This window comes from Streptomyces scabichelini, from assembly GCF_011045015.1.
Taxonomy (GTDB): domain Bacteria; phylum Actinomycetota; class Actinomycetes; order Streptomycetales; family Streptomycetaceae; genus Streptomyces; species Streptomyces scabichelini.
Genome location: NZ_JAAKZY010000044.1, coordinates 1 through 56569, shown reverse-complemented (window position 1 = coordinate 56569; position 56569 = coordinate 1). Strand labels below are relative to the sequence as shown.

Annotated in this window: 55 protein-coding genes; 25 read left to right on the top strand and 30 right to left on the bottom strand. The window is 69.7% G+C overall.

The window, feature by feature from the left end; all coding sequences use genetic code 11:
• Window positions 1-575: 575 nt before the first annotated feature.
• The gene (locus G5C60_RS16420) at window positions 576-1217 is read right to left on the bottom strand and encodes a DNA-3-methyladenine glycosylase (protein ID WP_165259806.1); all 642 of its coding nucleotides are present in this window, start codon (window positions 1215-1217) and stop codon (window positions 576-578) included.
• 156 nt (window positions 1218-1373) lie between these two features.
• Between G5C60_RS16420 and G5C60_RS16415 the strand changes: the two genes are divergently transcribed.
• The 3 genes from G5C60_RS16415 (at window position 1374) to G5C60_RS16405 (ending at window position 3400) form a co-directional block, all read left to right on the top strand.
• Window positions 1374-2159 carry a sporulation protein gene (locus tag G5C60_RS16415; protein ID WP_165259804.1) on the top strand — a complete coding sequence of 262 codons (786 nt, stop codon included), beginning with the start codon at window positions 1374-1376 and terminating at the stop codon, window positions 2157-2159.
• A gap of 50 nt (window positions 2160-2209) precedes the next feature.
• Window positions 2210-2749 (top strand): YbhB/YbcL family Raf kinase inhibitor-like protein, encoded by a 540-nt coding sequence (locus tag G5C60_RS16410; RefSeq protein WP_165259802.1) that lies wholly within the window; start codon window positions 2210-2212, stop codon window positions 2747-2749.
• A 144-nt stretch (window positions 2750-2893) separates the two neighbouring features.
• Entirely contained in the window at window positions 2894-3400 is a 507-nt protein-coding gene (locus G5C60_RS16405; RefSeq protein WP_165259800.1) for an HNH endonuclease, read from the top strand.
• A gap of 61 nt (window positions 3401-3461) precedes the next feature.
• Here the strand turns inward: G5C60_RS16405 and G5C60_RS16400 are convergent, their stop codons facing one another.
• The 3 genes from G5C60_RS16400 to G5C60_RS16390 all read right to left on the bottom strand — a co-directional run bounded on the left by G5C60_RS16400 (window position 3462) and on the right by G5C60_RS16390 (window position 5824).
• Entirely contained in the window at window positions 3462-4397 is a 936-nt protein-coding gene (locus G5C60_RS16400; protein WP_165259798.1) for an SPFH domain-containing protein, read from the bottom strand.
• A gap of 131 nt (window positions 4398-4528) precedes the next feature.
• A complete protein-coding gene (locus G5C60_RS16395) occupies window positions 4529-4960 on the bottom strand; it encodes an NfeD family protein (RefSeq protein ID WP_165259796.1) in 432 nt (143 codons plus the stop codon).
• Window positions 4961-5032: 72 nt separating this feature from the next.
• Window positions 5033-5824 (bottom strand): ABC transporter ATP-binding protein, encoded by a 792-nt coding sequence (locus G5C60_RS16390; RefSeq protein ID WP_165259794.1) that lies wholly within the window; start codon window positions 5822-5824, stop codon window positions 5033-5035.
• 122 nt (window positions 5825-5946) lie between these two features.
• Here G5C60_RS16390 and G5C60_RS16385 point away from each other — a divergent pair, with 122 nt between their 5' ends.
• Window positions 5947-6735 carry a hypothetical protein gene (locus tag G5C60_RS16385; RefSeq protein WP_165259792.1) on the top strand — a complete coding sequence of 263 codons (789 nt, stop codon included), beginning with the start codon at window positions 5947-5949 and terminating at the stop codon, window positions 6733-6735.
• Window positions 6736-6949: 214 nt separating this feature from the next.
• Here the strand turns inward: G5C60_RS16385 and G5C60_RS52085 are convergent, their stop codons facing one another.
• The 3 genes from G5C60_RS52085 to G5C60_RS16370 form a co-directional block, all read right to left on the bottom strand.
• A complete protein-coding gene (locus tag G5C60_RS52085) occupies window positions 6950-7189 on the bottom strand; it encodes a chaplin family protein (protein WP_165259790.1) in 240 nt (79 codons plus the stop codon).
• 170 nt (window positions 7190-7359) lie between these two features.
• Window positions 7360-8001, bottom strand: coding sequence for a response regulator (locus tag G5C60_RS16375; RefSeq protein WP_165259788.1), 642 nt, complete (start codon window positions 7999-8001; stop codon window positions 7360-7362).
• Window positions 7994-9139 (bottom strand): GAF domain-containing sensor histidine kinase, encoded by a 1146-nt coding sequence (locus G5C60_RS16370; RefSeq protein WP_165259786.1) that lies wholly within the window; start codon window positions 9137-9139, stop codon window positions 7994-7996. The genes G5C60_RS16375 and G5C60_RS16370 overlap by 8 nt, the downstream gene beginning before the upstream one ends.
• Window positions 9140-9334: 195 nt before the next feature.
• On the opposite strand from G5C60_RS16370, the gene G5C60_RS16365 reads away from it, so the two are divergent.
• From G5C60_RS16365 to G5C60_RS16355, 3 genes are all read left to right on the top strand, one after another.
• Window positions 9335-10033: an SDR family NAD(P)-dependent oxidoreductase gene (locus G5C60_RS16365; RefSeq protein ID WP_165259784.1), complete on the top strand. Its 699-nt coding sequence runs from the start codon at window positions 9335-9337 to the stop codon at window positions 10031-10033.
• A gap of 124 nt (window positions 10034-10157) precedes the next feature.
• Window positions 10158-11252: an S-adenosylmethionine:tRNA ribosyltransferase-isomerase gene (locus tag G5C60_RS16360; protein WP_165259782.1), complete on the top strand. Its 1095-nt coding sequence runs from the start codon at window positions 10158-10160 to the stop codon at window positions 11250-11252.
• Window positions 11253-11555: 303 nt separating this feature from the next.
• Window positions 11556-12341 carry a transglycosylase SLT domain-containing protein gene (locus G5C60_RS16355; protein ID WP_165259780.1) on the top strand — a complete coding sequence of 262 codons (786 nt, stop codon included), beginning with the start codon at window positions 11556-11558 and terminating at the stop codon, window positions 12339-12341.
• A 101-nt stretch (window positions 12342-12442) separates the two neighbouring features.
• Here G5C60_RS16355 and G5C60_RS16350 read toward each other — a convergent pair whose 3' ends face one another.
• Complete coding sequence (locus G5C60_RS16350; protein ID WP_165259818.1) at window positions 12443-14983, bottom strand: FHA domain-containing protein; 2541 nt, start codon at window positions 14981-14983, stop codon at window positions 12443-12445.
• A gap of 244 nt (window positions 14984-15227) precedes the next feature.
• Here G5C60_RS16350 and G5C60_RS16345 point away from each other — a divergent pair, with 244 nt between their 5' ends.
• The gene (locus tag G5C60_RS16345; protein WP_165259778.1) at window positions 15228-16943 is read left to right on the top strand and encodes a streptophobe family protein; all 1716 of its coding nucleotides are present in this window, start codon (window positions 15228-15230) and stop codon (window positions 16941-16943) included.
• 253 nt (window positions 16944-17196) lie between these two features.
• On the top strand, window positions 17197-18402 hold the full coding sequence (gene serB, locus G5C60_RS16340; RefSeq protein WP_165259777.1) for a phosphoserine phosphatase SerB: 1206 nt from the start codon (window positions 17197-17199) through the stop codon (window positions 18400-18402).
• 110 nt (window positions 18403-18512) lie between these two features.
• Here serB and G5C60_RS16335 read toward each other — a convergent pair whose 3' ends face one another.
• The 4 genes from G5C60_RS16335 to G5C60_RS16325 form a co-directional block, all read right to left on the bottom strand.
• Window positions 18513-19031, bottom strand: a complete 519-nt coding sequence (locus G5C60_RS16335) for a SixA phosphatase family protein (RefSeq protein WP_165259775.1) — start codon at window positions 19029-19031, stop codon at window positions 18513-18515.
• A 76-nt stretch (window positions 19032-19107) separates the two neighbouring features.
• Window positions 19108-19320: a hypothetical protein gene (locus G5C60_RS16330; protein ID WP_165259816.1), complete on the bottom strand. Its 213-nt coding sequence runs from the start codon at window positions 19318-19320 to the stop codon at window positions 19108-19110.
• A gap of 239 nt (window positions 19321-19559) precedes the next feature.
• A complete protein-coding gene (locus tag G5C60_RS53185) occupies window positions 19560-19676 on the bottom strand; it encodes an SGM_5486 family transporter-associated protein (protein WP_107083244.1) in 117 nt (38 codons plus the stop codon).
• 47 nt (window positions 19677-19723) lie between these two features.
• Window positions 19724-21070, bottom strand: a complete 1347-nt coding sequence (locus tag G5C60_RS16325; protein ID WP_165259773.1) for a CynX/NimT family MFS transporter — start codon at window positions 21068-21070, stop codon at window positions 19724-19726.
• Window positions 21071-21119: 49 nt separating this feature from the next.
• On the opposite strand from G5C60_RS16325, the gene G5C60_RS16320 reads away from it, so the two are divergent.
• The gene (locus G5C60_RS16320) at window positions 21120-21809 is read left to right on the top strand and encodes a FadR/GntR family transcriptional regulator (protein WP_165259771.1); all 690 of its coding nucleotides are present in this window, start codon (window positions 21120-21122) and stop codon (window positions 21807-21809) included.
• Here the strand turns inward: G5C60_RS16320 and G5C60_RS16315 are convergent.
• From G5C60_RS16315 to fabG, 3 genes are all read right to left on the bottom strand, one after another.
• Window positions 21793-22092 carry a hypothetical protein gene (locus tag G5C60_RS16315; protein ID WP_165259814.1) on the bottom strand — a complete coding sequence of 100 codons (300 nt, stop codon included), beginning with the start codon at window positions 22090-22092 and terminating at the stop codon, window positions 21793-21795. The two genes, G5C60_RS16320 and G5C60_RS16315, sit on opposite strands and share 17 nt — an antisense overlap.
• A 174-nt stretch (window positions 22093-22266) precedes the next feature.
• Window positions 22267-23034, bottom strand: coding sequence for an enoyl-ACP reductase FabI (fabI, locus tag G5C60_RS16310; protein WP_165259769.1), 768 nt, complete (start codon window positions 23032-23034; stop codon window positions 22267-22269).
• Between the two features lie 2 nt (window positions 23035-23036).
• The gene (gene fabG / locus G5C60_RS16305; RefSeq protein ID WP_165259767.1) at window positions 23037-23741 is read right to left on the bottom strand and encodes a 3-oxoacyl-[acyl-carrier-protein] reductase; all 705 of its coding nucleotides are present in this window, start codon (window positions 23739-23741) and stop codon (window positions 23037-23039) included.
• Between the two features lie 186 nt (window positions 23742-23927).
• On the opposite strand from fabG, the gene G5C60_RS16300 reads away from it, so the two are divergent.
• The 3 genes from G5C60_RS16300 (at window position 23928) to tyrS (ending at window position 28323) form a co-directional block, all read left to right on the top strand.
• On the top strand, window positions 23928-25451 hold the full coding sequence (locus G5C60_RS16300) for a metallopeptidase TldD-related protein (protein ID WP_165259765.1): 1524 nt from the start codon (window positions 23928-23930) through the stop codon (window positions 25449-25451).
• A gap of 82 nt (window positions 25452-25533) precedes the next feature.
• The gene (locus G5C60_RS16295) at window positions 25534-26925 is read left to right on the top strand and encodes a metallopeptidase TldD-related protein (RefSeq protein WP_165259763.1); all 1392 of its coding nucleotides are present in this window, start codon (window positions 25534-25536) and stop codon (window positions 26923-26925) included.
• 129 nt (window positions 26926-27054) lie between these two features.
• On the top strand, window positions 27055-28323 hold the full coding sequence (tyrS, locus tag G5C60_RS16290; protein WP_165259761.1) for a tyrosine--tRNA ligase: 1269 nt from the start codon (window positions 27055-27057) through the stop codon (window positions 28321-28323).
• Window positions 28324-28423: 100 nt separating this feature from the next.
• On the opposite strand, the gene G5C60_RS16285 is transcribed toward tyrS, so the two are convergent.
• Window positions 28424-28699 carry a GlsB/YeaQ/YmgE family stress response membrane protein gene (locus tag G5C60_RS16285; RefSeq protein WP_165259759.1) on the bottom strand — a complete coding sequence of 92 codons (276 nt, stop codon included), beginning with the start codon at window positions 28697-28699 and terminating at the stop codon, window positions 28424-28426.
• A 243-nt stretch (window positions 28700-28942) separates the two neighbouring features.
• On the opposite strand from G5C60_RS16285, the gene G5C60_RS16280 reads away from it, so the two are divergent.
• Both G5C60_RS16280 and G5C60_RS16275 read left to right on the top strand, forming a co-directional pair.
• On the top strand, window positions 28943-29329 hold the full coding sequence (locus G5C60_RS16280) for a DUF3099 domain-containing protein (RefSeq protein ID WP_206439597.1): 387 nt from the start codon (window positions 28943-28945) through the stop codon (window positions 29327-29329).
• A gap of 237 nt (window positions 29330-29566) precedes the next feature.
• Entirely contained in the window at window positions 29567-29818 is a 252-nt protein-coding gene (locus G5C60_RS16275; RefSeq protein ID WP_165259755.1) for a hypothetical protein, read from the top strand.
• Window positions 29819-29843: 25 nt separating this feature from the next.
• On the opposite strand, the gene moaA is transcribed toward G5C60_RS16275, so the two are convergent.
• From moaA to G5C60_RS16260, 3 genes are all read right to left on the bottom strand, one after another.
• On the bottom strand, window positions 29844-30833 hold the full coding sequence (moaA, locus tag G5C60_RS16270) for a GTP 3',8-cyclase MoaA (RefSeq protein WP_338145837.1): 990 nt from the start codon (window positions 30831-30833) through the stop codon (window positions 29844-29846).
• A gap of 184 nt (window positions 30834-31017) precedes the next feature.
• Window positions 31018-32667 carry a solute symporter family protein gene (locus G5C60_RS16265; protein WP_165259750.1) on the bottom strand — a complete coding sequence of 550 codons (1650 nt, stop codon included), beginning with the start codon at window positions 32665-32667 and terminating at the stop codon, window positions 31018-31020.
• Complete coding sequence (locus G5C60_RS16260; RefSeq protein WP_165259748.1) at window positions 32664-33020, bottom strand: DUF485 domain-containing protein; 357 nt, start codon at window positions 33018-33020, stop codon at window positions 32664-32666. Before G5C60_RS16260 ends, G5C60_RS16265 begins: the two co-directional genes overlap by 4 nt.
• 374 nt (window positions 33021-33394) lie before the next feature.
• On the opposite strand from G5C60_RS16260, the gene G5C60_RS16255 reads away from it, so the two are divergent.
• The 3 genes from G5C60_RS16255 (at window position 33395) to G5C60_RS16245 (ending at window position 37844) form a co-directional block, all read left to right on the top strand.
• Window positions 33395-34915: a S8 family peptidase gene (locus G5C60_RS16255; protein WP_165259746.1), complete on the top strand. Its 1521-nt coding sequence runs from the start codon at window positions 33395-33397 to the stop codon at window positions 34913-34915.
• 105 nt (window positions 34916-35020) lie between these two features.
• Complete coding sequence (locus tag G5C60_RS16250; RefSeq protein WP_165259744.1) at window positions 35021-36559, top strand: S8 family peptidase; 1539 nt, start codon at window positions 35021-35023, stop codon at window positions 36557-36559.
• A 253-nt stretch (window positions 36560-36812) separates the two neighbouring features.
• Window positions 36813-37844: a CopD family protein gene (locus tag G5C60_RS16245; protein ID WP_165259742.1), complete on the top strand. Its 1032-nt coding sequence runs from the start codon at window positions 36813-36815 to the stop codon at window positions 37842-37844.
• Window positions 37845-37888: 44 nt separating this feature from the next.
• Here the strand turns inward: G5C60_RS16245 and G5C60_RS16240 are convergent, their stop codons facing one another.
• Together G5C60_RS16240 and G5C60_RS16235 are read right to left on the bottom strand one after the other, a co-directional pair.
• Window positions 37889-38596 carry a lysoplasmalogenase gene (locus G5C60_RS16240; RefSeq protein ID WP_338145836.1) on the bottom strand — a complete coding sequence of 236 codons (708 nt, stop codon included), beginning with the start codon at window positions 38594-38596 and terminating at the stop codon, window positions 37889-37891.
• Window positions 38593-39465: a sterol desaturase family protein gene (locus G5C60_RS16235; protein WP_165259738.1), complete on the bottom strand. Its 873-nt coding sequence runs from the start codon at window positions 39463-39465 to the stop codon at window positions 38593-38595. Before G5C60_RS16235 ends, G5C60_RS16240 begins: the two co-directional genes overlap by 4 nt.
• 216 nt (window positions 39466-39681) lie before the next feature.
• Between G5C60_RS16235 and G5C60_RS16230 the strand changes: the two genes are divergently transcribed.
• The 5 genes from G5C60_RS16230 (at window position 39682) to G5C60_RS16210 (ending at window position 47903) form a co-directional block, all read left to right on the top strand.
• The gene (locus G5C60_RS16230) at window positions 39682-42777 is read left to right on the top strand and encodes an NACHT domain-containing protein (protein ID WP_206439595.1); all 3096 of its coding nucleotides are present in this window, start codon (window positions 39682-39684) and stop codon (window positions 42775-42777) included.
• 69 nt (window positions 42778-42846) lie between these two features.
• Entirely contained in the window at window positions 42847-43842 is a 996-nt protein-coding gene (locus G5C60_RS16225; protein WP_165259736.1) for a DEDDh family exonuclease, read from the top strand.
• Window positions 43843-44099: 257 nt separating this feature from the next.
• Window positions 44100-44891, top strand: coding sequence for an SURF1 family cytochrome oxidase biogenesis protein (locus G5C60_RS16220; protein WP_165259734.1), 792 nt, complete (start codon window positions 44100-44102; stop codon window positions 44889-44891).
• Window positions 44892-45369: 478 nt separating this feature from the next.
• Window positions 45370-47142 (top strand): glycoside hydrolase family 15 protein, encoded by a 1773-nt coding sequence (locus G5C60_RS16215; RefSeq protein ID WP_165259810.1) that lies wholly within the window; start codon window positions 45370-45372, stop codon window positions 47140-47142.
• A 5-nt stretch (window positions 47143-47147) separates the two neighbouring features.
• Window positions 47148-47903, top strand: coding sequence for an SDR family oxidoreductase (locus tag G5C60_RS16210; RefSeq protein ID WP_165259732.1), 756 nt, complete (start codon window positions 47148-47150; stop codon window positions 47901-47903).
• Window positions 47904-48035: 132 nt separating this feature from the next.
• Here the strand turns inward: G5C60_RS16210 and amaP are convergent, their stop codons facing one another.
• Genes amaP through G5C60_RS16185 form a run of 5 tightly spaced genes read right to left on the bottom strand, consistent with a single transcriptional unit; the run spans window position 48036 to window position 50412 of the window.
• Complete coding sequence (gene amaP, locus G5C60_RS16205; protein WP_165259730.1) at window positions 48036-48614, bottom strand: alkaline shock response membrane anchor protein AmaP; 579 nt, start codon at window positions 48612-48614, stop codon at window positions 48036-48038.
• A gap of 6 nt (window positions 48615-48620) precedes the next feature.
• Complete coding sequence (locus tag G5C60_RS16200; protein ID WP_165259728.1) at window positions 48621-49295, bottom strand: DUF6286 domain-containing protein; 675 nt, start codon at window positions 49293-49295, stop codon at window positions 48621-48623.
• Window positions 49292-49681, bottom strand: a complete 390-nt coding sequence (locus G5C60_RS16195) for an Asp23/Gls24 family envelope stress response protein (protein WP_165259726.1) — start codon at window positions 49679-49681, stop codon at window positions 49292-49294. The genes G5C60_RS16200 and G5C60_RS16195 overlap by 4 nt, the downstream gene beginning before the upstream one ends.
• Window positions 49682-49686: 5 nt before the next feature.
• Window positions 49687-49872, bottom strand: a complete 186-nt coding sequence (locus G5C60_RS16190; RefSeq protein WP_165259724.1) for a hypothetical protein — start codon at window positions 49870-49872, stop codon at window positions 49687-49689.
• Window positions 49873-49917: 45 nt separating this feature from the next.
• Window positions 49918-50412 carry an Asp23/Gls24 family envelope stress response protein gene (locus G5C60_RS16185; protein ID WP_165259722.1) on the bottom strand — a complete coding sequence of 165 codons (495 nt, stop codon included), beginning with the start codon at window positions 50410-50412 and terminating at the stop codon, window positions 49918-49920.
• A gap of 89 nt (window positions 50413-50501) precedes the next feature.
• Here G5C60_RS16185 and G5C60_RS16180 point away from each other — a divergent pair, with 89 nt between their 5' ends.
• On the top strand, window positions 50502-51269 hold the full coding sequence (locus tag G5C60_RS16180; RefSeq protein WP_165259720.1) for a nucleopolyhedrovirus P10 family protein: 768 nt from the start codon (window positions 50502-50504) through the stop codon (window positions 51267-51269).
• A 91-nt stretch (window positions 51270-51360) separates the two neighbouring features.
• On the opposite strand, the gene G5C60_RS16175 is transcribed toward G5C60_RS16180, so the two are convergent.
• The 3 genes from G5C60_RS16175 to G5C60_RS16165 all read right to left on the bottom strand — a co-directional run bounded on the left by G5C60_RS16175 (window position 51361) and on the right by G5C60_RS16165 (window position 54503).
• Complete coding sequence (locus G5C60_RS16175) at window positions 51361-52152, bottom strand: enoyl-CoA hydratase/isomerase family protein (RefSeq protein ID WP_165259718.1); 792 nt, start codon at window positions 52150-52152, stop codon at window positions 51361-51363.
• A 146-nt stretch (window positions 52153-52298) separates the two neighbouring features.
• Entirely contained in the window at window positions 52299-52520 is a 222-nt protein-coding gene (locus G5C60_RS16170; RefSeq protein WP_006123601.1) for a helix-turn-helix domain-containing protein, read from the bottom strand.
• Window positions 52521-52904: 384 nt separating this feature from the next.
• Complete coding sequence (locus tag G5C60_RS16165) at window positions 52905-54503, bottom strand: ATP-binding cassette domain-containing protein (protein ID WP_165259716.1); 1599 nt, start codon at window positions 54501-54503, stop codon at window positions 52905-52907.
• A 305-nt stretch (window positions 54504-54808) separates the two neighbouring features.
• On the opposite strand from G5C60_RS16165, the gene G5C60_RS16160 reads away from it, so the two are divergent.
• Complete coding sequence (locus G5C60_RS16160) at window positions 54809-55222, top strand: VOC family protein (protein ID WP_165259714.1); 414 nt, start codon at window positions 54809-54811, stop codon at window positions 55220-55222.
• Between the two features lie 52 nt (window positions 55223-55274).
• Here the strand turns inward: G5C60_RS16160 and G5C60_RS16155 are convergent.
• Window positions 55275-56569, bottom strand: a 1295-nt coding sequence (locus G5C60_RS16155; RefSeq protein ID WP_241266844.1) for a hypothetical protein, incomplete at its 5' end; no start/stop codon positions are given.

The window sequence follows — 56569 nt, the reverse complement described above, 5'->3', positions numbered from 1 at the left end:
GCCAGCGTTCGTCCTGAGCCAGGATCAAACTCTCCGTGAATGTATTCCCGTAATCGGGATCACACATCACGAGAGCGGAACCCCTCCGAGGAATAATCGGAAAGGTTCACAGCGTCCTCGCTGTGTTTTCTTCAAAGGAACCTCGTTCCCGACCGAATGGCCGGAGACGGGGTATCAACATATCTGGCGTTGATTTTTGGCACGCTGTTGAGTTCTCAAGGAACGGACGCTTCCTTCGTACTCACCCGACAGACTCTGTCGCGGCTTTCCTCCGGGCTTCCCTTCGGTGTTTCCAACGTTACCAGATCCTTTCGGACCCGATTCCCCGCTGGAGGGGATTTGCCATTAGGCGCCAAGGTCTCCCTCGCGGCCTTTCGACATTCACTACGTTAACCGATCCTCCCCGGCAACTCATAATCGAGCCCCGCGAGTTTGGATTACGGCACGCAGGCGCGCCGAATTCACCCTCGCTGAGAGGAAGTCGTAGGTAGTGGGTTGGCCGCTTCCGGCTGCTGGCTGAACGCCGTACCCGGTTCAAGCGGCTCGGGCTACGTTACGGATCGCCCAGGGACGCGTCAAGTTCGGCGACGGCGGGGGGTATGGGCACGGTAAGGGCTCACGGTCGGGTCGTCAGCGATCCAGAAGCGCCAGGGGTGGACACCACCTTCGCCGGCCACGCCGGTGCGTGGACCGTTGCGTACCTGGTCGGGCTGCACGGGTGTGCCCGCGAGAAGGGTCAGTGGGGCGGTGCCGGGAGCGCAGAGGTCCGTGCCGTCGAGGGCTCGGTCGACGTCCAGGGCCGTGGCCAGCCGCGCGGGTCCTTTGGCCAGTTCCTTGTCGTATCGGGCCGAAAGTCGACGTTTGCGGGCGAGTTCGATGCCTTCGGTGATCTCTCCGGCGCGGAGCAGGACCGCGCTCGCCTCGCCCTCCGGTCCGCACACCAGGTTCATGCAGTGCCACATGCCGTAGGTGAAGTAGACGTACACGTGGCCGGGCGGACCGAACATCACGTCGTTGCGGGCGGTGCGGCCGCGATACGCGTGGGAGCCGGGGTCGTTCGGGCCGTCGTAGGCCTCGACCTCTGTGAGGCGGAGCTCGATCGGTCCGTCCGGGGTGGTGCGTACGAGGACGCGCCCCAGCAGATCAGGGGCGACCTCCAGGACGGGGCGGTCGAAGAACTCCCGGGGCAGGGGCGTACGGTCAGGGGCCGCGATCATGGCGTACGAGCGTAGTGCAAACGTGTGACTGCCAGTGGGGTGGCCGGGGAGCGTCCGTTTTGCCAGGGTGAGGGCGCGGAACCGGACACGATCGGATCGCGTGTGTAGGGATCAAGGATCCGGACAGAGACAGGCGTTGCCTGAGGAGGAAAAGACATGGGGTTCAAGCGGCTGCTTGCGAGCCTTGGGGCCGGTGGGGCTTCGGTCGAGACAGAACTGACCGAGGTGAATGTCGTTCCCGGCGGCGTCGTCCAGGGTGAGGTGCGGATTCAGGGCGGGTCCGTGAACCAGGAGATCGAGGGGCTTTCGGTCGGGCTCCAGGCTCGGGTCGAGGTGGAAGGGCACGACGACCAGGAGCTCAGGCAGAACATGGAGTTCACGAAGTTGCGGCTCGGTGGTGCCTTCGAGCTGCAGGCGAACGCGGTGCACGCGGTGCCGTTCGGGCTTGAGATCCCGTGGGAGACGCCGATCACGACCATCGGCGGTCAGCCGTTGCGCGGGATGAACATCGGTGTGACCACGGAGCTCGAGATCGCGCGTGCCGTGGACTCCGGTGACCTGGACCCGATCAGCGTGCATCCGCTGCCGGCGCAGCAGGCGATTCTGGACGCCTTCATCCAGCTGGGCTTCCGGTTCAAGAGCGCGGACATGGAGCGCGGTCACATCCGGGGTACGCGGCAGAAGCTGCCGTTCTACCAGGAGATCGAGTTCTTCCCGCCTCAGCAGTACCGCGGCCTCAACCAGGTCGAGTTGAGCTTCGTCGCGGACGAGCGTGAGATGGACGTCGTTCTGGAGATGGACAAGAAGCCGGGGCTGTTCAGCGAGGGCAGCGACTCGTTCCGGTCGTTCAAGGTGGGCCTGAACGACTTCCAGGGGACCGACTGGGCTGCGTACCTCAACCAGTGGCTGTCCGAGGTCGGTAGCCGCCGTAACTGGTTCTAGGCTCGGGAGCGAAGGATTCCACCGAGCAGGACCGATCAGGAGGTGCCGAGGTGACCGAGTCCAAGAGGCCGCCGCTTCCCCATGACTTCCATCCGACCGTTCCGTCGTTCACGGTCACGAGTGAGGACGTCGAGCCGGGCGCGGTGCTGAAGGACGCTCAGGTCTATGCGGCGGGGAACACCTCGCCGCAGCTGCGCTGGGAGGGCTTCCCGCCGGAGACCAAGAGTTTCGCCGTGACGTGCTTCGACCCGGACGCCCCTACGGGGAGCGGGTTCTGGCACTGGGTCGTGTTCGACATCCCGGCCTCGGTCACCGAGCTGCCGGCGGGTGCGGGCAGCGGCAAGTTCGAGGGGTTGCCGGAGGGCGTGGTCCAGTCGCGCAACGACTACGGGACGAAGGACTTCGGCGGTGCCGCGCCGCCGGCCGGGGACCCGGCACACCGGTACGTCTTCACGGTGTACGCGGTGGATCAGGAGAAGCTCGGTCCTGACGCGGACGCCACACCGGCTTTCGTGGGCTTCAACCTGCGGTTCCACACGCTGGCGAGGGCTCAGCTGATCGCCGAGTACGCGGCGCCCGCGGAGAGCTGAGCGTTCACTGAACGTTTGCCCGCCTCTGGTCTTGGAATTGATCAGAGGCGGGCATTTTTTATTGCGTTGTCCATCTCGGCGTGCCCGGCCAGAGTTGATCCAAGCCCGCCAGGGGGTGGGCGGTGCACATAGGAGGTGGGCTGGATGCGGGACACGCTGGTGCTGAACGCGAGCTTCGAGCCGCTGTCGACGGTGACGTTGAATCGAGCCGTCGTTCTGGTGCTGCAGGACAAGGCTGTCGTCGAGCAGGCCCACCCCGAACTGCGTATGCGCGGAGCCGTGGTCGACATACCCGCGCCCCGGGTGATCAGGCTGTGCCGCTATGTGAGGGTGCCCTTTCGAAGACAAGCCCCTTGGTCCAGGCGGGGTGTCCTGGTCCGGGACCGGCACAGGTGCGCTTACTGCGGCAGGCGGGCCACGACCGTGGACCATGTGGTGCCGCGGGCCCAGGGCGGTACGGACTCCTGGCTGAACACCGTGGCGTCGTGCGCGGAGGACAATCACCGCAAGGCGAACCGGACTCCGGAGCAGGCGGGTATGCCGCTGCTGCGGCAGCCGTTCGAGCCGACGCCGGCGGACGCGATGCTGCTGGCGCTGGGCCGGGACGAGTTCGCGGCGCTGCCGGAGTGGCTGGTGCAGCCGGCTGCATAGACCGTACGTGACTGGGGCCCGCCTCCCGAGGGAGGTGGGCCCCTTCGCATGCGTACGGACGTCAGTCGGTGACCGTCGGCTTCTCCAGGCGCTCTGTGCCTCCGCCGCCCGAGTTGCCGCCCATCGGGCCGAAGTTGCCCATCGCGCCGCTCAATCCCTTGAGGGCGTCGCCGATTTCGCTGGGGACGATCCAGAGCTTGTTGGCGTCGCCCTCGGCGATCTTGGGGAGCATCTGGAGGTACTGGTAGGCGAGGAGCTTCTGGTCCGCGTCACCGGCGTGGATGGACTCGAAGACGGTCCGGATGGCCTGGGCCTCGCCCTCGGCGCGCAGCGCGGCGGCCCTGGCCTCACCTTCGGCGCGCAGGATCGCGGACTGCTTCTCACCCTCGGCGGTCAGGATCTGCGACTGGCGGATACCTTCGGCGGTGAGGATCGCGGCGCGCTTGTCGCGGTCGGCGCGCATCTGCTTCTCCATCGAGTCCTGGATGGAGGTGGGTGGCTCGATGGCCTTGAGCTCGACGCGGTTGACGCGGATGCCCCATTTGCCGGTGGCCTCGTCGAGGACGCCGCGCAGGGCCGCGTTGATCTCCTCGCGGGAGGTCAGGGTCCGCTCCAGGTCCATGCCGCCGATGATGTTGCGGAGCGTGGTGACGGTGAGCTGCTCGATGGCCTGGATGTAGCTGGCGACCTCGTACGTCGCCGCGCGTGCGTCGGTCACCTGGTAGTAGATGACCGTGTCGATGTTGACCACCAGGTTGTCCTGGGTGATCACCGGTTGCGGCGGGAAGGGGACGACCTGCTCGCGGAGGTCGATGCGGTTGCGGATCGAGTCGATGAACGGGACGACGATGTTCAGGCCCGCATTGAGAGTCCGCGTGTAGCGGCCGAAGCGCTCGACGATGGCGGCGCTGGCCTGCGGGATGACTTGGATCGTCTTGATCAGGGCGATGAAGACCAACACCACCAGAATGATCAGGACGATGACGATCGGTGCCATCGTGGCTCCCCGTACCCTTCTCCGCCTCGGCGTTCCGGAAGATCTTGTGATTGTCGAAGATCTTGCTGGACGAGTGTGTCAGACCACAACTCTCCACGTGCAGCGTTCCGGCCATGGAACTCCGCGTGAAGTCACATGACGATCGCCGTGGCACCTTCGATCTCCACGACATCGACCTCCTGGCCGACTTCGTAGGTCTGGCCCGTGTCGAGGGAGCGCGCGGACCAGACTTCTCCGCCGAGTTTGATCCGGCCTCCGGAGGTGTCGATCCGCTCGAGGACGACGGCCTGTTTGCCTTTCAACGCGTCTATGCCCGTGGCGAGTTGGGGCATCTGGGCGCGTTGTCTGGCCGCGATGGGGCGTACGACGGCGATGAGCGCGACCGAGACCGCGGCGAAGACCAGGACCTGGAGGACGACACCGCCCCCGAGTCCCGCGGTCAGGGCGCCCGCCACAGCGCCGACGGCGAGCATTCCGAACTCCGGCATCGCGGTCACGACGAGCGGGATTCCGAGCCCGGCCGCCCCGATCAGCCACCACACCCATGCGTCGATGTCTTCCACGTGGTCATGGTAGGTCCGCAGGTCGTGTCGCGGACAGGGCGCCGATCAACTTGGCACAGGCGTTCGAGCTCGTCAGGACAGGGGCAGGCCCTGGGCCGTCCAGCGGTCGCCGACCTGCTCGACGACCAGCGGGAGTCCGAAGCACAACGACAGGTTGCGGGAGGTGAGTTCGAGTTCCAGCGGGCCGGCGGCGAGGACCTTGCCCTGACGGATCATCAGGACATGGGTGAAGCCGGGGGCGATCTCCTCGACGTGGTGCGTGACCATGATCATCGAGGGGGCGATCGGGTCGCGGGCGAGGCGGCCGAGGCGGCGTACGAGGTCCTCGCGGCCGCCGAGGTCGAGGCCCGCGGCGGGCTCGTCGAGGAGCAGCAGCTCGGGGTCGGTCATGAGGGCGCGGGCGATGAGGGTGCGCTTGCGCTCGCCCTCGGAGAGCGTGCCGAATTTGCGGTCCAGGTAGTCGCTCATGCCGAGGCGGTCGAGGAAGGCGCGGGCGCGCTGCTCGTCGATGTCCTCGTAGTCCTCGTGCCAGCCGGCCGTCATGCCGTACGCGGCGGTCAGCACCGTCTGCAGGACCGTCTGGCGCTTGGGGAGCTTCTCCGACATGGCGATACCGGCCATGCCGATGCGGGGGCGCAGTTCGAAGACGTCGACCTTGCCGAGGGTCTCGCCGAGGATCGTGGCGGTGCCCTTGCTGGGGAAGAGGTAGCTGGACGCGACGTTCAGAAGGGTCGTTTTTCCGGCACCGTTGGGACCGAGGATGACCCAGCGCTCCCCTTCCTTGACCGACCAGGAGACCTGGTCCACCAGAGCCCGGCCCTCCCGGACCACGGATACGTCCTCCAGCTCCAGAACATCGCTCATGAGCGCGCTGTCTCCCATTGCAGTCTCGGCCGTCGCTTACGTCTGTGGACGCAGCCCCCAGGGAAAACCTACGCCACCGGTCGACCGCTCCATTCCATCGGCCGGTCCTTAGGGTGGAGGGCATGCTCTCGGAACCACGCTCAGGACGGCTGGCCGCATGGGGAAATGCCCTGTTGGCCGGGTTTGTTTCGCCGGACGACGCGGTCGTCGCCGTCATCGGTGAGGACGCCGTGCACCGGGTCGAGGGGCTGCCCGGTGAGACGGGGCCGGTCGGGCTCACGCTTGCGCTGGGGCGGCTGCGGGCGCTCGGGGTGACCGGTCTTCGGGTCGCGTTGCCCGCGCCCGGACATCCGCTCGGACTGAGCGGGCCGCCGGAGTTCAACGCGCGCGCCCTGGAGGCCGAGGAGGCGGTCGTCTGCCACGGCGCCGCGCTTGGGCTGGTGCCCGAGGTGTTCGAGGCCGGGCCCGAAGGCGACGTACATGTGGAGGTCGTCTGGCAGTGTCTGGCCGTGCGCGAGGCGCCGCCCGCCGATGTGCCGTCCCTCGGCGAGGCCGAGCGGGAGCTCGCGGAGGCGCTGCGCGAGGCCACCGACATGCTGTCGCGTCTGGACGTGGCCGGTTCGGGTCCGGTCGCCGAGGCGGCGATCGACGCGTACCGGGCGCGGGCCGAGCGGGGTGGCGAAGTGCTGGCTCCCGGCTATCCGCCGCGTGCGGTACGGGTGTTGGAGCTGGCCCAGCGTGTCGGGCTGCTCGTCTCGGTGGCGTACGAGAACGGCCACGGCGGAGCCGTCAGCGCCTCCGAGATGGCGGCGCGCTCCGAGGCCCTGCGGCCGGTCGAGCGTACGGCCCGGCGCGCGCAGGTGGCGGCGTACAACGCTTTTGTGGAGGAGCGGGAACGAGGCGTGCGATAGCGCTCCGCTGGAGAACGGTGATGAATCTGCGGGCCGGTGGGGGCTGGTCGCGCCCACGCGGCGGAGCCGCACATTGACACAGCCCCGCGCCCCTTACGGGGCAAGCCTCGATGGCCCCGGCCTACGGCCGGGGCCATCTTCGGCGGAGATACAGGACCGGCCTCCCAGGGGCACCTGGGAGGCCGGTGGTCACTGTTCGTCCCGGAGGGGTACGTCAGTCGTTGAAGGCGTCGTTGCCGAAGGCCGGGTTCATCAGACCGACGATGTTCGCGGTGTTGCCGGACACGTTCAGGGGGACGCCGACCGGGGCCTGGACGAGGTTGCCCGAGGCGATGCCCGGCGAGCCCGCGGCCGTACCGTGCGCGCCATCGGTGGCGGAGGCGAAACCGGCACCGGCGGCAACCAGGCCACCGGCCACCATCGTGACAGCCGCGGCCTTCTTCAGGTTCTTCACTTCTGAGTTCCTCCTTGCGATCACTGCGGCAAGGCGCCGCAGCACGCACTGGAGAACGCCGGAGATCCGCGAAGGATGCGCCATGTGGGGGACATTCCCACGACGGTATGAATCTCAGCCCGGAACGGAACGCTCCGAGTTGCCGCCCGGGAGGCGTGCCGGATCGGGGCTCAGCCGGCCACCCCATGGCGTACGGCCCACAGGGCGGCCTGGGTGCGGTCGGCGAGGTCGAGCTTCATCAGGATGTTCGAGACATGCGTCTTGACGGTCTTCTCGGAGAGGACGAGGGCGCGGGCTATCTCTCGGTTGGAGCGGCCGTCGGCGATCAGGCCGAGCACCTCCCGCTCCCGCTCGGTGAGTGAACCGCCTCTTCCCTGGCCGAGGTTGGCGTCCTCCTGGGACAACAGCGCGTCGGCGACCTCGGGTTGCAGCAGGATGTGCCCCGCGTGGACGGAGCGGATGGCGCCGGCCAGGGCGTCGGGGTCCACGTCCTTGTAGACGTATCCGGCGGCGCCCGCGCGCAGGGCCGGGACGACCGTGCGCTGCTCGGTGAAGCTGGTGACGATGAGCACGCGCGCGGGGTTGTCGAGTTCGCGCAGCCTGCGCAGGGCCGCGACGCCGTCCATGCCCGGCATCTTGACGTCCATGAGGACGACGTCGGGCTTCAACTCCTCGGTGCGGGCGACTCCTTCGGCGCCGTCGGACGCCTCTCCCACGACCTCGATGTCGTCCTGTATCTCCAGGAAGGTGCGCAGGCCTCGGCGGACCACTTGGTGGTCGTCGACGAGCAGCACCTTGATTGCGTCAGCCACCAGGGACCTCCATCTCGATCGTGGTGCCTTGTCCGGGCGCCGATTCCACGGTCAGCCGGCCGCCGACTCCGCTCGCCCTGTCGCGCATGGACACCAGGCCCAGGTGACGTCCCGCGCGTCGTATCGCCTTGGGGTCGAAGCCGCTGCCGTCGTCGGTGACGCGAAGGACCGCCTCGGGGCCGCGCTTGTCGAGGGTGACGTCGACGCGGTCCGCTCCGGAGTGCCGCAGCGCGTTGTGCAGGGCCTCCTGGGCGACGCGGAGCAGAGCTTCCTCCTGGGCCGCGGGCAGGGCGCGTACGCCTCGGCCGGTGAAGGTCACGCGCGCGGAGTGGGCGCGGTCGAGGACCTGGATCTGGGTGCGCAGTGTGGCCACCAGGCCGTCCTCGTCGAGGGCCGCGGGGCGCAACTCGATGACGGCGGCGCGCAGTTCGTCGGCGGCCTCGGCGGCGAGCGCGGCCACCTGCTGGAGTTCGCCCTTGGCGCGGCCCGGGTCGCGGTCGACCAGGGCGGTCGCGGCCTGGGCGGTGAGGCGCAGGGAGAACAGCTTCTGGCTGACGGCGTCGTGCAGTTCATGGGCGAGCCGGGAGCGCTCCTCGGCGATGGTGAGCTCGCGGCTGCGCTCGTACAGGCGGGCGTTGGTGAGGGCGATCGCGGCGTGCTGGGCGAGGATCGTCAGGAGCTCCTCGTCGTCCTCGGTGAAGCCGCAACTGCCCTCCGGTTTGGGGCAGTTCTTGTTCGCGAGGAAGAGGGCGCCGATGACCTCGTCGCCGTCGCGGATGGGCAGGCCCAGGAAGTCGGACATGTCGGGGTGGGCGCTCGGCCAGCCTTCGAAGCGGGGGTCTTTGCGCACGTCGGCGAGTCGCTCGGGGCGGGCCTCTTGCAGCATCGCGGCGAGGATGCCGTGCTGGCGCGGCAAGGGGCCGATGGCCTTCCACTGGGTGTCGCTGACGCCGTCCACCACGAACTGGGCGAAGCCGCCGTGGTCGTCGGGGACTCCGAGCGCCGCGTACTCGGCGTCGAGCAGCTCGCGGGCCGAGGCGACGATCGTCTTGAGGACGTCGCGCACCTCGAGGTGTCTGCTCATGGCCAGCAGCGCGGAACTCACCGCTGCCAGGCCCGACCGGGGTCCTTGACTCATGACTTCAAGGTACCGGCGGGGTGTGACAGCGCGTATCCGTCCTGTGGCGGCCCCTGCGTAGGCCGGTGGGCCTAGGGCGAAGGGACCCGGATGGTTGCGGCTCGCGTCCGAGGCGGCGGGGCCGGGCCGGTTCCTACGTTGAAGACATCCGCCGGGAGTGGCGGTCAGCGGTCGTGGGACGAGGGGACGGATGTCATGCCGGTAGCGATCATCACGGGGGCTTCGAAGGGGCTGGGGCGGGCGCTCGCCGAGGCTCTGGCGGAGCGCGGCTGGGATCTGGTGCTCGATGCCAGAACGGCGGACGCTCTCCAAGAGGCGGCCGCGGCGCTCGGCAAGCACGGGACACGGGTGGAGGCACTGCCCGGGGACGTCACGGACCCGGCGCACCGTGCCGGTCTGGCGGCGGCGGCACAGCGGCTGGGTGGCATCGACCTGCTGGTGAACAACGCGAGCGCACTCGGCGCCGAACCGCTCGTACGCCTGGAGCACCTGGCGCTGGACGGGCTGCGGCAGGCCCTGGAGGTCAATGTCGTCGCGGCGGTCGGACTCGTCCAGGAGGCGCTGCCAATGCTGCGGGAGTCGGCGGCGGGCACGGTCATCGACATCAGTTCGGACGCGGCGGCCGAGGCGTACGAGACCTGGGGCGGCTACGGGGCGTCGAAGGCGGCGCTCGACCATGTGTCGGCGGTGCTCGCCGAGGAGGAGCCCGGGCTGCGGGTCTGGGCGGTCGACCCGGGCGACATGGGCACGGACCTGTACGCGGCGGCCGTACCGGACGACGACGATCCGCGGCCCGCGCCGGCCAGTGTCGTCCCGGCCTTTCTGCGGCTGCTCGACGAGCGCCCGGCGAGCGGTCGTTATGCGGCACCAGCGCTTCTGGAGCTGACCCGATGACCGGCGCCACCACCGACGACGGACGGCCCGTCGCGGCAGCAACCGCTGTCAGGGCGGCGCCAGAAGGATCAGCCGGACAGCCGGCGAGTGGTCGCCATGGAGCGCCCTCGCTGCTGGGGGCCCGATGACGATCGCTGTGCGGATTCCGGAGGAGCTGTTGGCCCGGGTGCCGGTCGAGCAGCGGGGGAACGGGCTCGACCGGGACGGGGTGCGGCTGCTGGTGTCGCGCGGTACGGAGGTGTCGCACCACGCGTTCGTCGAGCTGCCGGGGCTCCTGCGAGCCGGGGATCTGCTCATCGTGAACACGTCGCCGACGCTGGCGGCCGCGGTGGACGGCTGGATCGGGCACGCGCGCGTGGTGGTGCATTTCTCCACGCGTGGTGACGACGGCCGGTGGGCCGTGGAGCTGCGGGATCCCGACGGAGCGGGCACCACGCGCGCGCGTGCGGGAGGGCCCGCGGGAACAGAGGTGCGCCTCCCTGGGGACGTACGGCTCGTCCTGGAGGAGCCCCTCACCGCGCGGAGCCCCCGGCTGTGGTGGGCGCGGGTGCCGGAACCGGACGTCCTACGGCTGCTGCGGCGGCACGGGAGGCCCATTCGGTACTCGTACACGGAGAGGGACCAGCCGCTGTCCGTGTACCAGACGGTGTTCGCGCTGGCGTCCGCCGACGGCGCGGGCAGCGCGGAGATGCCGAGTGCCGCGCGGCCCTTCACGCCACGTCTGGTGGCGGAGCTGGTGAGCCGGGGTGTGCAGTTCGCGCCGATCACGCTGCACACCGGGGTCTCGTCGGCCGAGTCGCACGAGCCGCCGTATCCGGAGCGGTTCACGGTGCCGGAGACGTCGGCGCGGCTGATCAATGCGGCGAAGGCGGGAGATGGCAGGGTCGTCGCGGTCGGTACGACGGCCGTGCGGGCCGTGGAGTCCGCGGCCGGTCCCGACGGGGTGGTGCGTGCCGCAGAGGGCTGGACCGATCTCGTGGTGACCCCGGAGCGTGGGGTGCGGGTGGTCGACGGGCTCCTCACCGGGCTGCATGAACCGGAGGCCTCGCATCTGCTGATGCTGGAGGCGATCACGGGGCCGGCGGCGGTCGACCGCAGCTACGAGGAGGCACTGCGCGGGCTCTATCTGTGGCACGAGTTCGGCGACGCGCACCTCATTCTGCCGTCCAAGATCCCGTCGTCCGAAAACCCTCACACAGAGCATTGCTCCAGCAACTAGTGGTGAGACTGTCACGCGCCCGATGTGAGCCCGCACATAGGGCGCACATCACGTACGAAGGCCGCTAGGAGGTACAAACACTCCCGATGAGCGGGGCAGACGTGCCAGTCTGCCCCGTTTTGCCCTTTAGGGGTCCACTACCCGGGATCGTACGTCACACCTTTGCCACGGCATTTTGCGGCCGCTAAGAATGGCAGCCGTCGCTCGACGCCGCGGGTTTTTGCCCGCGGCGTTCTGCCGGAAAAGCCAATGTCCCCACCGGCCCGAGAGCGACTTCCGCGCTATTCGAAGAGGTCCATCAGCATGCCCCTGAACACCGACGTTTTTCGCCGCTATCGCCCCACGCTCACCAAGAGGCACAAACAGAAGCTCGGTATCGCCGGTGTCGCCGGTGTCGGTGCCGCCGCCCTGGCGTTCTCCCTCGTACCGGGCGGCGCTTCCCAGACGAGCACGAGCACCGAGTCCGTCGCCGCATCCTCGGTGGCCTTCAGCTCCCAGCAGGTCAAGGACGTGAAGGGCGGCGTCGAGGGCCAGCTGGCCGACGCCCTCGCACAGGCCAAAACCGCCGCGGCGAAGAAGCAGGCAGCCGACGCCGCCGCCGCGAAGAAGGCGGCTGAGGACGCCAAGAAGAAGGCCGCCGCCGACGCTGCCGCGAAGAAGGCCGCCGCCGACGCCGCGAAGAAGGCCGAGCAGGAGCGCAAGGCGAAGCAGGCCGCGAGCCGGTCCGCCCAGCGCGCCCCGGTCAAGCCGGTCGCCGCGAAGGCCTACCCCAACAACCTCGACGGCTGGATCCGCGAGTCGCTCGACATCATGAAGAAGCGTGGCATCCCGGGTTCGTACGACGGCATTCGCCGCAACATCATCCGCGAGTCGTCGGGCAACCCGAAGGCCATCAACAACTGGGACATCAACGCCATCAACGGCATTCCGTCGAAGGGCCTGCTGCAGGTCATCCCGCCGACCTTCCAGGCGTACCACGTCGCGGGCACGTCCTGGAACATCTACGACCCGGTCGCCAACATCACCGCCGCCTGCAACTACGCGGCCGACCGGTACGGCTCCATGGACAACGTGAACAGCGCGTACTGAGTCCCGCGCGGACCTCTGGTCTCAGTACAGACGGCGAGGCGCGGCACCCCGGACGGGGTGCCGCGCCTCGTTCGTGCACGGAAGTCGTTGCTCGGAAGTCGTTACTTGCGCATGACCTCGGGCTCGTGGCGGCGCAGGAAGCGGGCCACGAAGAAGCCACAGATGACGCCGAGGGCGATCAGTGCGGCCATGTCCATGCCCCAGGCCGAGGCCGTGTGCTCCCACAGCGGGTCCGTGTTGCCCGGGTCATCCGTGTTCGGGCTGATCCGGTTGAAGTCCAGGGTCGTACCGGCGGCGGCGACCGCCCAGCGCGACGGCATCAGGTACGAGAACTCGTTGACGCCGAGCGTGCCGTTCAGGATGAACAGGCAGCCGGTGAACACGACCTGGATGATCGCGAACATCACCAGCAGCGGCATCGTCTTCTCGGAGGTCTTCACCAGCGAGGAGATGACCAGGCCGAACATCATGCAGGTGAAGCCGAGCGCCATGATCGGAATGGAGAGCTCGAGCATCACGGCGAGCTTGCCGGTGCCGAAGATCAGGGCCTCGTCGGGGATCGTCCGGCTGGAGAAGCCGATCGCGCCGACCATGGCGCCCTGGAGCACCGTGATCACGCCGAGGACGATCACCTTGGACATCAGATACGCGGAGCGCGACAGACCGGTCGCCCGCTCCCGCTCGTAGATGACCCGTTCCTTGATCAGTTCACGGACGGAGTTGGCGGCGCCCGCAAAGCACGCGCCGACCGCGAGGATCAGCAGGACGGTGGTGGCCGTGCCGTTCGGGATGATTCTGCCGGTCTTCGGGTTCTCGTTGACCAGCAGCGTCTTGTCCGGGTCGATGAGCAGGCTCACCGCGCCGAGCACCGCCGGCAGGATCACCGTCAGCGCCAGGAAGCCCTTGTCGGACGCGATCACCGACACATAGCGGCGGATCAGAGTGAACAACTGCGAGCCCCAGCCCTGGGGCTTCGGTGGACGCATCGACTGGGCGGGCGGCATCTGCGTCGACTGCGCGGCGACGGCGTCGATGTCCGCTGCGTACATCTGGTAGTGCTGCGAGCCCTTCCAGCGGCCCGCCCAGTCGTAGTCGCGGTAGTTCTCGAAGGCGGAGAAGACATCGGCCCAAGTGTCGTAGCCGAAGAAGTTCAGGGCCTCCTCGGGCGGACCGAAGTAGGCCACCGAACCGCCGGGCGCCATGACCAGAAGCTTGTCGCAGATCGCCAGTTCGGCCACGGAGTGCGTGACGACCAGGACCGTACGGCCGTCGTCGGCGAGGCCGCGCAGCAGCTGCATGACATCGCGGTCCATACCCGGGTCGAGGCCGGAGGTCGGCTCGTCCAGGAAGATCAGCGAGGGCTTGGTGAGCAGCTCCAGGGCCACGGAGACGCGCTTGCGCTGGCCGCCGGAGAGGGAGGTGACCTTCTTCTCCTTGTGGATGTCCAGCTTGAGCTCGCGCAGCACCTCGTCGATGCGGGCCTGGCGCTCGGCGCCCGTGGTGTCCGCGGGGAAGCGCAGCTTGGCGGCGTATTTGAGGGCCTTCTTGACGGTCAGTTCCTTGTGCAGGATGTCGTCCTGCGGGACCAGACCGATGCGCTGGCGCAGCTCGGCGAACTGCTTGTAGAGATTCCGGTTGTCGTAGAGGACATCGCCCTGGTTGGCGGGGCGGTAGCCCGTGAGCGCCTTGAGGAGCGTCGACTTGCCGGAGCCGGACGGGCCGATGACCGCGACGAGCGACTTCTCCGGTACGCCGAAGGAGACGTCCTTGAGGATCTGCTTGCCGCCGTCGACCGTCACCGTCAGATGGCGGGCCGAGAAGGAGACCTCACCGGTGTCGACGAACTCCTCGAGGCGGTCGCCGACCAGGCGGAACGTCGAGTGGCCGACACCAACGATGTCGTTCGGGCCGAGGAGCGTCGAGCCGCCCTTGGCGATCGGGATGCCGTTGACGTACGTGCCGTTGTGAGAGCCGAGGTCGTGGATCTCGTAGCGGCCGTCGGGCGCAGCGTGGAACTCGGCGTGGTGACGGGAGACCTGCAGGTCGGAGACGACCAGCTCGTTCTCCAGGGCACGGCCGATGCGCATCACACGACCGAGGGCCATCTGGTGGAACGTGGTGGGGCTGCGGTCGCCGTAGACCGGCGGCGCCCCCGCGCCACCACCGGGCACCTTCTGCGCGTACGCCCCGTCCGCGCCCTGTTGCGGGACCTGCGGCGGCTGCTGCCAGCCCTGCTGCGGGGCCTGCTGTTGCGGCGGCGCCTGCTGGGCCGCCCAGCCGGCCGCTCCCGCGCCCTGCGCCGCGTACGGCTGCTGCTGGGGCTGCGCCTGCGGTGCGGCCGAGGCCGCGGCGGCGCCCGAGACCTTCACGTGCGGTCCGTCGGTCGCGTTGCCGAGGTGCACGGACGAGCCGGGGCCGATCTCCATCTGGTGGATCCGCTGGCCCTGCACGAAGGTGCCGTTGGTGCTGCCGTGGTCCTCTATGACCCAACTGCGGCCGTTCCAGCTGATCGTGGCGTGACGCCAGGACACCCTGGCGTCGTCGAGCACGATGTCTCCCTGCGGATCGCGTCCGAGGGCGTATGGCCTGGACGCATCGAGCGTCCAGGTCCGTCCATTCAATTCCAGTACGAGTTCCGGCACTCCATGCCCCACGTGAGTTGTCCCCCGAGTTACCCCCATCACAGGGAGTCTAGGGATGTCGAACATCGGGGGGAACTATTTCAGGACGAGCCCTCTGACCGAAAGTCGGGCCTTGTGATGACCGCGTACGGGCGGGTTGTCCGTTTGTCGTTGACGGGGTTGAAACCGGCCCGGAGAGTGGTAATCCCACGCGAGGGGGACATCCGCTGTGAAGACGTCGCGGCGCGGATCGGGGGATCTGACGATGAGCTACGAGACGGCGAGTGACGGCAGGCGCATGCCGGTGGGCGATGTGCTGCTGTCGTCGATCGCCGCTGTGAGCTGGGCCTTGATCGGGATGACGGGCGTGGCGGCGCTGGGACTGCATCTGCTCGAGGCGGACGCGGCGGGCTCGCTCGGGTCGATGACCGCGGCTGTGGTGGCGCTCGGGGCCGGTGGTTCGGTCACGCCGTCCGGCGATGTGTCGGCCTTCGGGCTCGAGGGGGCGCAGGCGGAGACCGCCCTCACGATCACGCCACTGGGTGTGAGCCTGGTGGGCGCGCTCCTGCTGTCGTGGTTCTTCCTACGCTCCTTGCGCGGGGCGGGAGTTGTGATCTCGGCCGGCGAACTTCTCGCGCGCGCGGGCACGGTTGTCGTGCTCTTCGTGGCGATGCTGGGCGGGCTCGCCTGGGCAGGTCACGACGTGATCACGATTGACGGCGGTTCGCTCGGGCTCGACCAGCTGCCGGGCGGCGGGCTGCCGGACGACGTCGACGTGCCCGGGCTCGGTGACATCGGCGGTCTGCTGCCCGACCGGCTCGGGGACCTCGCGGACGCGGAGGCGGAGGTCGGCTTCACGGTCGACACCGTGCCGACACTGCTCGGCGGCGTGGGCTGGGTGATCGGCGTTCTGCTGATCGCGCTGCTGGCCTCGCGCCGTACGCCGCTGCCGCGCGGCTGGGATGCGGTGCACCGGCTGGTACGGCCGGCCGCGTCCGCGCTGGTCACGGTGTTGCTGGTGGCGGTCTTGGCGGGGCTCGCGGCGGCGGCGTACGCGGCGATCGGCGATGACAATCCGAAACGGATCGCGGGCGCGGCACTGCTCGGGGCGCCCAACGGGGTGTGGCTGGGCATCCCGATCGGGCTCTTCGTGCCGTGGGACGGCTCGGCCTCGGGCGGGCTCGTCCAGTTCCTGCCCGCCCCGCTGGACGAACTGCTGGGCCTTTCCTCCGACGAGCCCGTCACTCTCGGGCGGCTGGCCGAACTGGACGGCCGGGTCTGGCTGTTGGGCGTCGCTGCCGCGTTGATGATGCTGTACGGGGGTGTGCTGACCGCGGTGCGTACGCCGTTCGTACGTGAGAGTGGTGCCCTGGGCTTCGCCGGGCGCTGTGCGCTGCGGCTGGGGATCGTGACGGCGCTCGCGCTGCCGCTGCTCGGCTGGCTCACGGAGGTGTCCGTGGACGCCTCGCTGTCGGTCCTCGGCGTCGACGCGTTCGGCGCGGGCATCGAGCTGCACGCGCAGCTGGGCATGGCGCTGCTGCTCGGCGCCCTGTGGGGTGCGGGGGCGGGGGCGGCCGGTGCCCTGCTCGCGTACGCCAGCGGGGCCGCCGGACAGCGCGCGGCACCGCTGGCACGGGGTGACGCGGTCGATCCGGGCGCACCAGCCACCCAGCCGTACGCGGAGGTCCCCGAACAGCAAGGGCCGTACAGCCCCGCCGCCTCGTACCGCCCGCCGAACCCCGACACCAACCCGTACCTGCAGCTCCCCGACGAACTACGGGATCCCGAGGACGGCCGGCGCGGTGCACGTCCCCCCGGGAACGGGCGCCCTCCCGGCGCGTTCGGCGCCCCCACGGTGGCGGGAACCACGCCACCGCCCGCCCCGAGGCCGCGCCCGAGGCCCGGGCGGTCCCAGGACGGTCCGCCTCCGCCACCGGAGGAGCCGCCGCCTCCGCCGGGGAGGCCCCGGGGGCGGCGGTAGGCCGAGGAGCCTTGAGCGCTACCGGCGACCGGCGGTCGGCGGTCAGCGGTCAGCGGTCAGCGCCGCTGCGGCATGGGTGAGTGGCGTATCTCATGGATGTCATGGGGCAGGTCTCATGAGTGTCATCGGGCAGGTCTCATGGGTGTCATGCGGCGGGAAGGACGAGGTCACCTCGATGACACCCAGAGTTCCCTGTCCGCTGGACGGACCGTAGGGGCAGCAGGCACTGCGTGCCGGATAGTGTGGGAAGACCATGAGCGCTTCGCAGACCTCTGACGTCCCCACTCTGCTCGTCAAGATCTTCGGCAAGGACCGACCCGGCATCACGGCCGGGCTCTTCGACACCCTCGCCGCCTACTCGGTCGACGTGGTCGACATCGAGCAGGTCGTCACGCGTGGGCGGATAGTGCTGTGCGCGCTTGTGACCCTGCCGCCGGCCGGTCTCGAAGGCGGCCTGCGGGCCACGGTGCACAGCTGGGCGGACTCCCTGAAGCTGCAGGCCGAGATCATCTCCGGCCTCGGCGACAACCGGCCGCGCGGTCACGGCCGGTCGCTCGTCACCGTGCTCGGGCACCCGCTGACCGCGCAGTCGACGGCCGCGATCGCCGCCCGGATCACCAAGACCGGCGGCAACATCGACCGTATCTTCCGGCTCGCCAAGTACCCCGTCACGGCAGTCGAGTTCGCCGTGTCCGGTACGGAGCCCGAAAACCTGCGGACCGCTCTGGTGACCGAGGCCGCGGCACTCGGTGTCGATGTCGCAGTCGTCGCGGCCGGGCTGCACCGGCGCGCCCAGCGTCTGATCGTGATGGACGTGGACTCGACGCTCATCCAGGACGAGGTGATCGAGCTGTTCGCCGCCCACGCCGGCTGCGAGGACGAGGTCGCCGAGGTGACGGCGGCGGCGATGCGGGGCGAGCTCGACTTCGAACAGTCACTGCACGCGCGCGTGGCGCTGCTCGAAGGGCTCGACGCCTCCGTGGTGGACAAGGTGCGCAGCGAGGTGCGGCTGACGCCGGGGGCGCGCACGCTGATCCGTACGCTGAAGCGGCTCGGCTACCAAGTAGGTGTCGTCTCGGGCGGCTTCACTCAGGTGACGGATGATCTCCAGGAGCGGCTCGGGCTCGACTTCGCCCAGGCCAATACGCTGGAGATCGTCGACGGGAAGCTGACGGGCAAGGTCATCGGCGAGATCGTGGACCGGGCGGGCAAGGCGCGGCTGCTGCGCCGGTTCGCCGCCGAGGCGGGCGTACCGCTCGCCCAGACCGTGGCGATCGGTGACGGCGCGAACGACCTCGACATGCTGAACGCGGCCGGTCTCGGCGTCGCCTTCAACGCCAAGCCGGTCGTACGCGAGGCCGCGCACACCGCCGTGAACTTCCCCTTCCTCGACACCGTCCTGTACCTGCTCGGCGTCACCCGCGAAGAGGTCGAGGCGGCGGACATGCACAAGGACTGAGCCCCCGGTAGCGCGGGCCTGAGCCCCCCGGAGCGAGGTCTTAGCGGCCCCAGAGCGCAGACAGGGCCCGGCACCGTCGCGGTGCCGGGCCCGTCCACGGAGCGGGCGGTTTACTCAGTCGGTGCCCAGTAGTCGAGCAGTGTGCCCACGCCGGGCTCCACGGTCTTCCACGAGCCGCTGACGGTGAGCACGGCGAACGCGGCGGCGGGGAAGCCGCGGCGGCTCATCCGCTCCTGGGCGTCGCCCTCGGACTGGCCGGCCAGGATGTCGGCGAGGCCCTGCACTCCGGGGTTGTGGCCGATCAGGAGCACGTTCTGCACGTCGTCCGGGATTTCGTTGAGCACGGCGATCAGCTCGCCGGGCGAGGCCTCGTAGAGCCGCTCCTCATAGACCGTTTTCGGCCGCTGCGGAAACTCCTGGACGGCGAGTTTCCATGTCTCGCGGGTACGGGTCGCGGTGGAGCAGAGGGCCAGATCGAAGTGGATGCCGGTGTCGGCCAGCTTGAGCCCGGCGACGGCGGCGTCCTTGCGGCCCCGCTCAGCGAGCGGCCGCTCGCGGTCGGGAACCTGAGGCCAGTCGGCCTTCGCATGCCGGAAGAGGACAATCCTGCGGGGTTCTGCGACGCTCATGGAAACCAGCTTCGCACGAAACACGCCATGGGGCGCAGGGAGTTGGCACGCTGCCCCGACATGGGGGATCCAGAGCTCAGGAGCCCTGCTGCAGCACGGTTTGATGGATGCGCTCGATGAGCTCGCCGACCGCGGGATCGCCGCCCGCCGCATGGGCGTCCGCGGGGTTGAGTATCAGCAGCAGCGCGACGAAGGCGAGCGTGGGCAGGACGACGGCCCACCAGGGCAGCCGGGCCTCGACGCCGCCCCTGGTCGCCGAGCGGGGCCGGGTGTGCATACGGGCCGACATGCCGCCTCCGTGGGTCTTCGAGTGGTGCGTGAACCGCTTCCTCGCGGCCACACTTCGAAGCTACGGAATGAAGAGCCCACTACCCATCCGGTGATCCACCCACTTGACCCTGACACTCACCCCCTAGGGGATGGTGGTGCTAGCACCACCATCGGGCGGAGCGGAGCCGCCGGCGGGGTCACTCACGAGGACCCAGAGTCACAGGGATCGCAGAGTCGCGGAATCACGGCGACGCAGAATCACGGCGAAGCGATCGACGCGATGATGCCGATGATCACGAAGATGGCGAGGAACGCGCCGAAGACGAGCAGCATCTTCTTCTGGCCGTTCTGGGGATTCGGATCGAGCACGGGCATACGGCCAGTCTCGCACCCGTCGCCGGCCCCTTCACCGGTGGGGTCGCTCACCCGCGGGACCCGCGGGCGGCCTCCTCGTCTTCGACGGTACGGTCACGCCCGGCCAGGACGCCCACCACGATCTGCGGGATCATCAAGCCCGTCATGAGCGCGATCGGCATCCCCCAGCCGCCGCTGTGCTGGTAGAGCACGCCCACCAGGAGCGGTCCGGGGATCGAGATCAGGTAACCGGTGCTCTGTGCGAAGCCCGAGAGCTTCGCGACTCCGGCGCTGGTCCTGGCCCGCATGCCGACCATCGTGAGGGCCAGCGGGAAGGCGCAGTTGGAGACGCCGAGCAGCAGCGCCCAGGCCCAGGCGCCGGCCGCCGGGGCGAAGTGGAGGCCCGCGTATCCGGCGATGCCGCAGACGCCGAGGGCGATCACGATCGGTCCCTGGTGGGGCAGGCGCGCGGCCAGCCGCGGGATGACGAACGCCAGCGGGACGCCCATCACCATCGTGACGGCGAGGAGCAGTCCTGCCGTGCCCGCGGAGACACCGGCGTCACGGAAGATCTGCGGCATCCAGCCCATCGTGATGTACGCGGCGGTGGCCTGGAGCCCGAAGAAGACAGCCAGCGCCCAGGCGATACGGCTCCGGGTGATCCGCAGCGCGTCCGGCTCCTGGCCTGCCACGGGAGACGAAGCCGCCCCGGGAGCGGCGGGCGCGCCGACAGCCGAGGTCGCCCCCCGTTCCCGTACGAGAGGAATCCACGGCAGCACGGCGAGGGCCGCGACACCCGCCCAGACGGCGAGCCCCCACTGCCAGCTGCCGCCCAGTTCCTCGGCCATGGGTACCGTGACGGCGGCCGCGGTGGCGGTGCCGAGGGCCAGGGCCATGGAGTACAGGCCGGTCATGGGACCGACCCGGTCGGGGAACCAGCGCTTGACGATCACCGGCATCAGGATGTTGCTGACCGCGATGCCCATGAGCGCGAGAGCGCTGGCGGCCAGGAAGCCTGCCGTGTTGCCGGCGAAGGGCCGGATCGCCAGGCCCGCGGTGATGGCCACCATGCCGGCGCAGACCACAGTGCCGGGACCGAAGCGGCGGGCCAGGCGCGGGGCCATGACGCCGAAGACGGCGAAGCAGAGCGGCGGCACGGAGGTGAGCAGTCCGGCGACGCTGCCGCTCATGCCGAGGCCGACGCGCACCTCTTCGAGGAGCGCGCCGAGGCTGGTGATGGCGGGGCGCAGGTTGAGAGCCGTGAGGACGAGACCGACGATCACCAGGCGCGTCATCCACGCGCGCGTGGCGGCTTTCCGGGCGTCGTCGGCGGCTCCGGAGGAGCCGCGTATGGACATGGGCTCGGATGTGGACTTCGTCGTCCGGGTTTCCTCGCTGGCCATGTCGCCCATCATAGAATCATGGGATGATTGCTTGTCCACCGCGTGTCCACGGAGAAATGCCATGCCGCTGAGCCACCTTCGCCGATCCGCGCTGTCCGAGCAGGTCATCGCCGGGCTGAGGAATCAGATCACCTCGGGCGAGTGGCCGGTCGGCTCCCGCATCCCCACCGAGCCGGAGCTGGTCGAGCAGCTGGGCGTCGCCCGCAACACGGTCCGCGAGGCCGTTCGCGCACTCGCGCACAACGGCCTGCTGGACATCCGCCAGGGCTCGGGCACGTACGTCGTGGCGACCAGTGAGCTGGCGGGCGTGATGCAGCGCCGCTTCGCGGACGCCGACCCGCGGCACATCGCCGAGCTGCGCTCCGCGCTGGAGTCGAGCGCCGCGAAGCTGGCTGCCGAGCGCCGCACCGAGCGTGATCTGAAGCAGCTGGACGCGCTCCTGGTGCGCCGCGAGGAGGCCTGGGAGTCGGGCGACGCGGAGGCCTTCGTCACCGCCGACACGACGTTCCACATGGCGGTGGTGGCCGCGTCCCACAACGACGTCATGACGGCGATGTACGCGGACCTGGGCGAGGTCGTACGCGACTGGCTGCGCGAGGACGTGGGCGAGGAGCTGACGCCCGAGACGCACATGGACCACACACGCCTGGTGGACGCGATCCGCGCCGGCGACGCGGAGACGGCCGCCGCGGAGGCCGCGAGCTATCCGTTCCTGTGCCGCCCGAAGGGCCACGTCACCTCTGGTGACTGACCCACGCCGAGCGGACCTCCTTCCAGCACCGGCCGGTGAGCCGCACGGTCTGCGCGGGCCCGGCCGCGACCGGGGCCCCGTCACTGTCGATGTCCCACCACCGGTCGCACTCGATGTGCAGGCGGACCCGGTCGACCTCCGGGTACGGGTTGTGGCAGTACGCGATCACGTACGAGCCGTCGACCCTGGTCCGGCACTCCGCCCCGAAGGGCCTCTCAAAGGGCAGCGCGAGCGGAACAACGAGAGCGGCCAGCAGCGGAGCGAAGCACGGGGACAGGCGCACAAGGGGGACCTCCTCTGCCGTGCCGGGGAGGGGCGCGCGTGGTGAACGCCTGATCCAGAGTGCGCAGTTGCCGTCTCCGACCGCCCGGCCGAGCAGGCCGAACGAGTGATGGGTGAGGGCCGGCGCCCTTTCGGACACCGGCCCTCACCCATCGGTCGAGCCACAGCGGCAGCGTCACGCACCGATCGCGTGCAGACCGCCGTCCACGTGGATGATCTCGCCGGTGGTCTTCGGGAACCAGTCGCTCAGCAGGGCGACGATGCCGCGGCCTGCCGGCTCGGGGTCCTTGAGGTCCCACTCCAGGGGCGAACGGCTGTCCCACACCGAGGCCAGCTCGCTGAAGCCGGGAATGGACTTGGCGGCCATGGAGCCGATGGGGCCCGCGGAGATGAGGTTGCAGCGGATGTTCTGCTTGCCCAGGTCGCGCGCCATGTAGCGGCTGGTGGCCTCCAGGGCGGCCTTGGCCGGGCCCATCCAGTCGTACTGAGGCCAGGCGAACTGGGCGTCGAAGGTGAGGCCCACGACCGAGCCGCCGTTCTGCATCAGCGGCAGGCAGGACATGGTCAGCGACTTCAGGGAGAACGCGGAGACGTGCATGGCGGTGGCCACGGACTCGAACGGCGTGTTGAGGAAGTTGCCGCCGAGGGCGTCCTGCGGGGCGAAGCCGATGGAGTGCACCACGCCGTCCAGGCCGCCCAGCTCCTCGCCGACGATGTCGGCCAGTCGCCCGAGGTGCTCGTCGTTGCTGACGTCGAGCTCGATGACCTTGGTGGGCTTGGGGAGCTTCTTGGCGATGCGCTCGGTCAGCGTGGGCCGCGGGAACGCGGTCAGGATGATCTCGGCGCCCTGCTCCTGGGCCAGCTTGGCGGCGTGGAAGGCGATGGAGGACTCCATCAGCACACCGGTGATCAGGACGCGCTTGCCCTCGAGGATTCCGCTCATGATCAGTGACCCATTCCCAGTCCGCCGTCAACAGGGATGACGGCTCCAGTGATGTACGAGGCGTCGTCCGAGGCGAGGAACCGCACCGTCGCGGCGATCTCCTCGGGCTGCGCGTACCGGCCGAGCGGCACCTGCTTCACGATGCCCTCGCGCTGCTCGTCGGTGAGCACCTTGGTCATGTCGGTGTCGACGAAGCCCGGCGCGACGACGTTGAAGGTGATGTTGCGCGAGCCCAGCTCACGGGCGAGGGAGCGCGCGAAGCCGACGAGGCCCGCCTTGGACGCGGCGTAGTTCGCCTGGCCCGGCGAGCCCATGAGCCCGACGACCGAGGAGATCAGCACGACCCGGCCCTTCTTGGCGCGCAGCATGGCGCGGTTGGCCCGCTTCACGACCCGGAAGGTGCCCGTGAGGTTGGTGTCGAGGACCGACGTGAAGTCCTCCTCGGACATGCGCATCAGCAGCTGGTCCTTGGTGACGCCGGCGTTGGCGATCAGCACCTCGACCGGACCGTGCTCGGCCTCGATCTCCTTGTAGGCCTGCTCCACCTGCTCGGCGTCGGTGATGTCGCACTTGACGGCGAGGAAGCCGGCCGGCGGCTCGCCCAAGCGGTACGTGATCGCGACCTTGTCGCCTGCGTCGGCGAAGGCGCGGGCGATGGCGAGGCCGATGCCCCGGTTTCCTCCGGTGACGAGAACCGAGCGGCTCAACGGATCACCCTTTCGATAGCCGGTCTGGTACCTCGAAAACCTATCGTTGCCGCCCCCCTTGCGGAGAATCGAGCACCGACAGTGGCGTACGGGACTCGCTGTCGGATTCCTACATAAACGTGTGGCCGCCAGGCCGGTCGCGCGACATGATCGGACCTGACAGGCGACGACAGCAGGGAGACCCCCGTGCCTCATTCCATCGACGAAGCCTTCACGGCGCTGCCACTCAGGTCCTTGGCCGACGCCGCGCTCGCCCGGGCCCGGGCGCTGGGCGCCGAGCACGCCGACTTCCGGTTCGAGCGGGTACGCAGCGCGGCCTGGCGGCTGCGGGACGCGAAGCCCTCGGGGTCGTCGGACACGACCGATCTGGGGTTCGCGGTGCGGGTGGTGCACGGCGGGACCTGGGGGTTCGCGTCCGGGGTGGACATGACGATGGACGCCGCCGCGAAGGTCGCCTCGCAGGCCGTGGCGATGGCGAAGCTCTCCGCCCAGGTGATCAAGGCGGCGGGCTCCGACGAGCGCGTCGAGCTGGCCGATGAGCCCGTGCACGCCGAGCAGACCTGGGTCTCCTCGTACGAGATCGATCCCTTCTCCGTGCCGGACGACGAGAAGGTGGGGCTGCTCACGGACTGGAGCGCGCGGCTGCTCGCGGCCGACGGGGTCAGCCATGTGGACGCCTCACTGCTCACGGTGCACGAAAACAAGTTCTATGCCGACACGGCGGGCACCGTCACCACCCAGCAGCGCGTACGGCTGCATCCGCAGCTCACCGCCGTCGCGGTCGACGAGTCGAGCGGCGAGTTCGACTCGATGCGGACGATCGCGCCGCCGGTCGGGCGCGGCTGGGAGTACCTGACGGGCACCGGCTGGGACTGGGAGTCCGAGCTGGCCCGGATCCCGGAGCTGCTCGCCGAGAAGATGCGGGCGCCGAGCGTCGAGGCGGGCGTGTACGACCTGGTCGTCGACCCGTCCAACCTGTGGCTGACGATCCACGAGTCCATCGGGCACGCCACCGAACTGGACCGCGCGCTCGGCTACGAGGCCGCGTACGCCGGGACGTCCTTCGCCACCTTCGACCAGCTGGGCAAGCTGAAGTACGGCTCCGAGCTGATGAACGTCACGGGCGACCGGACCGCCGAGCACGGGCTCGCGACGATCGGGTACGACGATGAGGGCGTCGAAGGGCAGTCCTGGGACCTGGTGAAGGACGGCACCCTGGTCGGTTATCAACTCGACCGCAGAATCGCGAAGTTGACCGGGTTCGAGCGGTCCAACGGCTGCGCGTACGCCGACTCCCCCGGTCATGTGCCGGTGCAGCGCATGGCGAACGTGTCGCTCCGGCCGGATCCGGGCGGGCTGTCCACCGAGGATCTGATCGGGGGCGTCGACCGCGGGATCTACGTCGTCGGCGACCGGTCCTGGTCCATCGACATGCAGCGCTACAACTTCCAGTTCACCGGGCAGCGGTTCTTCAAGATCGAGAACGGGCGGATCACGGGCCAGCTGCGCGATGTCGCGTACCAGGCGACGACCACCGACTTCTGGGGCTCGATGGCCGCGGTCGGCGGCCCGCAGACATACGTCCTGGGCGGCGCCTTCAACTGCGGCAAGGCCCAGCCGGGCCAGGTCGCGGCGGTCTCGCACGGCTGCCCGTCCGCCCTCTTCAAGGGCGTCAACATCCTCAACACCACGCAGGAGGCAGGTCGATGACGGTCAGCCCGGGACCCGGCTGGGGGTCCGGGGGTTATCCCCCGGGAAAGCACAGTCTCAACACCACGCAGGAGGCCGGTCGATGAGCGCGCGTACGAGCAAGCCGCACGAGGTCGTCGAGCGGGCCCTCGAGCTGTCCACCGCCGACGGCTGTGTCGTGATCGCGGACGAGTACTCGACCGCCAATCTGCGCTGGGCGGGCAACGCGCTCACCACGAACGGGGTCACGCGCGGGCGCACACTGACCGTCATCGCGACCGTCGACGGCAAGGAGGGCACCTCCTCCGGGGTCGTCTCGCGCTCGGCCGTGACGGCGGACGAGCTGGAGCCGCTGGTACGGGCCGCCGAGGCCGCGGCGCGGGGCGCGGGCCCCGCCGAGGACGCGCAGCCGCTGGTGACCGGGGTCGCGGAGTCCCCCGACTTCACGGACGCGCCCGCCGAGACCTCCTCGGGCGTCTTCGCGGACTTCGCCCCGGCGCTCGGCGAATCGTTCGCCCGCGCGCGTGAGGGCGGACGCGAGCTGTACGGCTTCGCCAACCACGAGTTCACGTCGAGCTATCTGGGTACGTCGACGGGGCTGCGCCTGCGGCACGACCAGCCCAACGGGACGCTGGAGCTGAACGCCAAGTCGCCGGACCGTACGCGCTCGGCGTGGGCGGGGCGGTCGACGCGGGACTTCAAGGACGTCGACCCGGCGGCGCTCGACGCGGAGCTGGCCACGCGGCTCGGCTGGGCCCAGCGGCGCATCGAGCTGCCCGCCGGGCGCTACGAGACGCTGCTGCCGCCGACCGCCGTCGCGGACCTGCTGATCTACCAGCTGTGGTCCTCGTCGGCCCGGGACGCGGCCGAGGGGCGGACGGTGTTCAGCAAGCCCGGAGGTACGCGCATCGGCGAGAAGCTCGCCGAGCTGCCCCTGACGCTGCGCAGCGACCCGAACGAGCCGGGCCTGGAGTGCGCGCCCTTCGTGCTGGCGCACTCCTCCGGGGACGACTCGTCGGTGTTCGACAACGGGCTGCCCCTTCGGGCCACCGAGTGGATCCGCGGGGGCGAACTCGCACATCTGACGAGCACCCGGCACAGCGCGGGCCTGACCGGACTGCCGGTGGCTCCCGGCATCAGCAACCTGGTGCTGGACGGCGGTGCGGACCGTTCCCTGGAGGAGATGGTCGCCGAGACGGAGCGGGGCTTGCTGCTGACCTGCCTCTGGTACATCCGCGAGGTCGACCCGGCGACGCTGCTGCTGACCGGGCTGACCCGGGACGGCGTCTATCTCGTGGAGAACGGCGAGGTCACGGGCGAGGTGAACAACTTCCGGTTCAACGAGTCGCCGGTGGACCTGCTGGGGCGGGCGACCGAGGCCGGGCGCACGGAAAAGACGCTGCCGCGCGAGTGGGGCGACTGGTTCACCAGGGCCGCGATGCCCGCCCTGCGCATCCCGGACTTCAATATGAGCTCGGTCAGCCAGGGCGTGTGACTCGGGGCGTATGACTCAGGGCGCACGGCCCGGGGCGTATCACGACGTGGCTCTGTCAGTCGCGGCGTATAACCTCGTAACTGGTTGTCACTCGACTGCCCGAAGATCATCCAAGGAGATACGAGAACCGTGACGGACATCGTCGACGAGCTGAAGTGGCGCGGGCTGATCGCCCTGTCCACTGACGAGGACGCTTTGCGCAAGGCGCTCGCGGACGGTCCCGTCACGTTCTATTGCGGCTTCGACCCGACGGCGGCCAGCCTGCACATCGGTCACCTGGTGCAGGTCCTCACCATGCGCCGCCTCCAGCTGGCGGGTCTGCGCCCGCTGGCGCTGGTGGGCGGGGCGACCGGCCAGATCGGCGACCCGCGCCCGACGGCCGAGCGCACGCTGAACGATCCGGAGACGGTCGCGAACTGGGTCAACCGGCTGCGCGGGCAGATCGAGCCGTTCCTGTCCTTCGAGGGCGAGAACGCCGCGGTGATGGTGAACAACCTGGACTGGACGGCCGGCATGTCGGCCATCGAGTTCCTGCGGGACATCGGCAAGCACTTCCGGGTCAACAAGATGCTGACGAAGGACTCGGTCGCCCGGCGTCTGGAGTCCGAGGAGGGCATCAGCTACACGGAGTTCAGCTACCAGCTGCTCCAGGGCATGGACTTCCTCGAGCTGTACCGCAGGTACGGCTGCACGCTCCAGCAGGGCGGCAGCGACCAGTGGGGCAACCTGACGGCGGGCCTCGACCTGATCCACCGCCTGGAGCCGCACGCCGAGGTCCACGCCATGGCGACACCGCTGATGACCAAGGCGGACGGCACCAAGTTCGGCAAGACCGAGGGCGGCGCCGTCTGGCTCGACGCCGAGATGACGACGCCGTACGCGTTCTACCAGTTCTGGCTGAACACGGACGACCGGGACATCTCGGCGTACATGCGGATCCTGTCCTTCAAGTCCCGCGAGGAGCTGGAGGAGCTGGAGAAGATCACCGAGGAGCGTCCGCAGGCCCGTACGGCCCAGCGCGCGCTGGCCGAGGAGCTGACGACGCTGGTGCACGGCGCGGACCAGACGGCCGCGGTGATCGCCGCGTCGCGCGCCCTCTTCGGCCAGGGTGAGCTGGGTGAGCTGGACGCGACGACGCTGAGTGCGGCGCTCTCCGAGGTGCCGCACATCCAGGTCGCCGAGCTCGGCCCGGTGGTCGACCTGTTCGCCGAGGTCGGCCTGGTGCCCAGCAAGTCGGCCGCGCGCCGCACGGTCAAGGAGGGCGGGGTCTACGTGAACAACGTCAAGGTCGCCGCCGAGGATGCCGTCCCGGCCAAGGAGGACCTGCTGCACGGGCGGTGGCTGGTGCTGCGGCGGGGCAAGAAGAACCTTGCGGCCGTGGAGGTCACGGCCGGCTGAGAGCTCGTACACGCGCGTACGCGAAGGGGGCGGTTCCCACTCCTGGGTCCGTCCCCTTCTGGACCCACCCTCTTCTGGACCCACCCCCGTCGCCGTACCGTCACGCCCTCTGTCTGCCGCCCCGCATCGACGTGTAGAGCATGTCGCCGAGGAAGACGATGACGACCGCGGCCCCGAGCTGGAGGCCGTGGCGGCCCCAGTCGATGCCGCGGGTCTCGTCGATGCCGATGCCACGGGCGATCGAGTTGCCCACGATGGCGCCGATCATTCCGAAGATCGTGGCCAGCCAGAGCGGACTGTGCTGCTTGCCCGGAATGATCGCCTTGGCCAGGAGGCCCAGCACGAAGCCGACGATGATGGCCCACAACCAGCCCATGGCTGCCTCCTGTACGGCTCTACGTGAGCATTACGCTCAGCTTTGGCCTGTCCGTCATACGACGCATGCCGGGCGCGGCCATACGCGGTACGGCGCAGTGGCCCCCGTCCGGAGAGGACGGGACCCGGTCTCGTAGGCAGCGCAGTCGCGGCGTAACGTGGGAGTTGTCCGGACCCGGTTTCCCGACCGTGTGCGGACGGTACGGACCGGTGAGCGTCCGACACAGGCGGGTGGTGGAACGTGATGCGGAAGCACAGCGAAGCCGAGGTCTTCCGGATCACGGGAGCCAGACAGGGGCTCGCCGACGACGTACGTGGCAGGCAGCGGCGCTATGTCATCTCGATGTCCGTCCGTACCCTCGCCGTGATCCTCGCGGCCACTCTCTGGAACGTCGAACGGCACGTCGCCATCGTCGCGTTGGTGCTCGGCGCCGTCCTTCCGTACATCTCCGTGGTGATCGCCAACGCGGGCCGCGAGAACGCGCCGTCGCTGCCGTCGACGTTCGTCACCATGCCCACCCGGCCGATGCTCTCGGCGCCCGGCCCGAACGACGCCGCGGAATCCGTCCCGGAAGACGTCGCGGCCGATTCCTCGGCAGGTGTCCAGGGCGAGCCGCACGACCGGACCTGACCGCTGCGGATCGGCTGCGACCGGAATTAACGACAGCACCAAGCTCAAGAAAAGCTCAGATCAATCATGTTGTTCCGGTCCCGGGCAGCGGGTTACCCGTGACATACTTCGTACGCGCTCCGCATCCCCCGTCGGAGCGACAGACCGACGCCGGGCAGCTCCCCCCGTGGCTGCTCGGCGTCGCCTTTTCCCCACCTGTTCCAGCCGTCGATCCAACCTGCGGCTAGGGTCGGGGACGTGATTCTGAACGTCCCCGGCTCCGATCCTTCCTCGCCCTCCTCCCCCATCTGCTCGGCCAAGGGCTGCCGGGCCGACGCGGTGTGGGTGCTCGCCTGGAACAACCCGAAGCTGCACACCCCGGACCGCCGCAAGACATGGCTGGCGTGCGAGGAGCACCGGGAGCACCTGTCCAAGTTCCTCGGTGTACGGGGATTCTTGAAGGACGTCGTGCTCCTTGAGGACTGGGAGGCCCCCAGCCCGGAGGCTTGACCGGGAAGGCCCCGAACCCGCAGGCTCAGCCGCCGATCGCCGACATGGGTCGCTGGGGCTGCACGAACGACGGGTCGTCCAGGCCGGCGCCCGCCTTCTTGCCCCACATCGCCAGCTTCCATATGCGGGCGATCTCCTCGTCGGAGGCGTCCGAGCGCAGAGCGGCCCGCAGGTCGGTCTCCTCCTGGGCGAAGAGACACGTGCGGACCTGGCCGTCGGCCGTCAGCCTCGTACGGTCGCAGGCCGAGCAGAACGGGCGGGTGACGGAGGCGATCACACCCACGCGGTGCGGGCCGCCGTCGACGACCCAGCGCTCGGCCGGGGCCGAGCCCCGCTTCTCGGAGCCCTCCTCGGTGAGCTCGAAGCGCGTACGCAGGGAGGCGAGGATGTCTCCTGCGGTGACCATGCCCTCGCGCTTCCAGCCGTGCTGGGCGTCGAGGGGCATCTGCTCTATGAAACGCAGCTCGTAGTCGTGCTCCACGGCCCAGGCCAGCAGGTCCGGGGCCTCGTCGTCGTTCAGGCCCGGCATCAGGACCGAGTTGACCTTGACCGGGTTCAGGCCCGCGTCGCGGGCGGCTTCGAGGCCTTCGAGGACGTCCTTGTGGCGGTCGCGGCGGGTGAGGGTCTTGAAGACGTCCGGGCGCAGGGTGTCCAGCGAGACGTTCACCCGGTCGAGGCCCGCGGCCTTCAGGGCGGGGGCGGTGCGCCTGAGGCCGATGCCGTTGGTGGTGAGGGACGTCTGGGGACGCGGCTCCAGCGCGGCCACTCGCTCCACGATGCCGACCAGGCCGGGACGCAGCAGGGGCTCACCGCCGGTGAAGCGGACCTCCTCGATGCCCAGGGAGGTGACCGCTATGTCGATGAGCCGGACGATCTCGTCATCCGTGAGCAGGTCGGGCTTGGCCAGCCACTGCAGGCCCTCCTCGGGCATGCAGTACGTGCACCGCAGATTGCAGCGGTCCGTCAGTGACACACGCAGGTCGGTGGCCACCCGGCCATAGGTGTCGATGAGCACGTGGGCCCCCTCCGCTCGCGCGAGCAACTGCTCATTCGAATCAGTTACCAGCGAGCCTACGTGACAGGACCGACAACGACGGCAGTCGGATCGCACGAGACGCGACGCGGCCGCGCCGTGAAGACCTCAGAGACGCTCCAGAGATCTACGACGCGGCCGCGCGGGAGGCGAACCTCAGTGGGCCTCAGTGGGCCCCGGTGCCGGTCAGCGAACGCACCTCCAGTTCGGCGTACTTGCCGGTGTCCGGCTCCTCCTTGGACAGGACGGTGCCGAGCCAGCCCATCAGGAAGCCGAACGGGATGGAGATGATGCCCGGGTTCTTCAGCGGGAACCACGCGAAGTCGACGTCCGGGAACATCGCCGTGGGGTCGCCGGAGACGACGGGCGAGAACAGCACCAGGCCGACGGCCACGATCAGACCGCCGTAGATCGACCACAGGGCGCCCTGGGTGGTGAACCGCTTCCAGAACAGGCTGTAGAGGATCGTCGGCAGGTTGGCGGAGGCGGCGACCGCGAAGGCGAGGGCGACGAGGCCTGCGACGTTCAGGTCGCGGGCGAGGGACCCCAGGAGGATGGAGACGGCGCCGATGCCGATGGTCGCCAGACGGGCCGCCCTGACCTCCTGCTTCTCGGTGGCCGTGCCCTTCTTGATGACGTTCGCGTAGATGTCGTGGGCGAACGAGGAGGACGAGGCGAGGGTGAGGCCGGCGACCACGGCGAGGATCGTCGCGAAGGCCACCGCGGAGATCGTGGCGAGCAGGATCGCGCCCCAGGCCGAGTCGACGCCGCCGAGGTGCAGGGCGAGCAGTGGCGCGGCCGTGTTGCCTGACTTGTTGGACGCGATGATCTCTTCCTGGGAGATCAGTGCCGCCGCTCCGAAGCCGAGCGCGATGGTCATCAGGTAGAAGCCGCCGATGATGCCGATCGCCCAGTTCACGGACTTCCGGGCGGCCTTGGCGTTGGGCACCGTGTAGAAGCGGATCAGGATGTGCGGCAGGCCGGCGGTGCCGAGCACCAGGGCGATGCCGAGCGAGATGAAGTCCAGCTTGGTGGTGCCGGTCGCGCCGTACTGGAGGCCGGGCTCCAGGAACGCCGAGCCCTTGCCGCTGTTCTCGGCGGCCGAGCCGAGCAGGTCGGAGATGTTGAAGTTGAACTTCAGCAGGACCAGGAAGGTGATCAGGATGGTGCCGCTGATGAGCAGCACGGCCTTGACCATCTGGACCCAGGTGGTGCCCTTCATGCCGCCGATGGAGACGTACACGATCATCAGGACGCCGACGAGGGCGACGATGAGGATCTTGCCTGCGTCGGAGGTGATGCCGAGCAGCAGCGAGACGAGGACGCCCGCGCCGGCCATCTGCGCCAGCAGGTAGAAGATCGACACGACGATCGTGGAAGTGCCTGCCGCGGTACGCACCGGGCGCTGGCGCATGCGGTACGCGAGGACGTCGCCCATCGTGTACCGGCCGGAGTTGCGCAGTGGCTCGGCGACCAGGAGCAGGGCCACCAGCCAGGCGACCAGGAAGCCGATGGAGTACAGGAAGCCGTCGTATCCGAAGAGGGCGATCGCGCCCGCGATGCCCAGGAAGGACGCGGCGGACATGTAGTCGCCGGATACGGCGAGTCCGTTCTGGAAGGCGCTGAACTGCCGTCCGCCCGCGTAGAAGTCGGCGGCGTCCTTGGTCTGCCGGCCCGCCCATACGGTGATGAAGAGGGTGGCGATGACGAAGGCGGCGAACAGGGAGATGATCAGCGGCCGGTGCTCGCTGGCCTCGTTCGCCGCGAGCTGCACCTCACTCGCCGCGAAGTGGGCCTGAGTGATCGCGGGGCTCATTCGCCGCCCTCCATCCGGGACTTGATCGCGTGGGCCTTGGGGTCGAGCTTGCTGGAGGAGTGCCGCTCGTACCACCAGGCGATGAGGAAGGTGGTGAGGAACTGGGCGAGACCGAAGACGAGGGCGACGTTGATGTTGCCGAACAGCTTGGTGCCCATGAAGCCGCCCGCGTAGTTCGACAGCAGGACGTACAGCAGGTACCAGCTGATGAAGCCGACAGTCAGCGGGAAGGCGAAGGAGCGGTGGGAGCGGCGTAGTTCACCGAACTCAGCGCTCTCCTGCACCTCGACGAACTCCTCGGTGGTGGGGAGGTGAGGCTCGGCTTTGGAGGGGGGCGGTGCGTCGGTAGCCACGTTGTCTCCTCGCGTTGCGGTTGCGGCGTCCGAATCGAAAGCGGGCAAAGGGGATTCAGGCGTCGGACTGGGTATGGACATGGTTCTTTTCTGACCTCACGGAGATGTGGATCACGTGGGCCGGGTGGCGATGCTAGGGCCTCCCGGGCGTGATCCAACAGGGGGCTCGCTGTGCTCGCGTCCCCTGCCCAAGGTCACGGAGCGATGCGAGAGCCGGTTCAACTCCGGGCAGTTCTTTCGGAAGTCATTTCCAGAAGTCGTTGCTGGCCAGGGATGACGGGAGATAGCTTCGCCCCTGCACCACTCAGTCATGTACCTGCCCGAGCGCCACCTGTGTTCGGGCCGGTTCCTTTTCCGGATGATGTGGAGACCCCATGGCTCATCTGCGCTCCAGACGCCGTCTCGCGCTTGCCGTGCCCGTCGTGCTGTCCCTCACCGCCTCGCTCGGCTTCCTGCCGGGCGTCGCCTCGGCGGCCCCGCTCGACGCCCCCGCCGTGGCGGCGGCGGACGGCCCGAACCTCGCGTACGTGGTCAACACGGGGACGGACCACCGCACGATCGAGTCCGTGAAGAAGGCGATAGCCAAGGCCGACGGCACGGTCGTCGCCACGTACCAGAAGATAGGCGTCATCGTCGTCCACTCGGCCAACCCGGCCTTCGGCAAGCAGATACGCGCCGTACGCGGGGTGCAGTCCGCGGGGGCGACCCGCACCACGCCGCTGACGGCGGCGGGGACGACGGACGAGGGCGCGGCGCAGTACCTGTCGGCCGCCGATGCCGCGAAGGCCGACGCCAGGAGCACCGCCGCCGAGGAGCCCCTCGAGGCCGACCAGTGGGATCTGCGCGCGATCGGCGCCGACAAGGCCGCGAAGATCAACCCGGGCAGCAAGAAGGTCACGGTCGCCGTGATCGACACGGGAGTTGACGACACCCACCCGGACCTCGCCCCGAACTTCTCCGCGTCCCAGTCGGCCAACTGTGCCGGCGGCGTGGCGGACACCAGCGAGGGCGCCTGGCGTCCGTACACCCCGGAGGACTACCACGGCACGCACGTGGCCGGTGAGATCGCCGCGGCCCGCAACGACGTCGGCGTGGCCGGTGTCGCGCCCGGCGTGAAGGTCTCCAGCATCAACGTGACCGACCGGGAGAACGGCCTCTTCTACCCGGAGAGCGTCGTCTGCGCCTTCGTGTTCGCCGCGGACCGCGGCGTCGAGATCACCAACAACAGCTACTACGTGGACCCGTGGCTCTACAACTGCATGGACGACCCCGACCAGCGGGCGATCGTCGACGCGGTGAACCGGGCCCAGCTGTACGCCCAGAAGAAGGGCACCCTCAACGTCGCCTCGGCGGGCAACTCCAACCACGACCTCGACTCGGACGCGATCGTCGACGACACCAGCCCCGACGACACGACGCCGGTCACCCGCACCATCGACCCGCACGAGTGCTTCGACGTGCCGACCCAGCTGCCGGGTGTCGTCACGGTCAGTGCGACCGGCGTCACGAGCGCCAAGTCGTACTACTCCACCTACGGCAAGGGCGCGATCGACATCGCGGCGCCTGGCGGAGACAAGTACCAGATCCCGGACACCCCGTCGAAGAACGGCCGGATCCTGTCCACCATGCCGAACAACCAGTACGCCTACCTGCAAGGCACATCGATGGCGTCGCCGCACGCCTCCGGTGTCGCCGCGCTCCTCAAGTCCAAGTACCCGTGGGCGACTCCGGGCCAGCTGCAGGCGCTGCTGAAGGCGCAGGCGGACAGCCAGGCCTGCCCGACCGACTACGACGGTGACGGCGACGGTGTCGTGGACGCCACCTGCGAGGGCGGCAAGCGCGTGAACGGCTTCTACGGCCACGGCATCGTCAACGCGTTGCGGGCGGTCAAGTAGGGGTTCAGGTACGCCACTTCGGGCGTACGCCGCTTTCGTGAGCCCACCTTGGACCGGGACCCGCACGGCCCGTACCGCTCTTACAGCGAACGAACTGGAGACAGCATGACAGCGCCCCACACGCGCTCCCGCCGCGCCATAGCGATCCCGCTCGGGATGGCCGTGGCGACGGCCCTCGCCTTCCTGCCGAACGCCAGCGCATCGGCGGCCCCTGCTGCCGACGACGACGTGCCGCTGCTCTCGGCGCTCTCGGCGAAGGCGACCTCGTTCAGCTATGTCGTCAACGTCCGCCCCGGCCACGGCACTTCCTCGTACGTGAAGAAGGCCATCACCAAGGCCGGCGGCACCGTCGTGACGTCGTACGACAAGATCGGCGTGATCGTCGTCCACTCGTCGAACGCCGACTTCGCCAAGACCATCCGCAAGGTGCGCGGTGTGGAGTCGGCGGGCGCGACGCGTACGGCGCCGCTGCCCGCGCAGTCCACGACCGATCTCGGCACGCCCAAGGTGCTCACCTCGGAGCAGGCCGCGGACGTCGAAGCGGCGGCCGGGCAGGACCCGTTGGAGCCCCTGCAGTGGGATCTGCCCGCCATCAAGGCGGACAAGGCGCACGAGAAGTCGCTCGGCAGCCGGGACGTCACCGTCGCCGTGATCGACACCGGCGTCGACGACACGCACCCCGACATCGCGCCGAACTTCGACCGCAAGGCATCGGTCAACTGCGTGACGGGCAAGCCGGACACGGCCGACGGGGCGTGGCGGCCGAGCGCCTCCGAGAGCCCGCACGGCACGCATGTCGCGGGTGAGATCGCGGCCGCCAAGAACGGCGTCGGCGTCACGGGTGTCGCGCCGGGCGTGAAGGTCTCCGGCATCAAGGTGTCCAACCCGGACGGCTTCTTCTACACGGAGGCCGTCGTCTGCGGCTTCATGTGGGCGGCCGAGCACGGCGTCGACGTGACGAACAACAGCTATTACACGGACCCGTGGTACTTCAACTGCAAGAACGACCCGGACCAGAAGGCCCTCGTGGAAGCCGTCTCCAGGGCCTCGCGGTACGCGGAGAAGAAGGGTGCGGTGAACGTCGCCGCGGCGGGCAACGAGAACTACGACCTCGCCGCGGACGAGATCACCGACCCGGTCTCGCCGAACGACTCCACGCCCTCGGAGCGCGTGATCGACCCGTCCGAGTGTCTTGACATCCCGACCCAGTTGCCGGGTGTCGTCACGGTCGCGTCGACGGGCGCGAAGGGCATCAAGTCGTCCTTCTCCAACCACGGCCTGGGCGTCATCGACATCGCAGCGCCCGGTGGCGACTCGACGGCGTACCAGACCCCGGCGCCGCCCGCCACCAGCGGCCTCATCCTGGGCCCGGTGCCCGGCGGCAAGTGGGGCTACATGGCCGGTACGTCGATGGCCTCCCCGCACGTCGCGGGCGTGGCCGCGCTCATCAAGTCGACGCACCCGTACGCCCCGCCGGCACTGGTGAAGGCCCTCCTGTACGCGGAGGCCGACGCCACGCCGTGCACCGACCCGTACGACATCGACGGCGACGGCAAGATCGACGCGGTCTGCGAGGGCGGCAAGAACCGCAACGGCTTCTACGGCGCGGGCATGGCGGACGCGCTGGACGCGGTGACCAAGTAGAGCTCTGGTGACCAAGTAGGGCTTTTGTGGACTATCCGGGCCGGGCGGGGAATCCGCCCGGCCCGGCTGTGTCGTACGGCAGGATCTCGATCACGCTCGAGTACGAAGATCCCGCCACGTGGACAGCGGCGAGGTTCCGCGGGCCCGGTCTGAGTCGTGCAGACGGCCGGAAGCGTATGAAAGGGCGGAATTCCGTTCCGCCAGTTGTTGTCCAGGACTTGCCCGGATCTGAACGACTGGTGAAGATCCTGAGGTGAGTTCGATAAGACCGACTGCCGACGCGGCAGGCGAGACGGGCACGGCACGGGTGACCACGGCCGGCACCCGCCGCGCCGTCGCCGTCCTCGCCCTGGTGGCCCTCGCCGCGTTGATCCCGCTGCTCGGGCCGCCCACCGCCCTGCGCGGCACGGGCGAGGCCACCCCACCCGCCGCCGGCGGGATCGCCCTCCTGCGTACGGTCCTGTTCGCGGCGCTGTGCGTCTCGGCGGGCGAACTCTTCGCCGCCCGGCTGGCCCGCCGTGTGCCGGCCGCTCCCATAGAGGACGCCCCCCTGGCGGACGCGCCCCGTAGCTGGGCCCCCGCCGCCGCGGCCGCCGGCTTCGTCGCCGCGCTCGGCCTCGCCTCGGTCGTGGCCACCGGCAACCTGCTGCCGCGCAGCCTCTCCGACATGGACATCGGCGGCCTCTACCAGACCCGGGACGGCGCGCTCGCCCTCCTGGAGGTCAACGCGTTCGTCGTGGCGGGCCTGTGCGCCCTGTCGCGCCGCCCGGCGGCCCAGGCATGGCCGCTCGCCGCGGTGGCCGTCGCGGAGGCGCTGCGCGCCCACCCCACCACCGAGGACAGCCCGCTGATCGGCTCGGGCCTGACGCTCGTCCATGTGACGTGCGCGGCCCTGTGGGTGGGCGGTCTGCTGCACGTCCTGCGCATACTGCGGCGCGGCCGCGATTCCGAGGCGGGTGCCGCCCTGCTCGGGCTCTACGCGCGCGTGGCCGCCGTTCTGCTCGCCGCCATCACCTTGACGGGTGTATTCAGCACCCTGCGCCGGATGCCGCCCGGCACGGTCCTGGAGCAGCTGACGACGACGGCGTACGGGCGCACCCTGTTCGCCAAGGTGCTCCTCGTGGTCGCCGTCGCCGTCCTCGCCCTGTGCGCGCGCCGACGCCTGCGGCGGGCGGCCGACCCGCTCACCGCCTACTCCCCCGCGCGCGCGGAGGTCGTCGCTCTGGGGGCGGTGGTCGCGGTCTCGGCGGTGCTGACGGCGCTGCCGGTGCCGATTCGCTGGTGACGGGCGTCGGCTGGTGACGGAGTGTCAACTGGTGATGAGTGAGGTCAGCCGGTGACGGGTGAGGTCAGCCGGTGGCCATAGGCCTTGAGGACGGCCCGCTTCTCCATCACTCCACGAACCAGTAGGAACTGTGCGGCCACATAGGTGGCCATGATCCAGAACTCGGGCCGCGGGAGCTGCGGCCACTCGGCGGCTCCGGTCGCGATGAGTGTGTCCGAAAGCATGAAGAGGGCGCCGCCGAGTGCCGCGATGCGGCCGAGCCGGGTTGCCCCGTACGCCATGGCGGCGAGCAGCACGCTGTAGCCGGCGACGGGGAGGCGCAGCTCGGGGGGCAGGTCCGGCCACAGGAGCGCGACGGTGGTGAGGAGGGCGACGCCGTAGCCGCCCGCGAGCCATGCTCCACGCGCGCGTGAGGCGTTCCCTTCGACGCGTGAGCCGCTCCATTTGACGCGTGAGCGGCCTTTGAAGAGCAGCAGGTAGCACACATGGCCCGCTCCGAAGGACGCCATCCCGGCCAGGAAAGCCGCATCGGTGTCGGAGAGGAGCAGTACGTCCCCGCCCCACCCGAAGAGCAGGCCCACGATGAGCAGCCGGGGTCCTCCGAGCAGGCCCACGTAGGCGGCGAGCAGGGGCATCAGGAACGGTTTGGCCAGGGCGTGTCCCGTGCCGTACCCGGCCGCCAGGGAGACGAGGTCGGCGACGGCCATGAGGGTGAAGGTGCCGAGGAGCACGCGCGCGTGGCGTGGGCTCACGCGGCGGGCTCCGTGACCTGCTTCTCGGCCGCCGTGGGCGCCGCCGGCTGCCATCCCGGCCCCCGGAACACCCGCCCCGCCCGCTCACGCCAGCTGTCCGCCGCTCGCAGGTCCCTGGCGATGGCGGCGTACTCGTGCGTCGCGACACGCAGGGGGTTGTATGTGGTGATGTTCTTCGTCAGCCCGTACACCGGCCGCTCGGTCTCCGGGACGAACGAACCGAACAGCCGGTCCCAGACGATGAGGATGCCGCCGAAGTTCCGGTCCAGATAGCCCCCTTGGGAGGCGTGGTGGACGCGATGGTGGGACGGCGTGTTGAAGACGAACTCGAAGGCGGGGTGCAGCTTCCCGATGCGCTCGGTGTGGATCCAGAACTGGTACACGAGGTTCGCGGACGAACAGAACGCGAGCGCGGCCGGATGCACGCCGAGGGCGACGAGAGGAACGTAGAACGGCCAGACGGTCCAGGTCGTCCACGGCTGCCGCAACGCGGTGGTGAGGTTGAACTTCCGGCTGGAGTGGTGCACGACGTGACAGGCCCAGAGGATCCGTATCACGTGATGTCCGCGGTGCGACCAGTAGTAGAAGAAGTCCTGCGCGAGCAGCATCAGTGGCACGGTCCACCACAGAACGGGCACGCGCAGGGGCGTCAGTTCGTAGATCGCCGTGTAGATGGCGACGATCGGAATCTTCCACAGCAGGTCGAAGCCCAGACTGCCGAGCCCCATGCCGACACTCGTCACGGCGTCCTTCACTTCGTACCCCGCCGCGTCTTCATCCGGATGAATCCGGACACTCATCATTTCGACAACGGTGAGCAGCACAAAGGCGGGTATCGACCACAGCACGACATCGGGCAGGTTCGGCATGGCTGCACCGTAGAGCGGCCGGCGAGCTGCGGCCAGACGTTGTTACCCACAAGTATTACCAGGGTACGCGCTTGCTTCTTGGCCATGTCCGCCAAGAGCCGTGCGCCCCGGCCTACGATGCGAAGTCCCGCCACCGGGCAATCCGACCACCGGGCAATCGACGGGCACGCTCAACGACGGGCACGTTCATCAGGGATGCCCAACGGGGAGGCAGCGATGCAGGGGCTCGAAGTGGTGCTCGTCCGACTGGCGACGACGGTGGCCTCGACCCTCGCGAAGTCCCTCCTCATACCGAAGCCCGGCGCGGGGCTGGTCTCCGCCCCCGTACGGCCGTTCCCGAAGCCGGCCGGCCCCGATCGCCTCGCCAAGATCCTTTCTGGCCGCATATCGGCCGCGTACACCTCCCTCCCCAACCACGAGCGCCTGGCCGCCGCCCTCGCCGTGGAGGACACCTTCGCGGCGGCGGGCCCGCTCGACGCGGAGCAGTTGTTCGCACTGGACCTGGATCCCGCGCGCGTACGCGACTCCTTGGGCGCCGCCCCCTCGGACCTCACCGAGCAGGCCCGCGACCTCTACGCCGACCTCCTCACCCGCTGCTGCGCCCATCTCGTCGAACAGCTCACCGCCCATCCGTCGTTCGCGGCCCGTGCGGCGGTCGAGCAGACGCGGCGCGCGGGGCGGGCCGAGGAGCTGCTGCGCGAGCTGCGAGTCCCCAAACCCGAGGCCGTGGCGCTCGGCTTCGAGGAACGGTACGCGCGGTTCATAGCCGAGACCCACGGCCGTATGGAGCTCTACGGGATCACCCTCGGCAACCGCTCCCGCGCCGAATGGTCACTCGACACGGCGTACATCAGCCTCGCCGTGAGCGGCCAGCACACCGATGACACGCGCCGGGACCGGCCCGGTCTGCCCCAGCGCGCGCAGACCCCCGTCAAGGTGGAACAGGTGCTGGCCGACTGCAACCGGCTCGTCCTGCTAGGCCCGGCGGGCTCCGGCAAGTCGACCCTCGTCCAGTGGCTCGCGCTCAACGCGGCCCGCCGCAGCTTCGGTCCCGAACTCGCCGACTGGAACCGCTGCGTTCCCTTCGTGTTGCGGCTGCGGTCGTTCAACACGCTTGACGAACCGCCCCGGCCGGGCGATTTCCTGCCCGCCTCCGGTGTGCCCCTGGACGCCCCCTACGGCTGGGTCGAGGATGTGCTGGTCAGGGGGCGGGGGTTGGTACTGGTCGACGGTGTCGACGAGGTGCCGAGGCGTTTGCGGATCCGCACGGAGAAGTGGCTGAAGAAACTCATCGCGGCCTTCCCCCGGGCTCGGTATGTCGTCACGATGCGGCCGTCCGCCGTACGCGAGGACTGGCTGGCGGGCCAGGGTTTCACGGCGCATTCCCTGCTCCCCATGGAGCGGCACGACATCCGCGCGTTCATCGGGCACTGGCACGACTCGGCACGGCAGGAGTGTCTGTCCGACGTCGAGCGGGACCGGCTGGACACCTGCGAAAGAGGGCTCGTCCAGGCCGTGGCGACCCGCCGGGACCTCGGCCGGCTCGCCACCAACCCCCTCATGTGCGCCCTGCTCTGCGCCCTGAATCACGACCGCCGCATGCAACTCCCCCGTGCCCGCAAGGAGTTGTACGACGCCGCCCTCGACATGCTGCTCGTACGCCGCGACACGGAGCGCGAGATCACGGACGTCGAGGGCGTCACGCTGAGCCGTGAGGAGCAGACCGCGCTGCTCCAGCGGCTCGCGTACTGGCTGATCCGCAACGGGCAGATGGAGGCGTTCCGGGCCGACGCCATCGAGATGATCGACGAGTGGCTCGCGGTGATGCCCCAGGTTCGGGAGCAGGGTGACGCCGCACAGGTCTTCTCCCACCTGCTGATCCGCAGTGGTCTCCTCCGTGAGCCGGTACCCGGCTCCGTGGACTTCGTCCACCGCACGTTCCGGGACTACCTGGGGGCCAAGGCGGCCGTGGAGGCCCGCGACTTCGGCGTACTCGCACTGCACGCGCACCACGACCAGTGGGACGACGTGGTGCGGATGGCCGTGGGGCACGCGCGCGTCGAGGAACGGGGGCAGTTGCTGCGGCAGTTGCTGGAGCGGGCGGACAGCGGGCAGCGGTACCGGCAGCGGTTGGTGCTTCTCGCTGCCACGTGCCTGCAGCATGCGCCTGAGCTTGATCCTGCGGTGCGGGCCGAGGTCGAAGCCCTCACCGGGGAACTGATGCCGCCGCGGTCTCTGGCCGATGCGGCGGAGCTCGCGAAGGTGGGCGAGTTGGTGTTGGAACTGCTGCCGGGGCCGGATGGGCTGGACGCCTCGACTGCGGCGGCGGTGGTGTGCACGGCGACATTGATCGGCGGTGACTCGGCGCTGGGGGTCATCACGCGGTTCAGGAGTGACACACGGCCCCAGGTCGGCGCCCAGCTCGCCTACAGCTGGAGTGCCTTTGACACACAGGAGTACGCCGAGACAGTGCTGGCGCATGCTCCGTTGGACGACGTCGCCCTCTGTGTTCGCACATCTGAAGAGGTGGCTGCTCTCAAAGAGCTGGATCACATCGACTGCTTCCAGCTCATGGGCGAGCATGGAATCCCTGAAGTGATCGCCTCACGCACGAAGACGAAAGTGTTGTTCCTCACCCAGGATCCCTCACTTCATGACCTGTCCCCTTTGGCAGCGTTGGCACAGCTGAAGCTGCTCGGCATCTACGAATGTCCTCGAGTACATGATCTCGGCCCACTGCGGGCGCTTCCTGTCCGGACGCTCTATCTCGAACAACTCTCACCAGACGTATCCCTGGCTCCGCTCGCCGAACTCCAAGACCTTGCCGCGCTGACGCTCGGCTTTGTCCCCGCCAAAACGGCATGCGTGGCGGACATCCCGGCCGGAGACACTCTCACCAGGCTCGGCCTCCACACAAAGGCAAGAAAGATCGATCTCGACGGCATCGAGCGCTGGCCGGCTCTCAACGCACTGTCCGTCTCCGGCTACCGACAGACCGCACAGCTGGCCCGACTCGAGCACGTCCCTCGGTTGAAGGAGCTCGAGATCCTGCAGGCCACGGTCGAGCCGGCTGCGCTCGCCCGGCATCATGAGCTGGCCGAAATCGCCCTCGGCGAATGCGAACTCGGTTCCGGACTCGAACCCTTGACGTCTCTGACCGGGCTACGGCATCTGCGGTTGTCCCGTTGCACGGGCTCCATCAACCTGGCGCCTCTCGCGGGACTGCAGAACCTCACCGTCAGCGTCCTCTCCGGCACCCGGGTAAAAGGCGCCGAACTCTTCCCGCCCGAGCGCCTCAAGTTCACATCCTGACCGGCCTGACCGGCCGCGAACGGACTCCGGCGAACGGACTGTCAGTCGCGCCCTTTATCCTCGGTGACCATGCTCGAAGACCGCACGACCGCAGCGTCCGCAGCCTCGTGGCCGGCCGCGTATCCGCAGGGATACGCGGTCGTCGACGTGGAGACCACCGGCCTGGCCCGCGACGACCGCATAGTGTCGGCCGCGGTCTACCGGCTGGACGCGCGCGGCGAGGTGGAGGACCACTGGTACACGACGGTCAACCCGGAGCGGGATCCCGGCCCGGTGTGGATCCACGGTCTGACGAGCGACGTCCTCGAAGGGGCGCCTCTTTTCCAGGACATCGCCGAGGAGTTCGCGGCCCGGCTCGACGGCCGGGTACTCGTCGCGCACAACGCCGTCTTCGACTGGTCGATGATCGCGCGGGAGTACGCGCGCGCGGAGCGCGAGGCACCGGTCCGTCAGCGGCTGTGCACCATCGCGCTCTCCAAGGAGCTGGGCCTGCCGCTGGCCAACCACAAACTGGAGTCGCTCGCAGCCCACTTCGGCGTGGTGCAGCAGCGCGCGCACCACGCGCTGGACGACGCGCGCGTGCTCGCCGAGGCGTTCCGGCCGAGCCTGCACGCCGCCGCGCGCGGTGGCCTGCGACTGCCACTCCTCGAGTGCCGGCCGCTCACGGAGTGGGCGGACCGCTCCACGCCGCGCATCGGCCGGCAGTCCGGCGGCGGGGGCTACGGCGGTTACGGGTCCGGGAGTTGGCGCCCCTCGCGCAAGCGGCCCGCGTGCCCTTACCCCAACCCGGGCCGGTACGAACCGGGCAAGCCACTCAAGCAGGGCATGCGGATCGCGTTCTCCGGGGACACCTCGGTCGACCGCGAGCTCCTGGAGGACCGCGCCGTCGACGCCGGCCTGCATGTCGCGACGAGCCTGTCCCGGCTCACCAGCCTCCTCGTCACGAACGACCCGGACTCCGGTACGTCCAAGGCGGCCAAGGCCCGCCAGTTCGGAACTCCGGTCGTCGACGAGGCGGCCTTCGGGCAGCTGCTTCTGGATGTGGAGCCGGCCTCGGAGGCGTGACGGGGCGTACGGGTGATTGGCGGGCGACTCGCCCGGCGGCCGCTCGCCCGCGCCGCCGCGGCGGGCCCACCCTGTGGCGCATGGCACGTTGCGAGGTCTGCGGGAACGACTACGGCATGACGTTCGAGGTGCACGCGCAGGGCGTGATGCACGACGGAGTCTGAACGTCCACAGAGTCCGAACGTCTGCGGGCGTGCGTCGGCCCTCGGCGGGACCCTCCCGCCGGGGGCCGACGCGTGCGGGGTACCGTCGATAGCGTGTACCGCTTCCTGTTGTCCCGGCAGTGGGTGATCCTCACGCTGGTCGCCCTGCTCCTCATCCCCACGATGATCAGGCTGGGCATCTGGCAGATGCACCGCTACGAGGAGCGCACCGCCCGGAACCAGCTGGTCTCCGAGGCGCTGGGCGCCAAGCCGGTGCCCGTGGAGAAGCTCACCTCTCCCGGCCACAGCGTCACCACCGACGAGCGGTACCGCAACGTGACCGCGAAGGGCCGCTTCGACACCGACGACGAGGTCGTCGTCCGCCGCCGCACCAACTCCGACGACGAGGTCGGCTACCACGTCCTGACCCCCTTCGTCCTCGAAGACGGCAAGGTCCTGCTCGTCAACCGGGGCTGGATCCCCGGGGCCCCGACCCAGACGGCGTTCCCCAAGATCCCCGCACCGCCCCGCGGCGAGATCACCGTCACCGGGCGGCTCATGCCCGACGAGACGACCGAGGCGAGCGGCATCAAGGACATCAAGGGACTGCCGGACCGGCAGATCATGCTGATCAACAGCGCGCAGGAGGCCCGTCGCCTCGGCGTGCAGGCTCTCGGCGGCTACATCGTGCAGACAGCACCCGCGCCGAAGGGCGGCACGCCGGAGCTGATCGGCAGGCCCGGCAACGAGGACGCCGCGCTGAACTACGCGTACGCCATCCAGTGGTGGCTCTTCGCCGCGGGCGTCCCCGTGGGCTGGGTGATCCTGGTCCGCCGTGAGCGCCGTGAGCGGGCGGAGGCCGCGGCGAAGACGGAATCGCCGGAGTCGACACCGGCCACCGTATAAGCGTTACGCCCGGAGACGACACCGGCCGCCGTACAGCCATTACGCCCGGAGACGACACGGCCGCCGTATAGCCATTACCGCCGGAAGCACGCCGTCCCGGCGAAGACACAAGGCCTCGGCGGCTTCAGCGACACCGGCCGCCGTACAGCCATTACGCCCTGAAGCGACACCGGCCGCCGTACAGCCATTACGCCCGGAGACGACACGGCCGCCATATAGCCATTACGCCCGGAGACGACACGGCCGCCGTATAGCCATTACCGCCGGAAGCGACACCGGCCCGGCCCCACAGCTCCGACCGCCGACACGGCTCCCGCCCGGATTGGTCACCCGACGTGACGGGAACCCGCCACCCGTGCACTCATCCAACGAGCCCGACACACCCGGCGCGACCAGTGCGCCCAGCACGCCGAACGCGTCCAAAGAGCCCGACGCGCCGCCCCGCGAAGCCAAGAAGGCCGACAGGACCGTCCCCGCCATCGAGGACTACGCGCTCATCGGCGACCGCCAGACCGCCGCCCTGGTCGGGCGGGACGGATCGATCGACTGGCTGTGCCTGCCACGGTTCGACTCGGCGGCCTGCTTCGCGAAGCTGCTGGGCGACGAGGAGAACGGTCACTGGAGGATCGCCCCGAAGGGAGCGGGCGCCTGCACACGGCGGGCGTACCGGCCGGAGTCGCTCGTACTCGACTCCGAGTGGGAGACCGCCGACGGCACGGTCCGCGTCACCGACCTGATGCCGCAGCGCGACCGCGCCCCCGATGTCGTACGCGTCGTCGAAGGGCTCAAGGGCAGCGTGACCATGCGCAGCACGCTGCGGCTGCGCTTCGACTACGGCTCGATCATGCCGTGGATGCGCAGGGCGGACGGCCATCGGGTGGCCGTGGCGGGCCCGGACTCGGTGTGGCTGCGCAGCGAGCCCGAGGTGCGCACATGGGGCAAGGACTACGGCACGCACTCGGAGTTCACGATCACCGAGGGCCAGAAGGTCGCCTTTGTGATGACCTGGCACCCCTCGCACGAGCCGCGCCCCCCGCTCATCGACCCGCACGAGGCGCTGGCCTCCAGCGTCGAGGACTGGCGGGCGTGGGCGGCCCACTGCCGCTACCGGGGTCCGCACCGGGACGCGGTCATCCGCTCCCTGATCACCCTCAAAGCTCTCACGTACGAGCCGACCGGCGGCATCGTCGCGGCCCCCACGACCTCTCTCCCGGAGGAACTCGGCGGTGTACGCAACTGGGACTACCGCCACTGCTGGCTGCGCGACTCCACGCTCACCCTGGGCGCGCTGCTGGCCTGCGGCTACCACGAGGAGGCCGAGGCCTGGCGCGACTGGCTGCTGCGCGCGGCCGCGGGCGACCCGGCGGACCTGCAGATCATGTACGGCCTCGCGGGCGAGCGGCGGATCCCCGAGTACGAGGTGACGTGGCTGCCCGGATTCCGCTGCACGGGCCCGGTCCGGGTCGGCAACGACGCCGTACGGCAGTGGCAGCTCGACGTGTACGGCGAGGTCATCGACTCCCTCACGCTCGCGCAGCGCGCCGGCCTGCCCGTGAAGCCGGACATGTGGCATCTGCGGCAGGCTCTGATGGAGTTCCTGCGGTCGGCCTGGCGCAGGCCCGACGAGGGGCTGTGGGAAGTCCGCGGCCCGCGCCGCCACTTCGTGCACTCGAAGATCATGGTGTGGGTGGCCGCCGACCGCACCGTCCGCACCCTGGAGGAGAACCCCGGCCTCAGCGGCGACCCGGACCAGTGGCGCGCGATGCGCGACGAGGTGCACCGGGAGGTGTGCGAGCGCGGCTACGACCCGGAGCGGAACACCTTCACGCAGTTCTACGGTTCCCGCGAACTGGACGCCTCGCTGCTCCTCATCCCCCGCCTCGGCTTTCTGCCGCCGGACGATCCGCGGGTCGTCGGCACGATCGACGCGGTGCGCGACGAACTCGGGCACGACGGCTTTCTGCGCCGGTACACCTCGGAGCAGACGGTCATCGACGGGCTGCCGGGCCGTGAGGGCGCGTTCCTGGTCTGCTCGTTCTGGCTCGCGGACGCGCTGCATATGACGGGGCGTACGAAGGAGGCGCGCGAGCTGTTCGAGCGCCTGGTCGCGCTCTGCAACGATGTGGGGCTGCTGTCCGAGGAGTACGACCCCGTCAGGGGCCGTCAGCTCGGCAACTTCCCGCAGGCGTTCAGCCATATCGGCCTGGTGGGCACAGCCCTCGCCCTGTTCGACGAGGAGGAGGCAGGATAGGGGCCATGGATCTTGGACTGAAAGACCGTGTCTACGTCGTCACCGGGGCCACCCGCGGCCTGGGCAACGCCTCCGCGCGGGAACTCCTCGCCGACGGCGCGAAGGTGATCATCACGGGCCGGGACGAGAAGATGGTGGCCGAGGCCGCAGCGGCACTCGGCCCGAACGCTCACGGGGTCGCCATGGACAATGCCGACCCCGCGGCCTCGACGAGCGTGATAGCGGCCGCGCGCGAGCGCTTCGGCGGCTTCGACGGCATCCTGATCAGCGTCGGCGGCCCGGCGCCCGGCTTCGCCGCCGACAACACCGACGAGCAGTGGCAGTCGGCGTTCGAGTCCGTCTTCCTGGGCGCGGTCCGGCTGGCCCGTGCGGCGGCCGCGGAGCTCGTCGAGGGCGGCGTCATCGGTTTTGTACTCTCCGGTTCGGTGTACGAGCCGATCCCGGGCCTGACCATCTCCAATGGCCTGCGCCCGGGCCTCGCGGGCTTCGCCAAGTCGCTCTCGGACGAGCTCGGGCCGCGCGGCATCCGTGTCGTCGGCCTGCTCCCGGCCCGTATCGACACGGACCGCGTCCGCGAACTCGACGCCCTGTCCCCCGAGCCGGAGGTCACGCGCGCGGCCAACGAGTCCCGCATTCCGCTGCGCCGCTATGGCACGCCGGAGGAGTTCGGCCGCACGGCCGCGTTCCTGCTGTCGCCGGCTGCGTCTTATCTGACGGGGATCATGGTTCCGGTTGATGGTGGGGCTCGGCGCGGGTTCTGAACGGCGGGGTAGTTGTGTGTCTGCGGGTCCGTTGTGGCTGGTCGCGCCCACGCGGCGGAGCCGCAAATTGATACAGCCCCGCGCCCCTAAGGGGCACGCCCCCCTTCGGGGGCCTGCCCCTTCGGGCGCGCCCTAACTGACCCGTTCCGCCCGGTGCTTGGCCCCGCGGAGGCGTACCTCCGCGGGCAGCGCGGCCAGGCCGGCGGAGTCCCTGGCGTGGGCGAGTGCCTCCGTCGTCAGGCGGGTCAGCGCGTCGCCGGGGTCGGCGTGCGGTTCGAGGAGCAGGTGGACCCGCGCCTGAGGGGTGCTGCGCCGCCCGGTCAGCGCCGTCTGCGCGCGCTGCACGCCGTCCAGCGCGCCCGCCTCACTGGCCAGTACGCCCTCCAGGGCCCGCCCGCGCAGCAGCGCGCCCTCCCCGTCGCCCGTATCGACGAGCACCTCGGCGAGCCGGCGCCGCCGCAGCACCGCCGTCAGCCACCACAGGGCGAGCAGCACGGCGACGGCGAGCACGGCGATGACGGTGGGCCACCACCAGCTGTCGTCCCGCCAGCGCGTCCGGTCCGCATCGCTCAGCAGCACGTCCCGCTGCCCGTCGTGGATCCACCACGAGGGCGGCTCGAGGCCGAGGCCCACCGCGAGCACGGAGCCGCCGCCCACGATCAGGAGCAGGCCCACGAGCCCCACCAGAACACGGTTCACAATCCTCAGCACCGGCCGTCACCCCTTCCGTCCCGGCCGCCCGACATGCACCGACAGTGCGGGCCGCCGGGCCAGCCCGAGGCCTCTGATGGCGTCGGTGAGCGCGGCGTCCAAGTCGGTGCGTACGTCGTCGAGTTCACGGAAGTGCGACACCGCGCGCACGTCGACCTTCCTGCGTCTTACCCGCACCCGCACCGTGCGCACCCCGGAGACCTCCATGGCCCGGTCGCGCAGCACCATGGCGGCCGCGCCCCGGTGCAGACCGGCCCGTACGTCGTCGTGGACGCGGCGCATCGGCAGTACGTCCCGCAGGCCGGGCGTCACGGCGAGTACGAGCAGCCAGAGGCCGAGAGCCGCCGCGACTCCGGCGCCGACGAGGACCCATGTGTCGTCGAGGGGCCGCTCGGCCAGCTCCCTGGCGAGGGACCTGCGCCATGCCATGACGGTCCGGTCGGCGCGCACGGAGACGATGTCGTACAGGAGGAGGCCCGCGCCGCCCAGGATCAGCAGCGCGAGAATGCCCGCGGGGACCCGGCGTACGGACCAGAAGCGGCCGTTCCCGTCGTCCGCGGCGTCGAGGGTGGGCAGCGGATCGTATGCCGCCGCGGAAGCGGACTGGCCGAGTTCGCTCTCGGCCGCCTTCTCGATGACAGGCAGCTGACGGGTGCTCTCGGAGCCCTGGGACTCGCTCATTGCGTCCTCCCCTGTGCCGCGCGTGCCTGCGCGGAGTGCAGGCGCTCCACCTGGACGGCGACCTCGGGCACCTGCATACCCGCCAACATCCTTACCCGCTGTGCGACTTGGCGACGCACGGCGGCGCACTGGGCGCCGATGTCGGAGGGGTAGTCGAGTTCCAGGTTGATGCGTACGCGGGCGACGTCGTGGTGCACGACGACGGTGGCGTGCGGCGGCACGGCGTCAGGAGGCAGTACGTCGAGCGCCTCGCGCGCCGCCTGGGAAGCGATCTTCGCGACGACCCGGTCGGCGATCCTGATCGCGCCGCGCTCGGCCGGTGCGACGGTCCGGCCGGGGCTGCCGGGCCGGAGGGGTGCTCCGGACGTGGCGAGCTCACCGGTCACGGACGTCACCGCCGCCGGTTGTCGCGGGTGCGGAAGAAGTCACCGACTTCCCAGTCCCCTTCCAGGAACCGGCCCACGACGAAGCCGACGGCACCCAGGGCCGCCACCAGAAGGAAGGCACCGAACCCGCCGAAATACCCGGCGAAACCCAGCGCCATTCCGGCGATCATGCCGACCACGGCCAGGCTCATGCTGCGCTCCTCTGCGCGTCACATAGCGTCACATAGGGGCCGGGGCTACTGAAGCCGAGTCTCCGACTCCTCTTCCTCTTCTTCCGGCAGTTTGACATCGCTGACCGCGATATTGACCTCGACGACTTCAAGGCCCGTCATGCGCTCGACGGCCGCGATGACGTTCTCGCGCACGGCGCTGGCCACATCGGTGATCGAGACGCCGTAGTCGACGACGATCTCCAGATCGAGCGCCGTCTGCACCTCACCGACCTCGGCCTTCACCCCCCGGGTCACGGACTTCGCACCGCCCGGGACCCGGTCGCGCATCGCCCCGAAGGTGCGCGAGAGCCCGCTGCCCATCGCATGCACTCCGAGCACGTCGCGGGCCGCGAGCCCGGCGATCTTCTCCACCACGCCGTCCGCGATGGTGGTACGTCCACGGGAGGCCGGGTCGCCTCCGCCGCGCTTGGTCACACTGGTCCTGCGGGGCTGTACGTCCGGCGCCCCCGTCTCGCTCTCGGGGTTCTCCGTCCGGTTCCGCTGCGTCATGTCGGTCATGGCCGTGCGCCCCTTCCGGCTTCTGTTCCTGCACTCACAGTAAGTGTGGTTGTGCGGCCGTGCAGCCGGAGATGCGGCAGTCTGGAACGATGACGGCGGATCAGTGGGCCCAGGCAGTACGGCGTCAGCTCCGTTTCGGCAGACTCCTGCCCCTGGGCGGGGCGCGGGACGGTGCGTGGCTGGCGGAATCGGCAGCGGACGCGGTACTGCGCCGCGCGGCTCGCCATGTGCCCGGCATACACCTCGGCACGCTGCGGCTCACGCTCGCCGACCCGGATCAGACGTACGTGGCCGCCGTGCCGCCCCCACCGAGCGCGCTGCCGCCGGGTTCGCTGCGGATCAGCGGTGAGTTCACGGCCACGCTCGCGACCGGCGAACCCCTCCCGGCACTCGCGTCCCGCCTCCGCGCGGCCCTCGCCGAGGCGGCGACGGAGCGGCTCGGGCTGTCGGTCACGGAGGTGGATCTACGGGTGACGGGGTTGCTGGAGGAGGGGGACGCGGGCGTTGCGGAGGGCGACGGGAGCGACGTACGCCCTGATGAGCGGCAGCAGACCGAGGAATCTCAGCCCGAGTCCGAGCCCGAGCTGGGCGACGACGAGTCCCGAGTGGCCGCCGCCGCCCTGGCTGTCCCGGGCGTGACCCGCCTGACCGGCACGCTCGGCGGCCTGCGCCGCCCGGTGCACATCGAGGAGGGCCCCGGTGAGGGTGCGCTCCCGCGCCGTCACGTCCGCGTCGAGCTCGAGGTCCACGCGGACCGCCGCACACTGGAAGTGGCCCGCGAGGTCCGCGCAGCGGCGAGCGAGGCACTGCCGGATCACCCGTCGGTGGCGGTACTGGTCACGGGGGTCACAGGCTGAGCGGACCAGGTCGGGAGCGCCCCTTCAGGGGCGCGGGGAACTGCGCGACCAGCCACGAACAACCCGCAGCTGACGTACTACCCGCAAAAAATCAGTCGCCGAGCCCCGCAAGGTCCCGCAACCGCCGCCCCTGCGCGGAGCGCTCCGCGGCACGCTGCTCCTCGTACGTGCGCCCGGAAACCCCCTGCAACAAGGCCTTGGTCTCGATCACGGCGTCCCGCGGCGCAGCCAGCAAGGCCGATGCAAGATCCCGTACCGCGTCATCAAGCTGGCCCACAGGCACAGCGAGATTCGCAAGTCCGGTGCTCACGGCCTCCTCGGCCAGCACGAACCGCCCCGTCGCACAGATTTCGAGCGCGCGGGCGTACCCGACGAGCCCCACCAGCGGATGGGTCCCCGTGAGGTCGGGCACCAGCCCCAGGCTGGTCTCCCGCATGGCGAACTGCACGTCGTCGGCGACGACGCGCAGGTCACAGGCGAGCGAGAGCTGGAAGCCCGCCCCGATGGCATGCCCCTGCACGGCGGCGATGGACACGATGTCGCTGCGCCGCCACCAGGTGAAACCCTCCTGGTACTCGGCGATCGTCGCGTCGAGCTCGGCTTCGGAACCGCGCGCGAGCTCGATGAACGACGGCTCGCCGTCGAACCCCTCGGGCGTGAACGCCTGCCTGTCGAGTCCCGCGGAGAAGGACTTGCCCTCCGCGCGCAGTACTACGACACGGACCGTGCCCGGCAGCAGCCGCCCGGCCTCGGCCAGCGCGCGCCACAGAGCGGGGCTCTGCGCGTTGCGCTTGGCCGGGTTGGTCAGCGTCACCGTGGCGATCGCCTCGTCGACGGTGAGCCGTACGCCGTCCTTGTCGAGTACCGGTTCGAGCGAAGCCATGCGGGCGCCTCCGATGGGTGCGGTCAGAGTGGGTGCCGTACGAGAAGCCGTACGCGCACACCCTTAAGTGACTGCACAGTAACCACCCGGTAGATCACCCGACCGACCGGGTGGCCACCCATCGAAGAACGCGGAGCCGCCCGGCTTCAGGCCGACGCGGCCTTCTTACCGCGCGTCGCTCCGCCACGCCCTCGGAGCGTGACACCCGACTCGCTGAGCATCCGGTGGACGAAGCCATACGAGCGGCCGGTCTCCTCGGCCAGTGCCCGGATGCTTGCACCGGAGTCGTACTTCTTCTTCAGGTCTGCCGCGAGCTTGTCGCGCGCGGCGCCGGTCACCCGGCTGCCCTTCTTCAGAGTCTCGGCCACCCGTGCCTCCTCATGGGAAGTGCGCTCTGGACTTCTCATGATCACCCCTCAAGAGCTTCCTGGCCACCCATTCGGCAAGGTCCGTGGGACAAGCTTTGAGACACGCAAGCCCGTCCTCACGAGCGGAATTCATGGTTCCGGGCGGCCGCGTCCGTACGGCCGAACGGGTTCGTCGACGAAGGTCCAGGTCAGCGAAGTGTGGCGGCCGGGCCCAGGAGAACGGAGGGTCCGGCCGCGAAATCGATGTAGGACACACCTCGGTACGAGGAGATCTCACACAGATGATGGATCACGGATGGGCCGAATGATCCATACGCAGTTGATCAGTCTTTCGATCAAGCGCCGCTGACGCCGCTCGGGCTTCCGGCAGACGCCCGCGCGGGCTCAGGCGAGGGCCACCAGGTCCGCGTAGTCCGCGCCCCACAGGTCCTCGACGCCGTCCGGCAGCAGGATGATCCGCTCCGGCTGGAGCGCGTCGACCGCGCCCTCGTCGTGCGTGACGAGGACGACGGCGCCCTTGTAGGTGCGCAGGGCGCCGAGGATCTCCTCGCGGCTGGCCGGGTCGAGGTTGTTGGTCGGCTCGTCGAGGAGGAGGACGTTCGCGGACGACACCACGAGGGTGGCGAGTGCGAGGCGGGTCTTCTCTCCGCCGGAGAGGACCCGGGCCGGCTTGTCGACGTCGTCGCCGGAGAACAGGAACGAGCCCAGCGTCTTGCGTACCTCGACGAGGTCGAGGTCGGGGTTCGCGGAGCGCATGTTCTCCAGCACCGTGCGGTCCGGGTCGAGGGTCTCGTGCTCCTGCGCGTAGTAGCCGAGCTTGAGGCCGTGACCCTCGATGACCTGGCCGGTGTCGGGCTTCTCCACACCGCCGAGAAGTCTCAACAGGGTGGTCTTTCCCGCGCCGTTGAGGCCGAGGATGACGACGCGCGAGCCCTTGTCGATGGCCAGGTCGACATCGGTGAAGATCTCCAGGGAGCCGTACGACTTCGACAGGCCCTCGGCCATGAGCGGCGTCTTGCCGCAGGGCGCGGGCTCGGGAAAGCGCAGCTTGGCGACCTTGTCGGACTTGCGCTCGGCCTCCAGGCCGGCCAGCAGCTTGTCGGCGCGGCGGGCCATGTTCTGCGCGGCGACCGTCTTGGTGGCCTTGGCACGCATCTTGTCGGCCTGCGAGTGGAGGGCGGAAGCCTTCTTCTCGGCGTTCTGCCGCTCGCGCTTGCGGCGCTTCTCGTCGGCCTCGCGCTGCTGCTGGTAGAGCTTCCAGCCCATGTTGTAGACGTCGATCTGGGAGCGGTTGGCGTCCAGGTAGAAGACCTTGTTGACGACCGTCTCGACGAGGTCGACGTCGTGGGAGATCACGATGAAGCCGCCGCGGTAGGTCTTCAGGTAGTCGCGCAGCCAGACGATCGAGTCGGCGTCGAGGTGGTTCGTCGGCTCGTCGAGGAGCAGCGTGTCCGCGTCCGAGAAGAGGATGCGGGCCAGCTCGATACGGCGGCGCTGACCGCCGGAGAGCGTATGCAGGGGCTGGCCGAGCACCCGGTCGGGCAGGTTGAGCGCGGCGGCGATGGTGGCGGCCTCGGCCTCGGCGGCGTACCCGCCCTTGGTGAGGAACTCGGTCTCCTGCCGCTCGTACTGCCTCAGCGCCTTCTCGCGCGTGGCGCCGCTGCCGTTGGCGATGCGCTGCTCGTTCTCGCGCATCTTGCGGATCAGGGTGTCAAGGCCGCGCGCGGACAGGACGCGGTCGCGGGCGAGCATGTCGAGGTCGCCGGTGCGCGGGTCCTGCGGGAGGTAGCCGACCTCGCCGGAGCGGGTGACGGTGCCCGCGGCGGGGACGCCCTCACCTGCGAGGACCTTGGTGAGGGTCGTCTTGCCCGCGCCATTGCGACCGACCAGGCCGATGCGGTCGCCCTTGGTGATGCGGAAGGTGGCGGACTCGATGAGGATGCGGGCACCGGCACGCAGCTCGATACCGGAAGCGGAAATCACGGACAGACTCCAGGGCAGGGTCGATGACGGGGTGGGCGGCTGAGGTCGTTCACGCCGTCTAATGCGCGAGGAGAATGGCCATGGGCCAAGTCTAACGGCGGCTTGCAAGCAGTTTTTCTGCGCGCACATGTTCTACGTCACCTTTACGGCCCGGCAGTTCCCTGCCGGGGAGGGCCCGGTGTCAGCGGCAGGACGACCCTCACCAGGGTCCTCGCAGCGGTCGGCTCGGAGGGCGTTGTCAGTGCCGGGTGCAAGACTGAGGAGCAGGTCACATTCCGGCGACGAGGCGAGAGGAAGTGGTCGGCATGGCGGGCACGGTCGGCGGACGTCCGAGCATTTTTCCGACGCTGCTGTACGCGGACGCGAAGGCCGCGATCAGGCAGCTCACGGAGGCCTTCGGCTTCACCGAGGCGTCGGTGTACGAGGGGGAGGACGGCATGGTGCTGCACGCGGAACTGGTGCAGGGCAACGGCGCGGTGATGCTCGGCTCCAGGGGCCGCGGCGGCCGCTTCGACGAGGCGATGAAGGGCGCGGGTCCCTGCGGGGTGTACGTCGTCGTGGACGACATCGACGCGCACCATCAGCAGGCCGTCGACCACGGGGCGGAGATCCTCATGCCCCCGACGGACCAGGACTACGGGTCGCGGGACTACATGGCCCGGGACATCGAGGGCAATATCTGGAGCTTCGGCACATACGCCCCCGAGATACAGGCCTGAACAGGCGCCTGACCAGCCCGACGCCGCCCAGGTTCTTGCCCGGCCGACGTGCTCAGTTGCCTCCGGTGTGCACCTGGAAGGCGGCGCGGCGTACGGCCTTGGCCAGGGTCGGGTCGGGGTGCGCGGCGGCGAGGGCGACCAGGACCTGCACGGTGCGGGGGTGGCCGACCGCGCGTACCTCGTCGAGGAGCGCGGGCACGGTGGGCTGCACCGCGGACTCCAAGTGCCGTACGAGGAGCGGGGCTTCACCGTGGTCGGCGACGGCCGCGGCGGTGTCCACCCACAGCCAGGTGGCCTCCTCGCGGGTGAGCACCTCGTGGGCGTCCTCGGGGTCGTGACCGTCGTGCACGGCCAGCCACAGCAGGGCGTACGGACGCAAGTGGGTCTCGTCGACGACGGCGCGTACGTCCGGCTCGGCGGGGGAGCCGACCACGCGCAGCGCTTCGAAGGCGAGCCCGCGCAGCAGGGCGTCCTCGCCCCGTGCGGCGTCGAGGAGTTCGGTGACGGCGCTGCCGACGGGGCGGGCGGCGAGCCAGGCGCGGTATTCGGCACGGGCCGCGTTCGGACGCAGCTGGGCACAGCCGCGGAGCATGTCCTCGGCGGACTGCTCGATGTTCCCGGCGGGGCTCTGCGCGGCGACGCAGATCTGCTCCAGCTTGACCCAGACGGCCCAGCTGCCGAGCGGGGTGAGGGTGGCCTGGCCGTCGGCGCAGGTGAGGGCGCCCACGGAGGCCAGGGCATGCAGGGCCCAGTCGAGCAGGGGGGCCAGCGGGGTGTCCTCGGCCGGGCTCTCGACGGGTTCCGGCTGCGGGACGTACGGGATTTCGCAGCGCTCGGTGCGCAGTTCCGTGACGCGCTGTTCGAGCAGGTCGAAGAGTTGGGTGACGGGGACGGGACCGGCCGAGAGCTGGAGGAAGGAGAGCACCTGGGGCATCGCGGAGACGACCTCGGCGACGGCCGCGTGCTCGTGGTCCTCCGGTTCCGGGCAGGCGAGCGACCAGGCGTCGAAGAGGGCGACCCAGCCGCGCAGTACGGCGCTGTCGTCGCGGTCCCAGGCGCGCAGTCGCCAGCCGGGGCGCGCGCTGTCGCCGTGTACCTCGATGAGGCCCGCGAGACGTGCGGTGTCCCAGTCCGCGCGGACCTGAGCCGGAGTCAGGGCCAGGTCGCCGGCGGCCCGTCGGGCGGTCGCGTCGGGCAGCGTGCCCGTACCGTCGGGGGCCGCGCCGTCGCGGTCCCTGCCGGGACTCAGGGCGGTGTCGGCCCAGCGGGCGATGCGGACCGCGCCGGCGAGCTGGGCGCGCGCCATGCGGGCCAGCTCCGCGGGTGCCGGGGTGCCCTCGGGCGGGC

Bases quoted from the DNA above. Each gene is read 5' to 3' on its own strand.
- G5C60_RS16185 (WP_165259722.1), bottom strand. From the start codon at position 50,412: ATGACCGACATGACGCAGCGGAACCGGACGGAGAACCCCGAGAGCGAG.
- G5C60_RS16385 (WP_165259792.1), top strand. From the start codon at position 5,947: ATGCTCTCGGAACCACGCTCAGGACGGCTGGCCGCATGGGGAAATGCC.
- G5C60_RS16210 (WP_165259732.1), top strand. From the start codon at position 47,148: ATGGATCTTGGACTGAAAGACCGTGTCTACGTCGTCACCGGGGCCACC.
- G5C60_RS16415 (WP_165259804.1), top strand. From the start codon at position 1,374: ATGGGGTTCAAGCGGCTGCTTGCGAGCCTTGGGGCCGGTGGGGCTTCG.
- G5C60_RS16280 (WP_206439597.1), top strand. From the start codon at position 28,943: ATGCGGAAGCACAGCGAAGCCGAGGTCTTCCGGATCACGGGAGCCAGA.
- serB (WP_165259777.1), top strand. From the start codon at position 17,197: ATGAGCGCTTCGCAGACCTCTGACGTCCCCACTCTGCTCGTCAAGATC.
- G5C60_RS16160 (WP_165259714.1), top strand. From the start codon at position 54,809: ATGGCGGGCACGGTCGGCGGACGTCCGAGCATTTTTCCGACGCTGCTG.
- G5C60_RS16330 (WP_165259816.1), bottom strand. From the start codon at position 19,320: ATGTCGGCCCGTATGCACACCCGGCCCCGCTCGGCGACCAGGGGCGGC.
- G5C60_RS16175 (WP_165259718.1), bottom strand. From the start codon at position 52,152: ATGGCTTCGCTCGAACCGGTACTCGACAAGGACGGCGTACGGCTCACC.
- G5C60_RS16360 (WP_165259782.1), top strand. From the start codon at position 10,158: ATGACGATCGCTGTGCGGATTCCGGAGGAGCTGTTGGCCCGGGTGCCG.
- G5C60_RS16370 (WP_165259786.1), bottom strand. From the start codon at position 9,139: ATGAGTCAAGGACCCCGGTCGGGCCTGGCAGCGGTGAGTTCCGCGCTG.
- G5C60_RS16355 (WP_165259780.1), top strand. From the start codon at position 11,556: ATGCCCCTGAACACCGACGTTTTTCGCCGCTATCGCCCCACGCTCACC.
- G5C60_RS16335 (WP_165259775.1), bottom strand. From the start codon at position 19,031: ATGAGCGTCGCAGAACCCCGCAGGATTGTCCTCTTCCGGCATGCGAAG.
- G5C60_RS16285 (WP_165259759.1), bottom strand. From the start codon at position 28,699: ATGGGCTGGTTGTGGGCCATCATCGTCGGCTTCGTGCTGGGCCTCCTG.
- G5C60_RS16390 (WP_165259794.1), bottom strand. From the start codon at position 5,824: ATGAGCGATGTTCTGGAGCTGGAGGACGTATCCGTGGTCCGGGAGGGC.
- G5C60_RS16365 (WP_165259784.1), top strand. From the start codon at position 9,335: ATGCCGGTAGCGATCATCACGGGGGCTTCGAAGGGGCTGGGGCGGGCG.
- G5C60_RS16265 (WP_165259750.1), bottom strand. From the start codon at position 32,667: ATGAGCCCCGCGATCACTCAGGCCCACTTCGCGGCGAGTGAGGTGCAG.
- G5C60_RS16225 (WP_165259736.1), top strand. From the start codon at position 42,847: ATGCTCGAAGACCGCACGACCGCAGCGTCCGCAGCCTCGTGGCCGGCC.
- G5C60_RS16200 (WP_165259728.1), bottom strand. From the start codon at position 49,295: ATGAGCGAGTCCCAGGGCTCCGAGAGCACCCGTCAGCTGCCTGTCATC.
- G5C60_RS16400 (WP_165259798.1), bottom strand. From the start codon at position 4,397: ATGGCACCGATCGTCATCGTCCTGATCATTCTGGTGGTGTTGGTCTTC.
- G5C60_RS16230 (WP_206439595.1), top strand. From the start codon at position 39,682: ATGCAGGGGCTCGAAGTGGTGCTCGTCCGACTGGCGACGACGGTGGCC.
- G5C60_RS16190 (WP_165259724.1), bottom strand. From the start codon at position 49,872: ATGAGCCTGGCCGTGGTCGGCATGATCGCCGGAATGGCGCTGGGTTTC.
- G5C60_RS16325 (WP_165259773.1), bottom strand. From the start codon at position 21,070: ATGATGGGCGACATGGCCAGCGAGGAAACCCGGACGACGAAGTCCACA.
- G5C60_RS16320 (WP_165259771.1), top strand. From the start codon at position 21,120: ATGCCGCTGAGCCACCTTCGCCGATCCGCGCTGTCCGAGCAGGTCATC.
- fabI (WP_165259769.1), bottom strand. From the start codon at position 23,034: ATGAGCGGAATCCTCGAGGGCAAGCGCGTCCTGATCACCGGTGTGCTG.
- G5C60_RS53185 (WP_107083244.1), bottom strand. From the start codon at position 19,676: ATGCCCGTGCTCGATCCGAATCCCCAGAACGGCCAGAAGAAGATGCTG.
- G5C60_RS16420 (WP_165259806.1), bottom strand. From the start codon at position 1,217: ATGATCGCGGCCCCTGACCGTACGCCCCTGCCCCGGGAGTTCTTCGAC.
- G5C60_RS16235 (WP_165259738.1), bottom strand. From the start codon at position 39,465: ATGCCGAACCTGCCCGATGTCGTGCTGTGGTCGATACCCGCCTTTGTG.
- G5C60_RS16295 (WP_165259763.1), top strand. From the start codon at position 25,534: ATGAGCGCGCGTACGAGCAAGCCGCACGAGGTCGTCGAGCGGGCCCTC.
- G5C60_RS16250 (WP_165259744.1), top strand. From the start codon at position 35,021: ATGACAGCGCCCCACACGCGCTCCCGCCGCGCCATAGCGATCCCGCTC.
- G5C60_RS16255 (WP_165259746.1), top strand. From the start codon at position 33,395: ATGGCTCATCTGCGCTCCAGACGCCGTCTCGCGCTTGCCGTGCCCGTC.
- G5C60_RS16405 (WP_165259800.1), top strand. From the start codon at position 2,894: ATGCGGGACACGCTGGTGCTGAACGCGAGCTTCGAGCCGCTGTCGACG.
- G5C60_RS16345 (WP_165259778.1), top strand. From the start codon at position 15,228: ATGAGCTACGAGACGGCGAGTGACGGCAGGCGCATGCCGGTGGGCGAT.
- G5C60_RS16180 (WP_165259720.1), top strand. From the start codon at position 50,502: ATGACGGCGGATCAGTGGGCCCAGGCAGTACGGCGTCAGCTCCGTTTC.